Origin of the sequence: Streptomyces rhizosphaerihabitans, assembly GCF_025399795.1 — a bacterium.
Taxonomy (GTDB): domain Bacteria; phylum Actinomycetota; class Actinomycetes; order Streptomycetales; family Streptomycetaceae; genus Streptomyces; species Streptomyces rhizosphaerihabitans.
In genome coordinates this window covers 57672-114950 of sequence record NZ_JAODTZ010000022.1, presented here as the reverse complement: position 1 = coordinate 114950, position 57279 = coordinate 57672, and the positions used below count along the sequence as shown (strand labels likewise).

Below are 57279 nucleotides of genomic sequence, written 5' to 3'. Positions count from 1 at the left end.
TCTTCCTCGGAGGGCTTCGAGGGGACGGCGTCGAGCATGACGCGGGCGAGCACGGCGGCGTGGTCCTCGTCGGTCACGGCGGGCTCCGGGTCCTCCGCGTCCAGCTTGGCGCGCGCCTCGTCGAGGCGCGTTCCCCACTCGGCCCAGGGGTCCGTCTCCGCCAGGCTCGCCCACAGGGGTCGCAGGACATCGTCGTCACCGCCCAGCAGCGGTACACACCGATCCAAACAAGCCAGACCGCTCGCCGCCAGACCTCGCTCGTCGGCCTGAGCGATCAGTTCCACCAGACTCATCACGACTCCCTCGAAATGCCTCGACAGGGCGCCCTTGCCTTACGGAGCCCGCACTTCCCCTTACTGCGTGCAACGGACCAGGAGTGTCACAGTGCGACCCCACCTTGCCTGCCGAGGAGCCGGATGAACAGGTTTTCAGCCAATTACTCCGACTCGGCACCCGGCACGCCGAGGAGCACCCGAGGGCCCCTCGGACAGGTGAGACCCGGGCCGCCGAGCGGACGAATCGGTGCGCGTCAGACGTCGGACGCGACCGGACCCTCGTGTGCCTTGCGGTCCTGCATCCGCGTCAGCTTCAGTACGACGAGGATCGCGAACACGGCGGCCACGATGTCGAAGGCGTCGGTGAACAGGGACTGGACGGCGGCATCCTGGACCGCCTGGGCGGTCGCGGCCCTGCCGGAGGCGGCGGAGGAGGCCCGGTCGGCCAGCAGCCCGATGATCCAGAACGTCCACCGGCGTTGACGAGCCGTTCCTGCCGCGCCCGGTACCGCCTCAGCCCAGCTGGTTCGCCAGTGCCTTGAACTGAGGCCAGGACAGGGCCGGCGGCCGCGGATCCCACAGTTTCTGGGTCAGGGCGCGCAGCGGCATGCGGATGCCCGCCGCGACCTGGTCCTGGGTCTGCGAGCCCGCGAGGTCGCACCAGACGGCGAAGGACCCGCCGAGGATCTGGGGGTTGTACTTCGCGGGGACCGGCGTCGTACCGCGCAGGACGAGGGGGGTCCACTGCTCGTAGATGCGCTGCCCGGTCGGGTAGACGAAGGTCTGGGGTTCGCCGAGGACGTAGTAGAGGAACTCGTCGTTGTAGTTGATGACCTTGCGGCCCGCGCTCAGATACGCGAGCGGCGGCCGGGCCCCGATCTCCTTGCCGGTCCAGTACGCCACCTGGAGTGCGCCGTCCGCCTGGACTGTGCCCCCGCTGAAGATGCCGTCGTTCCAGGCCCGTGCCGTCCGGCCGTGCCCGTGGATCAGTTTGGCGCGGTCGTTGAGCCAGCCGGTCGTGAGGTCGGCGACGCTGGCGCCCGCTCCGTACCTGTTCCTGGCCGCGGTGGCCAGCTGCGGGAAGGAGGCCGCCGGGTTCGCCACCGTCAGGGCCTGGTACTCGTCGCCGCCGAGGTGCCAGTAGGCACCGGGGAAGAGCCCCGCGTACTCGTTGAGCAGGTCGTCGACCATGGTGGCCGCCGCGGGCTTGGAGATGTCGACGGCCCCGCGGACAGGGACCCCCGACACATTGCGCAGCTGGAGGTCGGGGTGCGCCGCGATGACCGCGCCGAGGTGGCCCGGCGAGTCGATCTCGGGCACGACGGTGATGTGCCGGCTCGCCGCGAGGGCGAGGATCCGACGCACCTCCGCCTTCGTCAGGTGCTGGTTCGACACGATCTCGGGGTGCGTGTCGGACTGGATGCGGAAGCCCTGGTCGTCGGAGAAGTGCAGGCCGAGCTGGTTGTACTTCAGATCCCCGAGCTCCCGCACCCGGTCCTCGATCCAGGCCGCCGTGAAGTGCTTGCGCGCGATGTCGAGCATGAACCCGCGGAACGGCTTCGCGGGCCGGTCGCGTACGACGCCCTCCGGCGCCGTGCCGCCGCCGTGCACCTCCTGCTTGAGGGTGCGCGTGCCGTAGAAGACACCGGCCTCGGCGGGCCCGGTGATCTTGACCCGGCTGTTCTTGACAGTGAGGGAGTACGACTCCGGGCCCGCGGTCCCCTTGTCGAGGCCCAGTTCGACATCGCCGGCCTTGGCGCCCGTCCGCCCCGCGTACGTCAGCTTGAGCTCGCCGGCGAGCAGCCTGCCCTCGTCGGCGAGGCCGTTGTTGTCCACGACCACACGGGCACCGGCGGCCGGACGCCAGCCGGGGCCGCGGGCCGCGACGTGTTCCCGTACGGCCGGGATGGTGCGGGGGGCCTTGGAGAGGGGGTAGCTCCGGGTCGGCGAGGGACTGGCGGCGGGCGACAGGCCGGCGGACACGGCCTGCGACCGGTCGGCGGACGGCGCCCGCGCCCCGGCCGGCTGCCCGTCTCCGCCGGGCCAGACCGCCACAGCCACCGCGACGACACCGGCGACCGCCAGACCGCCCGCGACGAGCCCGGCCTGCCCGTTGGGCCCTGTCCGCCGCCGCGGCGCCCGCCGCCTGCCACCACTCACTCCGTCACCCTCATTCTCACCGCGCTCGCTCAACCCTGATCACTACGCTCTGCTCACTTGAATCTGCTCACTGCGCCCCACCCATTTCGCCACGCATTTCTCCCCGCCGGTCCCGCCACGCCCATGTCTGCGCCCGGGCGCTCCCCCATTCGCCCCGCCCGGTCCGCCGAGCTCATGCCGCCGCCGGGCCCGGCCCTCCATTCAGGTGTACTCCTCCATCGCGGTGTCCACCTCTCCACTCCGCTCTCCGCACTCCGCTCTCGGCGCCGCTTCTCCGCTCCCCCGCGAACTCTGCCCCGACCGTCAGCGAAGTCGTCCACCACACGCTCCGAAACTCTCCCGTGCGGGTGAAATCCGGGCATCCGTCGGACAGGTCCCGACACACCTCGATAGCGTGAGCAGCACGCCTTTCACTTCCCCCCCTGCCGAAACACACGTATCGCACGCACGTCACGCTCACTGGACGTCGCGCGTCTCACCCCCACCGCCGAGGACCCACGCTGACGTCTCACCGTCTCCCACGCCTCCCCGGCCAGGTCGCCCTCCCCGAGCAGAAGAGCGCGGCGCCGTCCCCGGCCCGCCTCGACGGGTTCAACTCCGCACCCGCCGACGAGGTCACCCGTGCCCTGCTCACCTGCTGCCGCAGCCTGCGCTGGGTCCACCGTCTGACCGACCACCGCCCCTACCCGGATCTCGGCGCGCTACTGGCCGCGGCCGACGAGGCGGCGTACGACCTGACCCCCGCCGACCTGGCCGAAGCCCTGGCCGGTGAGTCGCTCACGTCGCTCCCGGACAGCGCGTACTCCGCTGCCCACACCGCGCTGAGCGCCGCGCACGCCGCGTACGAGAGCAGATTCGGACATGTGTTCGTCATCTGTCTGGACGGATTCGCCCCCGGGGAGGCCCTCGACCGGGTGCTCGTCGGAATCCGGTCGCGCCTGACGAACGACCCCGAGGAGGAGCGGGTCATCACGGCCGACGAGCTGCGCGGACTGGCCCGCGGCCGGCTGACCCGGCTCGTCCGTCAGTTCGCCCAGGAGCCGCGAATCGCCGACATCCGGCGCCCGTAATAGCCCGAACGTGGCTGATTGATTGCCAGTTTGATCACATTGATAGGGCCGCTGTAAACGTTCCGACAACACGTCGCTACGATGGCCGGGGCCGGTGGACCGTACCCGGCCGGGCCCGACCGACAGAGAAGCCGGCGCGGCCCCAATCCCCGCTCCCGGAGGGTTCTTCCGTGCCGGCTGGAACGCTGTACCGCGGCCGGGAAGGAATGTGGTCCTGGGTGGCTCATCGAGTCACCGGCGTCCTCATCTTCTTCTTCCTGTTCGTACACGTCCTGGACACTGCTCTCGTCCGTGTCTCCCCCGAGCAATACGACAACGTCGTGGCCACGTACAAGTCGCCGATCGTCGCGCTGCTGGAATACGGCCTCGTCGCCGCCATCCTCTTCCACGCGCTCAACGGCCTGCGTGTCATCGCCGTCGATTTCTGGTCCAAGGGCCCGCGCTACCAGAAGCAGATGCTCTGGTCCGTCGTCGGTATCTGGGTCGTGCTGATGTTCGGGGCTCTTTACCCCGTCCTCGGTCACGCATTCCGCGAAGTATTCGGGAGCTGACGCAGATGTCCACTACTGACACCGCCGCTTCCGGTATCGGCCCCGTGGAGGGCGCCGGAGATTTCTCGGCCTACAGCGTCGACAACCCGGCCCCGTTCATCGAGGCCCCGCGCAAGCGCACCAAGAAGACCCCGAAGTCGACCCGCGGCAACTTCGAGATGTACGGCTGGCTCTTCATGCGCCTGTCCGGCATCGTCCTGGTCGTCCTGGTCCTCGGCCACCTGCTGATCCAGCTCGTCCTCGACGGCGGCGTCTCCAAGATCGGCTTCGCCTTCGTGGCCGGCCGCTGGGCGAGCCCCTGGTGGCAGGCCTGGGACCTCGCGATGCTGTGGCTCGCCATGCTGCACGGCTCCAACGGCCTGCGTACCGTCATCAACGACTACGCGGAACGCGCGGGCACGCGCCTGTGGCTGAAGGGCCTGCTGTACACCGCCACGGTGTTCACGATTCTGCTGGGCACGCTGGTGATCTTCACCTTCGACCCGAACATCCGCTAGGCACGGGGCTGAGGCAACCAATCATGAAGATCCACAAGTACGACACCGTCATCGTCGGCGCCGGTGGCGCCGGCATGCGCGCCGCCATCGAGGCGACGAAGCGCAGCCGCACCGCCGTGCTGACGAAGCTCTACCCGACCCGCTCCCACACGGGCGCCGCGCAGGGCGGTATGGCCGCCGCGCTCGCCAACGTGGAAGAGGACAACTGGGAGTGGCACACCTTCGACACGATCAAGGGTGGTGACTACCTGGTCGACCAGGACGCCGCCGAGATCCTGGCGAAGGAGGCCATCGACTCCGTCCTCGACCTGGAGAAGATGGGCCTGCCGTTCAACCGGACGCCCCAGGGGACGATCGACCAGCGCCGCTTCGGCGGTCACTCCCGCAACCACGGCGAGGCCCCGGTCCGCCGGTCCTGCTACGCCGCGGACCGCACCGGTCACATGATCCTCCAGACGCTCTACCAGAACTGCGTCAAAGAGGGCGTGGAGTTCTTCAACGAGTTCTACGTCCTCGACCAGCTGATCGTCGAGATCGACGGGGTCAAGCACTCGGCGGGCGTCGTCGCCTACGAGCTCGCGACCGGCGAGATCCACGTCTTCCAGGCGAAGGCCGTGATCTACGCGTCCGGCGGCACCGGCAAGTTCTTCAAGGTGACCTCCAACGCGCACACCCTGACGGGTGACGGCCAGGCGGCGGTCTACCGTCGCGGGCTGCCGCTGGAGGACATGGAGTTCTTCCAGTTCCACCCGACCGGCATCTGGCGCATGGGCATCCTGCTGACGGAGGGCGCCCGCGGTGAGGGCGGCATCCTCCGCAACAAGGACGGCGAGCGCTTCATGGAGAAGTACGCGCCGGTCATGAAGGACCTCGCGTCCCGTGACGTCGTGTCCCGCTCCATCTACACCGAGATCCGTGAGGGCCGCGGCTGCGGTCCCGAGGGCGACCACGTCTACCTCGACCTCACGCACCTCCCGCCGGAGCAGCTGGACGCCAAGCTGCCCGACATCACGGAGTTCGCGCGCACCTACCTCGGCATCGAGCCCTACACGGACCCGATCCCGATCCAGCCCACCGCGCACTACGCCATGGGCGGCATCCCGACGAACGTCCAGGGTGAGGTCCTCTCGGACAACACCACGGTCGTTCCGGGTCTGTACGCCGCCGGTGAGGTCGCGTGTGTGTCGGTGCACGGCGCCAACCGTCTCGGCACCAACTCGCTCCTGGACATCAACGTGTTCGGCAAGCGGGCCGGTGTCGCCGCCGCGGAGTACTCGGCGAAGGTCGACGCCCACATCGAGCTGCCCGAGGACCCGGCTGCTCAGGTCGTGACCCAGGTCGAGCGCCTGCGCAACTCCACGGGCACCGAGCGGGTCGCCGCGATCCGCCTGGAACTGCAGGAGTGCATGGACGCCAACGTGATGGTGTTCCGCACCGAGCAGACGATCAAGACGGCGGTCGAGAAGATCGCGGAGCTGCGCGAGCGCTACCTGAACGTCTCGATCCAGGACAAGGGCCGGCGCTTCAACACGGACCTCCTCGAAGCCGTCGAGCTGGGCAACCTGCTCGACCTGGCCGAGGTCATGGCCGTCTCCGCGCTCGCCCGCAAGGAGTCCCGCGGCGGTCACTACCGCGAGGACTACCCGACCCGCGACGACGTCAACTTCATGCGCCACACCATGGCGTACCGCGAGGTCGGCGACGACGGCACCGAGTCCATCCGTCTCGACTACAAGCCGGTCGTCCAGACCCGCTACCAGCCGATGGAGCGTAAGTACTGATGGCTACTCCCACCCTGGACAAGGCGGACGCGGCCGGCGCACCCGAGCCCGGTTTCGCCGACTCCCCGTACATCACCGCCACGTTCCGCGTCCGCCGGTTCAACCCGGAGATCTCGGCCGAGTCGGTCTGGGAAGACTTCCAGCTGGAGATCGACCCCAAGGAGCGTGTCCTCGACGCGCTGCACAAGATCAAGTGGGACCAGGACGGCACGCTCACGTTCCGCCGGTCCTGCGCGCACGGCATCTGCGGCTCGGACGCCATGCGGATCAACGGCAAGAACCGCCTCGCCTGCAAGACGCTGATCAAGGACCTGAACCCCGAGAAGCCGATCACGGTCGAGGCCATAAAGGGCCTGACGGTGCTGAAGGACCTCGTGGTCGACATGGACCCGTTCTTCCAGGCGTACCGCGACGTGATGCCCTTCCTCATCACGAAGGAGACCAACGAGCCGACGCGCGAGCGTCTGCAGTCGGCCGAGGACCGCGAGCGGTTCGACGACACGACCAAGTGCATCCTGTGCGCGGCGTGCACGTCGTCCTGCCCGGTGTTCTGGAACGACGGCCAGTACTTCGGTCCGGCCGCCATCGTGAACGCCCACCGCTTCATCTTCGACTCGCGTGACGAGGCGGGCGAGCAGCGTCTGGAGATCCTCAACGACAAGGACGGTGTGTGGCGCTGCCGCACGACGTTCAACTGCACGGACGCCTGCCCGCGCGGTATCGAGGTCACCAAGGCGATCCAGGAAGTCAAGCGCGCACTGATCACGCGCCGCTTCTGACGGTCGCTGCGCTACGCCCGAAGGGCCCCGCTCCTCCTGGAGCGGGGCCCTTCGGCGTGCCCGGTGCCGTCAGCCGCGCGGCACGCGGCCCCGCTCGTCAGAGCTGGCTGAGAATCGTCGGATCCGTGATCCGGAGATCGTCCGCCAGCAGCATCGCCTTGCTGAGGATCAGCGCCAGCATCCGGTCGCCCTCGAACGGCAGATAGCCGGTCTGGGGCTCTCCCGCCGCGGACTTCGGGACGATGCACAGGTACTGGTCGTTCGGGCTCATCAGGATGTTGCCCGAGCCCAGGTGGATCCTGTACGTGTGGCGCTCGCCCTTCACGTGCAGGAAGCGGCCCTCCAGCGTGCAGCGGTCGGCTATCGCCAGCCGGGGGATCAGGCGGTCGAGGAGGGCGCGGCGGGTCTGCGCGGTCTCGGTCAGATCGCCGAAGCCGTACGACGTCCAGTACTCCTGGAAGCGGCCGCCGGGGCCGCCGTCCTGCCAGGTCGGGTCGTTGCCGACACTGGCCACGCCGACGAACAGGTCGACGTCCCGCAGGACTTCGGACAGGACGAGCGGCGGGATCTCGGTGAGGGGCAGGGGCTCCACCGGGTCCTGGCCGTCCCACAGCCGCATGCGGTACTCGCCGCCGTCGCAGTGCGCCGAGTTCTCGGGGGCGTCGATCGGATAGAAGCGCACCTGGTCGGTGCGCAGCCGCAGATAGCTGCCGGACTCGGTGGTGTCGTCGCCGTACTCGCCGTCGCCCTCGATCCAGTACTCGGCGCGCAGGCCCCACTGGGGCAGCTCCCGGGTGGCCGGGGGCGCCTCGTCGTCGACGCAGAGGCGGAGCTTGTTGCGCCATCCCCTGATGGCGGCGAGGGAGTTGAACTGGTGCTGGCGCACGAAGTGTGCGGCGAAGCGGTTCGAGTACGTGCCCGTCGCGCGCTCGGCGTCGGTGAGGAGGTACACCTCACGGTGGGCCTGCTTGAAGGGCTGGGTGATCTCGTGCCGCTCCAGCCAGTCCCGCCAGGCGACGACCTCGGCGGGCTCACGGCCGACCGGGTGCCAGAGGGTGACCTCCTCTCCGCCCTTGACCGGATCGTCGGTGAGGGTGCGCAGCTCGCCGTTCGCGAACCCGACCGGTGTGCCGTCGACCGTCCACAGAAGGCGGCGGGCGAGGGTGCCGACGAGCGGGTGGTCGAGGTAGCGCTCGCGCCAGGTGTCGTACGCCCAGGTGCGCCGGGCGAGGAACTGCCGGTCCAGGCGCTCGACCTGTGCCGACAGCATCTTGTCGATGTCCTTGACCGCCGCCTTCAGCTCCTTGAGCTCCTCGGCGTGGTCGCGCCGCACGGCGGCGGGCACGCTCTTGACGGCCTTTCCGGTCGCGTTGTGCCAGCTCAGCACGGCGCGGGTGCCCTGGACTCCGAGGAGCGCGGTGGTCTCACCGAGCTCGTGACGTGCCTGCCCGACGTCGGTGAGCCCGTACGCCGGAACGGCCAGTTCCTCGATCTCCTCCCGGCTCAGACCGAGGGCGGTGGCCTTCTCTCCGAGGAATCCGTCGATGAGCTTGGCCGTGGCCTTGTACGTCACCCGGGTGGCCAGCCGGGCCAGTTCGGCGAGGGCTGCCTCGCCGTCGATACGGGAGAGCGCGATCGCACCGGCGTTGGCGACCTTCGGATTGCGCGGGCCCAGTCCGCTGACCTTCTTCAGGGACGTCTCGACGAGTGCGCCGAGGGCCCGGGCGGTGTCGGGGTGGGGCGGCAGCAGGGAGACCAGCCAGGCGAGGCCGCGCAGGGCGTTGGCGTTGTACGGGTCGTAGGCGTTGTTGATGTCGAACCCGTAGGCCCAGCCGGTCAGCGGGAAGGTCCGGGGGCCGCCGGCGAGGGCGAGCCAGGGCAGCGCGGTGACGCGGACCCGGTCGGCGCCGAGGGCTTCGATCAGGGTCCGCGCCTGCTCGTCCCACTTGGCGGAGGGCTTGGCGGCGGTGGCGGTCGTCAGATGGGTCAACAGGGCCTGCCAGTCGGGGGCTGAGCCGTCCCTCATGGCCTGCTCGGCCCATTCCTCGCCGACGTTGAGGACGGGTTCCGTGAGGTTCTTCGCCAGGTCCCCCACGCCCCGGGAGCGGTAACGGTCCATGGCCGTGCGGCGGAAGACCGCGACAACGGCGGGGGTCAGCCGACGGCCGGCCGTCAGCTCGGCCTCGGCCAGCACGCCCAGCCCTGACCACGACAAGAAGCTGTACTGCCTGCCGATCTCGTCGAGTTGCTTCGACCGCTCGACGGCGAGCCGGTCCCCGGGGAGACCCCGGCAGACGACACCGAGCAGGATCAGCGCGTTGTTCCGGGAGAACGATTCATCGCCGACCGAGTGATAGCGCTCCGCCAGCGCGTCGGCCAGCCGGGCCCGCTGCTCGGTGGGCAGCGTCGGCACCACGTCGAGGATCTCGGCCCAACCACCGCCCCAGTGACGTTGCTTGTAGGCCACGGCCACCCCGAGGAGGTCGGTCGCGAGCTCCCCCATATTGCCCTCGACCGCCCGCTCGCGGATCCGCTGCGCCCACTTCCCGATGCCGTTCACCGTCATCCCCCCACCAGCGCGACGAGCTTGAGGAAGGTGACCTCGGTGCCCAGGACCAGTTCGATCTCCTCGTCGGGGTCGGTCACCTGGCGCTCGCCCACGAGCACCAGGAAGCCGTTCCCCGCGAAGGCCTTGAGCGCCAGCTCGCTCTGCGCCTCCGGGTCTATCCGGCGGGGTGTACGCAGCGCGTAGCCGTTCAGCACCCGCTCGGTGTCCTCGGGCTGCACGAGGCCCTGGAACACCTCAGGCATGCGCGCGTTGTACTCGGCGACCTCCTGGAAGACCCGCCGCCGGATCAGCTCGCGCACCGCGAGCCGCTCCTCGGCGATCTCTATCCCCCAGCCGGCGCCCCGGCCCCCACTCGTCGTCTCGTCGACGAACGTCACCATTCCCATGCCGACGACACTACGAGCCACCACTGACAATCGGTCACCAGGGCCGAACCGTCAGGGGGAGGAGCCGCTTCGCCTCAACGGGTGATCACATCTTCGGCCCGCGGTCAGCCCTTCCCCGTCTCCCTCCGGTCCGCTCCTAATCTGATGGCATGTCAGACGACGTGTCATACGAGCTGCTCGGACTCGACAACGTGCTGCTGCCCGTCGGGAATCTCGGCGAGGCCGTGAGCTTCTACGAGCGCGCCGGGTTTCCGACGGCCTTCCGGCTCGACGAGGCCGGGATCGCACTGCTGAAGGTGGGCAAGGAAACGCCGGGGGTGCTGCTGCGGCTGGACGGGGAACTGGGCCACCGGCCGCCGCCGTGGGCGTCGCCGCGACTGTGGCTGGAGGTTCCGGACGCCCGCGCCGCGGCCCGCTCACTGGCCGCCGCGGGCATCGCACCCCTCGACGAGCCCTTCCCCGGCGCCACCGGATGGACCGTCGAGATCGCGGACCCGTGGGGCAACGTCATCGGCCTGACGGACTACACCAAGCGCCCCGAACTGGCCCGCAGGGCCCAGCGGTAGCCCCAGCGGCGGCCCTGGTGGACGGACGCACGAGATCCGACTTGAACATGTTCAAAAGCAGGTCTACATTCATCCCGGAGAGCGTTTTTGAACGCGTTCAAGAAGGGGTGGGGACATGGATCTCACAGTCGTCGCGTACGTCATCTATCTGCTGGTCAGCATCGCGCTGACGGTCTGGGTGGCGCGCACGCTGAGCCACAACGGGCGGATCTTCCTGTCGGACGTCCTGCACGGCAACGAGAAGCTCGCCGACGCCGTCAACCATCTGCTGGTGGTGGGCTTCTACCTCGTCAACCTGGGCTTCGTCGCGCTCTATCTGCACCAGAGCGACGAGATCTCCAACGCCCGCGAGATCTTCGAAGCCCTGTCGACGAAGCTGGGTGTCGTCCTGCTGGTGCTCGGGGTCATGCACCTGGGGAACGTCTACGTGCTGAACAAGATCCGGCGGCGGGGTGTCATGGAGCGGGAGCAGATGCCGCCGGTGCAGCCGACGGACTGGGCCGCCCCCGCGGCCGGGGCGTGAGACCGGTGGCCGGCACCTCGGCCACCCGGGACCGGGGCGCCGCGCGCGTCCCGGTCCTCGGGCTCACCGTCCTCTACGACGCGCGCTGCTCGCTGTGCGCCTTCCTGAAGCAGTGGCTCGCCCGGCAGGCGCAACTCGTGCCGCTGCGGTTCGTACCCGCGGGCTCCGAGGAGGCCGCCCGGCGCTTCCCGGGGCTCGACCACCGCGCCACCCTGGACGAGATCACCGTGGTGGGCGACGCCGGGCAGGTGTACCAGGGAGCCGCCGCCTGGGTCGTCACCCTGTGGGCGCTGCGCGAGTACCGGGCGCTGGCCCACCGGCTGAGCACTCCCACCGGTGCCAGGCTGGCCAGGGGCGCCACCCTGGCCGCCGCCAAGTGGCGCGAGTCGCAGGCGTCACAGGCATCCCGGCGATGGGGCGGTGGCTCGTACCACTGGGGCGACGGGTGGAGCTACGACCCGGCCGCGGGATGGACGTACGCGCCCCCCGCCTGCGACAGCGGCGAATGCTCGACCGTTCCCACTCGTTAGGCTCGTCCCGTGCCAGCACCGACAGACAGCCCCGGCCCCATCGGGTCCTCCGGGCCGGACGAGCCCGCCGCGGCCTCCGAGCCCTCCAAGTCCCTGGGCAAGGAGACGCCGAAGAGCCCGGCCAAGAGCGAGCAGACCCGGGCCCTGATCCTGGAGACCGCGATGCGGCTCTTCCAGGAACGGGGGTACGACAAGACGACGATGCGGGCCATCGCCCAGGAGGCCGGGGTCTCCGTCGGGAACGCGTACTACTACTTCGCCGGCAAGGAGCACCTGATCCAGGGCTTCTACGACCGGATCGCCGCCGAACACCGGGAGGCGGTCCGGGATGTGCTGGACCGCGAGACGGACCTGGAGGCCCGGCTGGGCGGCGTGCTGAGGGTGTGGCTGGACATCGCCACGCCGTACCACGAGTTCGCCGTGCAGTTCTTCAAGAACGCCGCCGACCCGGACAGCCCGCTCAGCCCCTTCTCCCCCGAGTCGGAGCACGCGCGCCTGGAGGCCATCAGCGTCCACAAGGAGGTACTGGCCGGGGCGAAGACCAAGGTGCCGGAGGAGCTGCGCGAGGTGCTGCCCGAGCTGATGTGGCTCTCCCAGATGGGGCTCGTCCTGTACTGGGTCTTCGACCGTACGGAGAGCCGCGAGCGCAGCTACCGGCTCGCCGAGCGCGGCGCCCGCCTCACCTCGCGCGGTGTCTCGCTGTCCCGTTTCCGTCTTCTGCGGCCCCTCGTCCACGAGGTGCACGAGCTGTTCACGGACTTCCTGCCGGGCATGACGAAGGCGCTGCCCGACCCGGCCAAGAAGACGGAGTAGGGGGCGGGTAAGGGGCGCCCGCCAAGCGGACACCCCTTACGGACACCCCTTGTGTCAGGACGGTTGGGCGTCCGGCGGCCTCAGTTGACCGCGTCGGCGTCCACCTCTCCCTCCACCAGCTCCACGTCGTGCACCAGCGGTTCGTCCGTGACGACCACGTGCCGTGCCCGAGCGCCGTACGAACGGGCCGTCGCCGACAGCAGATACGTCCCCGGAGCAGGCACCGAGACGATGTACGAACCGTCGGCCAGCGAGGTCACCCGGTCCAGTTGGCGGCCGCCCTTGGACAGCAGGGTGAGGACCGCTCCGTCGACGGGTACTCCCTCCGCGTCACGGACGAAGCCGTGGACGACCGACGCGCCGCCCTCGGCCGGAGCCGCGTCCTCGGACGGCGCCTCGGCCGGCTCCACCGCCAGGTGCGGCAGCCGCTTGTCCAGGCCCGCGGGCAGCCACCAGTTGGAGTTGCCGAGCAGGTGCATCGCCGCGGGGACCAGGGCCGTACGGAGGATGAAGGCGTCCAGGGCGACCGCCGCCGCGAGGCCGACGCCCGCCATCGCCGCTCCCGCGTCACCGCTCAGAACGAAGGCGAGGAAGACACAGACCATGATCAGGGCGGCGGAGTTGATGACCCTGCCGGTCTCGGCCAGACCGACCCGCACCGCGCGCGCGTTGTCCTTCGTGTGCACCCATTCCTCGTGCATACGGCTCACCAGGAACACCTGGTAGTCCATGGAGAGTCCGAAGAGGAGCGAGAGCATGATGACGGGCAGGAAGGCGTTGATCGGGCCCTCCTTGCCGAGGCCGAGCAGGCTCAGACCCCAGCCCCACTGGAAGATCGCGACAAGGACGCCGAAGGACGCGGCCGCGGCGATCAGGTTCATCAGCGCCGCCGTCAGCGGGACCACCAGGGAGCGGAAGGCGATCAGCAGGAGCAGGAAGCCGAGGCCGATGATCGTGGCGACGAAGTAGGGCAGCCGGTCGCCGGTGATGGTGGCGAAGTCCTTCGACACGGCGGTGACGCCACCTACATGGGCCGTGACCCCGGCATCCGGGATCACCCGGTCCCGCAGGGTGTCGATGAGCTGGTCGGTCTTCGTCGACTGCGGTGAGGTCGTCGGCACCACCTGGATCACCGTCACGCCGTTCGCGGGCGGCAGCGCGGCGACCGCGGCGACTCCGGACGTACTGTCGATGCTCTTCACCAGGGCGGCCGTGTCGCCGTCGGTCACGACCACCTGCAGAGGGCCGTTGAAGCCGGGCCCGAAGCCCTCGGCGAGCAGGTCGTAGGCCTTCCTGGTCGTCGTCGTGGAGTCGTCGTTGCCCTGGTCGGTGGCGCCGAGGTGCAGCGACAGGACCGGGATCGCGAGGATCGCCATCACGACCAGCGCGAGAGCGGCGATCGTACGGGGGCGACGCTGCACGTTCATCGACCAGCGGGCCGCGGCACCGCTCGCCCGCTCCGGTTCGGGTCCCCGCGCCACCAGTTTGCGCCGCTGGCGGCGGCTGAGCACCCGGGTGCCGAGAAGGCCGAGGAGCGCCGGCAGCAGGGTGGTGGCCGCGAGCACGCTGAACACGACGGTGAGGGAGGTGCCGATGACCACGCCGTCCAGGAAGCGCAGGTTCGTCACGAGCATGCCCGCGAGCGCGATGCACACCGTGCCGCCCGCGAACAGCACCGCCCGGCCCGAGGTGTTGAGGGCGACGACCGCCGACTCCTCCGGAGCCAGGCCGCGCAGGATGCCGCGGCGGTGCCGGGTGACGATGAACAACGCGTAGTCGATGCCGACGCCGAGGCCGATCAGGGTGGCCAGCAGCGGGGCCAGGTCCGGGATGTCCGTGGTGTGGCTGAGCAACTGCGTGGAGAACAGCCCCGTACCGACTCCGAAGATCGCGATGCCGATCGGCAGCAGCATGGCGAAGAGCGAACCGAAGGCGAGGAAGAGGACGACGGCCGCAGCCAGGATGCCGACCATCTCGGCGAGCCCGGTGGGCGGTTCCTGTACGCGCTGGATCGCCTGACCGCCCAACTCCACCTGGAGTCCGCCGCGTTCGGCACCCTGCGCGGTGTCGACGACCTTCTGCACCAGTTCCTTGGGGACGGCGTTCGCCTGCTCGGCGAAGGTGATCTGGGCGTACGCGATCCTGCCGTTGCGGCTGATCTGCGCGGCGCCCCGCTCCCCTTCGTACGGCCCCGCGACCTGGCCCACGCCCTTCATGCCGGCGATTCTGTCCAGTACGGGCTGGATCCGGGAGCGCACGGAGGCGTCCCTGACCGTGCCCGCGTCGACCTTCCACACCACCGTGTCGGTGTCCCCCGCGCTGTTCGGGAAGGCCTTCTCCATCTGGTCGTACGCACGCTTGGAGTCCGTGTTCGGGAGGGAGAACACGTTCGCGTAGTCCGTGCCCGCGGTGGTCGCCGCGAAGCCGAGACCGAACAGTGCACCCACCCACAGCAACAGGACCACCAGCCGGTGCCGATAGCACCACCGTGCCAATGCCGCCACGTTCAACGCTCCTTAGTCGGTCGGTCGGTCCCCCAGGTCCTGGGCACCAGGATTGGCGGCGACGCGCGCGCGTGGACATGACCCGCCCATGACTCTCAAGGAACTCCAAGGGGCGAACGGCTCCCGCTGTCGGTGGCCCCGCCGATACTGGGGGCATGACCGCTCACGAGGGAGCCACCGTCCTCGTCGTCGAGGACGAGCCGAGCATCGCGGACGTCCTCACCATCGCGCTGCGCTACCACCAGTTCGAGGTGATGGCCGCGGGCACCGTCCGCGAGGCGCTCGCCCTCGCCGAGCGCACCCGCCCCGACGCGGCGCTGCTCGACGTGATGCTCCCGGACGGCGACGGCCGAGCGCTCGGCCGTGAACTGCGGCTGCGGCAGCCCGACCTGGCCGTCGTCTTCCTCACCGCGCGGGACGCGCCCGCCGAGATCGTCGGCGCGCTCGGCTTCGGCGACGACTACATCACCAAGCCGTTCAACATCGACGAGGTCGTCGCCCGGATCACCGCCGTCCTTCGCCGTACGCGGGCCGACGACGTCCTGCCGCAGCGCCCGCCCCTGCGTTACGGCGATCTGGAACTGGACGAGACGACGTACCGGGTCCACCGCGCGGGCACCACCGTCGAGCTCACTCCCACCGAGTACGCGCTGCTGCGCTTCCTTGTCCGCAACGGCGGGCGGATCGTGCCCAAGGAGCAACTCCTGCGCCATGTGTGGCAGTACGAGCACTCCGCCGAGTCGACGGTCGTCGAGACGTACATCAGCTATCTGCGGCGCAAGCTCGAACCGCTGGGTCCGCCGGTGATCCAGACCCGCCGGGGCGTCGGATACGGCCTCGCGTGAACCTGCCCGTCCGGCCCGGCTGCCGCCCCCCGCGCCACAGGCACGGCGTGCATTCGCTGCGCGGCAAACTCACCCTCGCGAACGTGGGACTGCTGGCCCTGGGCATCGTGGTGGCGACCGCCGTGAGCCTGATGGGCATGCGGCACTATCTGCTCGACCAGGTGGACACGCAACTCGCCAAGACGCGGCAGTCGCTGGGGGTTTCGCAGCTCACCATGAGCCAGATCGACTCGCTGAGCGCCCTCGCGTTCGTACGCGACCGGATCGGGCCCGCGGTGGACGAGTCACCGAAGCCGGACTCGATCTTCGCGGCCGTCGACCGGCGGGGTGAGGCCATCGAGGTGGCCGGCTTCGAACCCACGGAGACACAGCGGGCGTTCGCCGCCGCCGTGGAGGACCCGGGCGCGCTCGCCCGCGCCGACGACCCGCGCGACATCACCGTGCGTGGCGCCGCCTACCGGGCGACCGGGGCGCGGCTCGCCGACGGGACGTACGTCCTGTTCGCCACCTCGACCGACGGACTGCACAAGGGCGTCGCGAAGGCGCTCAAGCTCGATCTGACCGTGGGCACCCTGCTGTTGGCGCTGCTCGCGTGTCTGACGATGTTCAGCGTGCGGCGCCGGATGCTGCCGCTGGAGGCCATGGTGGAAACCTCGTCCGCCATCGCGGAGGGGGATCTGACCCGGCGCGTGCCCTCCAGCCATCATCCGACCCAGGAGGTCGAACAGCTGCGGCTCGCGCTCAACTCGATGCTGCACCAGGTCGAGTCGGCCTACCGGACGCGTGAGGACAGCGCCGCCCAGTTGCGCCGGTTCGTCGGGGACGCCTCGCACGAGCTGCGCACACCGCTGGCGGCGATACGCGGCTACCTCCAGCTGTACGAGAAGGGGATGCTCACCGATCCCGTCGAGCGCAAGCGGGCCTGGGACCGGATGAACGCGGAGGCCGACCGCATGGGCCGGCTGGTCGACGAGCTGCTCACCCTGGCCCGCCTCGACCAGCGGCCCGAACTGCGCTTCAGGAACGTCGACCTGAGCCGGCTCGTGCGGGACGCGGCCGAGGACCTGCGCGCCCAGCAGCCCGGACGTCCGGTGACGGTGGCCGCCGACGGCACGCTGCTGGTGCAGGCCGACGAGTCGGGGCTGCGGCAGGTGCTGGGCAATCTCGTGGGCAACGTACGCACCCATACGCCCGACGACGTGCCGGTGCGGCTCGGTCTGGAGCGCGCGGACGGTGTCATACGGCTGTGTGTCGCGGACAAGGGACCCGGGCTGGCGCAAGCGGACGCAGCACGTGTCTTCGACCGCTTCTTCCGGGCCGGTGGCGGAGCGGGCAGCGGGCTCGGCATGGCGATCGTGCAGGGCGTGGTGCGGGCACACGGGGGCACCGTCGCGGTGCGGACGGCACCTGGCGAGGGTCTGACGGTGACGGTGACGCTGCCGGTGCGGTGAGGCACGGACGCCGGTGCGGCGACACCTCTGACGCCGGCGCGGTGGGGCCGCCGGCGGTGGTGGGCTGCAGCTCGGACGCCGGTGCGTGGGACGGCCGACGGTGGTGCGGTGAGGGCGCGGTGGGACCGCCGACGGCTACGCGGTGACACCTCGGACGCCGGTGCGGTGGGGCCGCCGGCCGTGGTGCGGTGAGGGCTCGGACGCCGGTGCGGTGGGAGCGGCGACGGCGGTGGGACGAGGGTGCTTGCACCCGTGGAGTGGGGACGAGGACGCCGGGCCGGTGACGCTCCCGGGTCTGCCCTGCGCGCCGGGACGGCCTCGCTCACACCGCCGTGACCTGCGGGAACGGACTTGGGCAGAAGCTGACCGAAGCGGTTGAACACGGGCCGCCACGGCCCCGTACACCACTATGAGGGCGAATCGGTCTCTTCCGATCGGACCGCCACGCCACCACGACGCATCGCACGGAAGGACCGCCGGGTTGTCGTTCAAAACGAGCTCTCGACAGCTGCCGAACACGGACGAGGCGCCTTCGCGCGACAAGCCGACGCCGGAGCCGCTCGCGGACGCGGCCACGGATACGGATGAGGACGCCGCCGCCTCGGGCGAGGGGGAGGCAGCGGCCGAGGCGGCCCCCGAGATCACCCCGACCGACGGGGCCACCTCGATCCACCCCGAGGACCTGGCCGGAACTCCGGCGGAAGCGACCTCCGCCGAGCGGATCTCCCCTGCCGAGACCGACGCCGACGCCCCTTCGAGCGAGGCCGAAGACCCGGACGGGACTCCGGCAGAAGCCACCCCCGCTGAAACGGTGGACGGCACCGGCACCGGCACGGACGCCGACCCCGACGCCCCCTCGGCCGAGGCCGACGTCCTGGTCGAGACGGGTACCGCCACCGATGCCGCCGCCGACAGCTCCGCCGAAGCGGTCCCGCCCGAGACCAGGACCGCGACCGCGACCGGCACGGAGACCGTGACGGAAGAACCCGCCGAGGTCGGCGCGGACGCGGACGACCCCTCGGCCCCGTCCGAGGACGCCGCGGAGAGCGGCCCCGACGCCCCGGACGCGGCCGTCGGGGGCGGGACCGGTGACGGGGCGGAGCCTCCGGGAGACGAGCCGCCCGTGCGCGGCCGGTGGCGCGGGTGGCGGGACCGGTATCCCGTCGCCGCCCGAACCCTCGCGTGGACCACGACCGTCCTCGCCGCCGGACTCGTCCTGTTCGCGCTGCTCATGCCGAACCAGGCGGACAAGTTCCAGCCGACCGAGTTCCTGCGTCTCCCGGTGGAGGCGATCTTCGGTGCCGCGCTGCTGATCGTCCTGCCCCGCAGGCCGCGGATCGCCGTGGCGGTGCTCGCCGGGCTCGCTCTGGGCGTCCTGACCATCCTGAACTTCCTCGACATCGGCTTCAACGAATATCTCGGGCGAGGCTTCAACGTCGTCCTGGACTGGTCGCTCTTCGGCGACGCGCAGGCCTACCTCCAGGACACGTTCGGCAACGGCGGCGCGCTCGGCATCGTGGGACTCGCCGTGGCGCTCGTGATCGCCGTACTGGTCCTCATGGCGATGTCGGTCGTCCGGCTGGGCAACCTGGTGGCCCGGAACACCGAGACGGCGACCCGCACGACGCTGGTCCTGGCCATCGTCTGGGTCACCTGCGCCGCGCTCGGCGTGCAGTTCACCGGAGTGCCCATAGCCTCCGAGGACGTCGCGCGGGCCGTCCAGAACCGGGCGGACGGGGTGCGCAACACACTGCGGGACGAAGCCGAGTTCGCCAAGATCGCCAAGAAGGACAACTTCGCGAACACGCCGCCCAGCCAGTTGCTCACCGACCTGCGCGGCAAGGACATGATCATCACGTTCATCGAGAGCTACGGCCGCAGTGCCATCGAGGACCCGGTCATGGCGCCGGGCGTCGACGCGACCCTGACCTCGGAGAACGAGAAGCTGACCCAGGCCGGTTTCGCGGCCAGGAGCGGCTGGCTCACCTCCGCGACGTACGGCGGCAGCAGCTGGCTCGGCCACTCCACGTTCATGTCGGGCCTGTGGATCAGCAACCAGCAGCGCTACCGCACCGTGACGGCGGGCGATCACCTGACCCTGCCCGGTGCCTTCAAGAAGACCGGCGACTACGACACCGTGGGCGTCATGCCGGGCATCCAGAAGGCCTGGCCCGAGCAGAAGTTCTACGACATCGACAAGCTCTACGACGCCCACCACCTCGGGTACAAGGGACCGAAGTTCAGCTGGTCGACCATGCCCGACCAGTACGCCCTGACCGCGTTCGAGCGCCTGGTGCACAGCAAGAAGCACGACAAGCCGCTGATGTCGACGATCATCCTGACCTCTAGCCACCAGCCCTGGGCGCCGATCCCCCAGACGGTCCCCCAGGACCAGGTCGGCGACGGATCGATCTACGACGCGATCGAGAAGGCCGGCAACAGGCCCGCGGACATCATCACCAGCTCGCCGAAGTCGAAGGTGGAGTACGGCAAGTCGATCCAGTACTCGGTGACGAGCCTCATCGACTATCTGGTGAAGTACGGCAACAAGAACACCGTGCTGATCTTCCTCGGCGACCACCAGCCGATCTCCCGGGTCAGCGGCGACCACGCCAGCCGTGACGTGCCCGTCTCGATCATCGCCAAGGATCCGAAGGTGCTCGACAAGATCGCCGACTGGGGCTGGACGGACGGCCTGCAGCCCGAGCACAACGCTCCGGTGTGGAAGATGGACTCGTTCCGTGACCGCTTCCTGACGGCGTACGGATCAACTCCGCACCCGTAGAAGGACCACCTGCTCATCCGCGGGCGGCGGCGACGGCGAGGGCCGCCACCGCCGCCCGCGGCCGCGACCCCGCGTGGAGAACTCACGCCGAGAGTCCACATGAAAACTCACGCTGCGAGCTCGCGTGGAAAACTCGTATGGAGAACGCGCGGGCAGGACACGAGGGCAGGACGCGCACGCGGCGGGCAACGGCCGGGCGGGAAAAGGCCCTTGTCACAGCCAGCTCAGCCGCCAGAGGCGGAAGACGCCGGTCCCGTCGGACAGATACTGGCCGCCGCTGATGTCCTCACTGCTGATGACGTAGTCCTTGCGCTGCCACAGGGGAATCAACGGAACGTCCTGGGCGACGACTTGCTGAAGCCGCCGGAACGCGTCCGTCGTGCGGCTGCGGTCGTCGTCCTGCTGGGTCTCCTGGATCAGATGGTCGACGTCCTTGCTGCTGTAGCCGTTCTTCATGCTGTTGCCGGTGCCGACGAGCGGCGAGCCGAAGGTGTCCGCGTCGGGGTAGTCGGCGACCCAGCCGACCGCCCAGGCGTCCAGCCCGCCCTCCGCGTAGCGCTTCTGGAACTCGGTCCACTCGAAGCCCTCGGTCGTCACCTTGAACAGTCCGCTCGCCTCCAGCTGCTCCTTGAGCTCGGCTGCCTCCTCGCCCGCGGCACCCCGCCCCTCGGCGAACCCGTAGGTGAAGCGCACGGGCAACGGGACCCCGGCCTCGGTCAGCAGGGCCCGTGCCTTCTTGGCGTCCGGTTTCGGATAGTCGTCGAAGAACGACGTCGCGTGGCCCGTGATCCCCGCCGGGATCAGCCCGTACAGCGCGTCGGTGGTCCCTTTGTACGTCCGGTCGACCAGTGCCTCGCGGTCGATCAGCGAGGCGACGGCCTGTCGTACCCGCCGGTCGTGCAGCGGCGAACGCGCGCGCACGTTGAGGACGAGGTTGCGGGTCTCGGCACTCTCGGCCTCCGTGACGCGCTGCGCGGGGTCGCTCGGCGAGAGCGCGGCGAGCACGGCGGGCGGCAGCTGACGGGCCGCGACGTCCAGCCGCTTGGCCTTCCGGGCCACCTCCAGCGCCTGCGAGTTGGGGTAGTAGCGCAGCACGACGGGCCTGCCGACGTCACTGATGGCGCCTTTGTAGCGGGGGTTGGGGGCGAGGACGGCCCGCGTGTTCTTCGTATAGGCCGTCAGGACGTACGGCCCGGTGCCGTCGGCGTCCGTGCCGGTGCGCAGGCTGCGTTTGGGGTAGCGGGTGCTGTCGACGATCGAACCGGCGCCGGTCGCCAGCTTGAACGGGAAGGTCGCGTCGGGCGCGGACAGATGGAAGGTGACGGTCTGCCCGCTCGCGTCCACGCCGCCCAGGGTGGAGAGGAGGGAGGCGGGCCCAACCTCGTCGTTGATCCGCTTGACGCGTTCCAAGGAGAACTTCACGTCCGCGGCGGTCATCCTGCGCCTGCTCGGGAACGTCAGGTCGTCGCGGAGTGTGCAGCGATACGTGCGCAGCCCCGTGTCGATGAACGCGCAGCCCTTGGCGGCGTCCGGGACGGGCTTGGCGCCGCCGGGTTCGAAGGTGAGCAGCGACTGGAAGACATTGCTGAACAGGGCCCAGGATCCGGCGTCGTAGGCACCGGCCGGGTCGAGCGACGTGACGGCGTCCGTCGTGCCCACCGTGATGGTGCGGTCGCTGTTCTCCTTCGCCGGCATCAGCTGCCAGCCGGCCACACCCACGCCCGCCAGGACGAGCAACGTCGCCGGAATCCATAAGCGAACCGATCGCATCGGTGCCCTCCCAGGCCCACCGCACGTCACTCCCCTAGTGACGCGGATCACCTAACCACAGGAGTTTCAACCGGGGAAGGGAATCGGGAAGAGTGCGCCAGACCGACGCAAATGATCATTTCCGGCCCGTTTCACAGCGGACTCTCAGGCTTCGCGCGAGGCCAGCTCGACGACCGTGATGTCCGAGGGCGCGCCGACCCGGGTCGGCGGCCCCCAGGCCCCGGCGCCCCGGGAGACGTACAACTGCGTGTCGCCGTAGCGGTCCAGGCCCGCGAGTGTCGGGTTGGCCGCGGCCGCGACGAAGTTTCCCGGCCACAGCTGCCCGCCGTGCGTGTGTCCGGACAACTGGAGGTCGACCCCGTGGCGTACCGCCTCATGAATCTGCACCGGCTGATGTGCGAGCAGCACACAGGCTCGCGTCCTGTCCCGGTCCCCGAGCGCCTTGCCGAAGTCGGGTCCCTGTCCCTCGCTCTCGCCCTGCAGGTCGTTCACACCGGCGAGGTCGAATCCGGCCAGCTCGGTCCGCGCGTTCTCCAGGGGATGGATTCCCAGCTCCCGCACCTCCCGGATCCACTGCTCGGCTCCGGAGAAGTACTCGTGGTTCCCGGTGACGAAGTAGGACCCGTGCCGGGCTCGCAGCCGAGCGAGCGGCGCGGCCGCGGGACCGAGGTCCTTCACGCTTCCGTCCACCAGGTCACCGACGACGGCGATCAGATCGGGCTGCGTGGAGTTGATGGTGTCGACGACCTTCTGGGCGAACCCGCGCCCGAGCACCGGCCCCAGGTGGATGTCGCTCACGACGGCGATCCGGAAACCGTGGGCGGACCGGGGCAGTTTGGCGAGCGGCACGGTGACGCGCTTCACCGCGGGCCCGCGCAGGACGCCGTACGTCCCGTAGCCCACGGTCCCCACCGCGACGGCCGCGGCCGCGCCACCCACGACCCGCGAGACGAAGAGACGCCGCGACGGCAACGGAACGACCACCGCTCCTCCGGCCACCCCGGCCCCTCCGGGCACCCCGGCTCCTCCGGCTCCTCCGGCCAATTCTGCCGACCCGGTCGCCCCGGCCGGTTCCGCCTGCCCTGCCGGCTCCGGCTGTCCCGCCGGTGCCGGCCGTTCCGCAGGCTCCGGCTGTCCCGCCGGTGCCGGCCGTTCCGCAGGCTCCGGCTGTCCCGCCGGTGCCGGCCGTTCCGCGGGGTCCGGCGAAGGCGACATGCCGGAGCGGGAACGTACGGTCTCGCGCGGCCCCGCCCTCTCGGCCACGGCGGGGGACGCGGCCCCGTCGGCCTTCCGCCCTCCGGCAGCCCGGCGTTCCCCGGCCCACCGCAGGACCGGCCGTACGAGCTCCCCGGCGAGCAGTGCCAGCACGAGGTAGAGGGTCAGCGCCATCCACAGGAACCCGGGCCAGGACAGCGTCCGCTGGAGCCAGAAGGGAGCACCCGCACGCTCGCTCGCGACGGCGCCGATCATCAGCAGCGGCCCGGCGACGAAGACGGCCGCGCCCACCCGGCGGACCGCTCCGGGGCCGCTCGTGGTGTCCCGGATCAGCCGCCGCCAGGCATACCGGTGCAGCCCGCCGAGCACGGCCAGCGCGGTCACGCCCGCCAACACGAACAAGATGACCATGACGCCGTATCCCCCGTTATGACGTCTGGCGCAAAGCGCGTACGCCGCGCAACCCAATGACCCCGACGACCGTCCCCAAGACAAACGAAACGACGGCGAGCGTCAGATGCACCCAGAAATACGCCGTCGGATCGCCCGCGCCATCGAACGCGAGCCCGCTGACGTCTTGCCATAGATTCTTAACGAAAGTGACCCAAATGACCCAACTCCACACCCCGAAGGCGAGCAGGAACCAGGACACGGGGCGGCTGAGCTTCATGCGTTCAGTATCGCCGTCGCCCACCGTGATCCGGCGCCGGGGTGGAGAGAGCGAGGCCGCTTCCCCGAATGGTGATGGGACTTCCGGTCACGACCCCTGTAATTTCTCGATCGTGTCTGCCTCGAAAAAGACCATCCGGCGATCCTTGTTGGTCGCTTCCGCCACGTTGTTGACCCTTTCGCTCACCTCGCCCGCGTTCGCCGACGCCGCCGACGACCCGGCCCCGGCGGAGAGCCCGACGGCCTCGCCGTCCGCCACTCCCCCGGCGAACATGTCGACCCTCGGCGGTGAGCAGCTCGGCCGGCCCGGCAGTCAGGTGAACCTCGGCGGCGGCGCCCCCGTCCTGCCCAAGGACATCACCGCCCGTTCCTGGATCGTCGCCGACGCGGAGTCGGGCGACGTCCTGGCCGCGCACGACGCGCACTGGCGGCTGCCCCCGGCGAGCACCCTGAAGATGCTGTTCGCCGACACGGTGCTGCCCAAGTTCCCGAGGACCACCCCGCACAAGGTGGTCCCCTCCGACCTGGCGGGCATCGGCGCGGACTCCAGCATGGTGGGCATAAAGGAGAACGAGACGTACACCGTCCACGACCTGTGGCTCGGTGTCTTCCTGCGTTCCGGCAACGACGCCGTTCATGTGCTGTCCGCGATGAACGGCGGCGTGGACCGGACGGTCAAGGACATGCAGGCGCACGCCGAGGACCTCCAGGCCCTCGACACGCACGTGGTGAGCCCGGACGGCTACGACGCCGGGGGCCAGGTGTCGTCGGCGTACGACCTGACGCTGTTCGCCCGTTCGGGGCTCCAGAAGAAGGATTTCCGGGAGTACTGCTCGACGGTGCGGGCGAAATTCCCCGGCGCGACGACCAAGAACAAGAAGGGCACGACCAGCCGCGCGTCCTCCGAGATCCAGAACACCAACCGGCTGCTGTCCGGTGACAGCGACGTCACCGTGTACCAGGGCATCGCGGGCGTGAAGAACGGCAACACCACCAACGCGGGCGCCACCTTCACGGGTGTCGCCGAGCGCGACGGAAAGGTGCTGCTCGTCACGGTCATGAACCCGGAGAAGAAGGAGCACAACGAGGTCTACAAGGAGGCCGCGCGGCTGCTCGACTGGGGATTCCAGGCCGTGGGCAAGGTCCAGCCCGTGGGTGAACTCGTCCCGCCCAAGGGCGTCGACACCACCGCTCAGCCAGGCGCGAAGGCCTCGGGCGGTGCGAGCCCGGACACAGGCTCCGGCACGGGCTCCCCGAACGCCTCCACCAAGCCGGTGGCGGCCTCCACCGCCACGGCGAAGGGCGGTTCGAGCGGCATCGGCATCGCGCTCGGCCTCACGGGCGGCTTCCTCGTTCTGCTCGCGGCGGGCATCTTCCTGGTCAACCGCCGCTGGCCGCTGCCGGACCTGATGCGCCGCCGCCGCTGACCACCCGGGGCTCCGGAGCCTTCGCGTTCTTCGGAGCCCCTGAGGTCGTCCGGCCCTCCGAGCCGGCCGGACCGGCGGAGCCGGACGGTTCTTCCGGGCCGGACGGTTCCGGTGAGCCGGCCGGCTCGTCCGGACCCGCGGGCTCCTCGGGACCCGCCGCTTCCTGTGCCGGCTCCGCGCTCGGCGTCGCCGTCCAGGCGGCGGAGTACAGAAGCAGTTTCGACGTGAAGTTGATCCACAGGAGCAGTGCGATCGGCACCCCGAAGGCGCCGTACATGCTCTTCGACGCCACACCCCGCATATAGCCGCTGAGCAGCAGTTTGAGCAGCTCGAACCCGACGGCGCCGATCAGCGCCGCGACGATCAGCCTGCGGCGCGGCGGCTCGACGCCGGGAAGCAGCGTGAGGACGTACAGCAGGACGAGGAAGTCGGCGAACACGGCCACCGCGAACGCCATGACCTGGAGCAGGGTGCTCCCCCAGCCGTTCTCGTCGAGGCCCACGTGCCGCGCCGACCAGCCCATCGCCGTCGACGCGAGCGTGGAGACGGCGATGGTGAGCAGCACGGCGCCGCCCAGCCCGACGAGGACTCCGCCGTCCTTGAGCTTGCGCAGGAAGGGGTTCTCCTCGCTGTCGGGCAGCTCCCAGACCGCGCGCAGGCACTCCCGCATCGAGCCGACCCAGCCGATGCCGGTGACCAGCAGCAGGGCGCCCGCGATGACCCCGATGGTGCCGGCGTTCTGGACGAGGCCGTGGATGTCGAGCTGGTCGGAGATGCCCGGCACCTGCTCCGCGAGCTTGTCCTGGAGGTCCTTCTGCTGCTGGCTGCTCAGCGTGGCCGCCCCGATCGCCGCGGCCACGGTCAGCAGCGGGAACAGCGCCACGAAGCTGATGAAGGTCATCGCCGCGGCGAGCCGTGTCCATTTCACCCGGTCCAGCCGCTCGTACGACCGCCACGCGTGCGTGGCCATCAGGCTGACGACCAGAGGTCCTACGCCGGGAATCTTTTTCAGCCAGTCCATGATCCGACTCTGCCCTCGCCTCGGAAAACCAGTGACCGGGTACCCCAAAAACGCAGGACAGTGGCGAATGCCATGCCGATTCCCGCACCCGAGACGGTGTCCGCGCGCGGTGAGGTGAACCCGAGCCCGTAGTGACTGACGGCGAGGCACAGCAGTTGCACGAGCGCGCCCGCGATGTTCACCGCGAAGAAGATCATGTACCGGCGCGGGCCGCGGGCCGCCACGTGCCGGTAGGTGCCGAGCGCGTTTCCGGCGTACGCCACCGAGCAACCGGCCAGGAAGGACAGCGCCTTGGCGGTGAGCGGGTCCAGACCCACCGGACCGCGCAGCCAGACGAAGAGGCCGAGGTCGGCCGCGTAGGCGAGGACACCGACCGCGGCGAACCCGAGGAGCTCACCCAGGAACCGCTTGTGGAGGCGGGTCGCCCCGGGGGCCGCCACCGGTTCCATGACGGCGGTCCCCGGGTCGCCCGGGACCGCGGCACCCGCCTCGCGGGCGTCGCGGAGCCCGGAGCCGGGCCGGTCCTCCGTGACGCTCACCAGTTCGCCACCGCGAGCCCGTACATCGCCAGCCACACCAGGCCGATGAGGGCGAGCGGGCGGTCGCGCAGGACCACGTCCTCCGGCTCGCCCGCCGTACCCCGGTCGGCGAAGACGGCGTAGCGCAGGACGGCCAGGATGAAGGCGACCATGGACAACTGACGCCACGGCAGCACGCCGGCGCTCGGCACCCCGCCCTCCTCCAGGGCCCACAGGCAGTAGCCGAGGACGGAGACCCCGGCGGCCAGCTGCCAGACGAAGCGCAGGTAGCCGGTCGTGTACTCGGTGAGCAACGCGCGCGTGGCGCCCGCTTTCCCCGCCATCTGCACGGCTTCGGAGTAACGCTTCGCCGAGACCATGAACAGCGCCCCGAAGCCGGTGGTGATCAGGAACCAGCGCGAGAGCGGGATACCGAGGGCCAGACCGCCGATCATCGCCCGCATCAGGAACCCGGTCGTGACGACGACGAGGTCCACGACGAGCACGTGCTTCAGGCTGACGCAGTACGCCAGTTGCATGCCGATGTACGCGATCAGCAGCGCGCAGACGGCCGGTGGGCAGAACCAGGCGGCGGCGGCGGCCGCAAGGACCCCGAGGGTGCCCCCGACGGCGTACGCGACCGGGACGGGGACCTGGCCCGCGGCGACCGGGCGGTGACGCTTCACCGGGTGGGCGCGGTCGGCGACGGCGTCCCGGGCGTCGTTGATCAGGTACACGGCGGCGGCGCAGACCGTGAACAGGGCGAAGACCAGGCCCAGTCGGCCGAGCGCGTGCGGCGAGAACAGCCGGCCCGCGGCGGCCGGGGCGGCCACGACGAGCACGTTCTTCACCCACTGGCGGGGGCGCGCGGTCCTGACGAGGCCCCGGACGATCCCGGTCAGGCCCCTCGGCGGTGGGGCGACGGCCGGGGCGCGCTCCAGAAGCGCCGTGCGCTCAGCCATGGCCGGCCCCGATCCAGCGGGCGCCCAGTCCGGCTGCCGCGGCGCCCAGGGCCGCGCCCGCGGCGACATCCGTCGGGTAGTGGACGCCGACGACCAGGCGTGACAGGCACATCGCGGCGGCGAGCGGTGGGACGGCATACACGCCGAGCGTGCCGTAGGCGACCGCCGCGGCGGACGCGGAGGTGGCGTGCGAGCTGGGGAAGGAGTGCCGTCCGGCCGTGCGGACCCGGGACGCCACGTGCGTGGGACGCGGGCGGCGCACGATCCGTTTCACCCCCATGCTCGCGAGGTGCGCGCCGACGGCGAGCGCCGTCGCGCGCAACCACGCGCCGCGCCGCTCGCGGTCGACGGCCGCGCCCGCGAGGCCCGCGGTGAGCCACAGGGCGCCGTGCTCCCCGCTCCCGGACAGGGCGCGCGCGACGGCCGCGACGCGCGGGTCCCCGCCGTACGCGTGGAATGCGGACAGCAACCGACGGTCCAGGTCATCAAGTCGGCGGTCCATGCCGTCGGGGCGGCCGGGGCCGTCACGTCGCTGGTCCATGCCGCCGCCCCGGTGGCCGTGGCCGTCAGGCCGTTGATCCATGTCACCACGGTGGCCATGGTCGTCAAGCCGCCGATCCATCTCGTCACGGTCGTCAAGGTCGTCCATGTGATCGCACTCTTCTAGGGAGTGGTCGCAGAATTACGGCAATCTTGAACGACATCCCATTAATCACCCATTTCGGTGAGGAGCCGTGAGGGTTGGGTAGATTGCCCCGTTATGCACCCTTGGCGGCGCTACGGTCATGGTCATGCCTGCCGACACCGTCTCCGTCACGGGTTGGGGCCGCACCGCCCCGACCACCGCCCGTCTCGTCCGCCCGCGCACGTACGAGGAGGCGGCGGCGGCCGTCCGGGAGTGCGGGGCGCGGGGAGCGATCTCCCGGGGACTCGGGCGGGCGTACGGCGACGCCGCGCAGAACGCGGGCGGGGCGGTGCTCGACATGACGGGCCTGGACCGGATCCACGCCATCGACGTGGACGGCGGCACGGTCCTGTGCGACGCGGGGGTGTCCCTGCACCGGCTCATGGAGGTCCTGCTCCCGCTCGGCTGGTTCGTGCCGGTGACACCGGGGACCCGCTATGTGACCGTGGGCGGCGCGATCGGCGCGGACATCCACGGCAAGAACCACCATGGGTCGGGCTCGTTCGCCCGCCATGTCCTGTCCTTCGAGCTGCTGACCGCGGACGGCGAGATCCGGACGGTCGCGCACGGCACCCCCCTGTTCGACGCCACGGCGGGCGGCATGGGCCTGACCGGTGTGATCCTCACGGCGACCGTCCGCCTCCAGCCGGTGGAGACCGCCCTGATGTGCGTCGACACCGAACGCGCGGTGGACCTGGACGACCTGATGGCCCGCCTCACCGCCACCGACCACCGGTACCGCTACTCGGTCGCCTGGATCGACCTCCTCGCGCGCGGGGCGCGAATGGGGCGCTCGGTCCTGACCCGCGGCGATCACGCGCCGCTGGACTCGCTGCCCCCACGCGCACGCAGACACCCGCTGGCGTTCCGCCCCTCGCAACTGCCGGCCGCCCCCGCCTTCGTACCGGAGGGGCTCCTCGGGCGGACGACGGTGGGCCTCTTCAACGAGCTCTGGTACCGCAAGGCGCCCCGCGCGCGGACCGGTGAACTCCAGCGGATCCCCACCTTCTTCCATCCCCTGGACGGGGTGCCGCACTGGAACCGCGTCTACGGGCGCGGTGGCTTCGTCCAGTACCAGTTCGTCGTCGGACACGGCCGGGAGGAGACGCTGCGCCGGATCGTGCGGCGCATCTCCGAGCGCCGTTGCCCGTCCTTCCTCGCCGTCCTGAAGCGCTTCGGCGAGGGCGATGCGGGCTGGCTGTCCTTCCCTGTGCCCGGCTGGACCCTCGCCCTGGACATCCCGGCGAACCTGCCGGGCCTCGGCTCCTTCCTCGACGAGCTGGACGAGGAGGTGGCGGGCGCCGGGGGCCGTGTGTACCTCGCCAAGGACGCGCGGCTGCGGCCCGAACTGCTGGACGCGATGTATCCGCGGCTCGGCACGTTCCGGTCCCTGCGGCAGGAGCTGGACCCGCGGGGAGTCTTCACCTCGGACCTGTCCCGCCGCCTGGGCCTGTAGAGCGCCCTTCCCCGGCCGCCCGTCTTCGTTCCCTCGTCTCCAGGAGCTGTCATGAAGGACGCCTTCGGAATCCCCCAGTCCCTGCTGGTCCTCGGCGGCACGTCCGAGATCGCGCTGGCCACCGCGCGCCGGCTGATCACCCGGCGCACCCGCACGGTGTGGCTCGCCGGACGGCCGACGCCCGCCCTGGAAGAGGCCGCCGAGCAGTTGCGCCGGCTGGGCGCGGACGCGCGTACCGTCGCCTTCGACGCCCTCGACCCCGAGTCCCACGAGGCCGTACTCGGCAAGGTCTTCGCCGAGGGCGACATCGACATGGTGCTGATGGCCTTCGGGATGCTCGGCGACCAGGCCGTGGACGAGAAGGAGCCGGCCCTGGCGGTACGGGTGGCGCAGACCAACTACACGGGCGCGGTGTCGTCCGGCCTGGTGTGCGCGCGGGCGCTGCAGACGCAGGGGCACGGCTCCCTGGTGGTGCTGTCCTCGGTCGCGGGCGAACGCGCCCGCCGCTCGAACTTCATCTACGGCTCCAGCAAGGCGGGCCTGGACGCCTTCGCGCAGGGCCTCGGCGACGCCCTGTACGGCACGGGCGCGCACGTCATGGTCGTACGCCCCGGGTTCGTCCGTACGCGGATGACGGCCCATCTGGCGGAGGTGCCGCTGTCGACCACCCCGGAGGCGGTGGCCGCGGCGATCGAGCTGGGGCTGCGGCGCCGGTCCGAGACCGTGTGGGTGCCGGGGGCGCTCAGGATGGTCATGTCGGCGCTGCGGCACACGCCACGAGCGGTGTTCCGGCGGCTGCCGATCTGAGGTTCCGCCGGCGGGCGGGACACCGACGGGCGGGACCATGGAAGGCGCCGGGACGCCGGAGGCCGGAACGCTGGAGAGCAGGCCCCGGAGGCTGGGGCCCGGGAGCAGACGGGCCGGTCGTCCTAGAGCGCCGGCAGTGTGGTGTCCCGCTCGGGCGCGGACGCCTGCGGAGGCACCCCGGCACCGCCGAAGACGAACTCGCGGAGCTTGCGCCACACGCCGTCGGCGCCCTGCTCGTAGAGGGCGAATCCGGTGCAGGGCCACCCGGCCTCGTACCCGGAAAGCGCCTCGAAGGCGTGGTCCATCGCCTCGTCGTCGATGCCGTGCGCCACGGTGACGTGCGGGTGGTACGGGAACTGCAGCTCGCGGGCGACGGGTCCCGAGGCGTCCCGGACCTGCTTCTGCAGCCAGGTGCAGGCCTCCGCGCCGTCGGCCACCCGTACGTACACGACCGGCGACAGGGGGCGGAAGGTGCCCGTGCCGGACAGCCGCATCGGGAACGGGCGCCCGACGGCCGCGACCTCGACGAGGTGCGCCTCGATGGCGGGCAGCGCCGAGCCGTCGACCTCGGTCGGCGGCAACAGGGTGACGTGCGTGGGAATGCCGGAAGCCGCGGGGTCGCCGAAGCCCGCGCGCCGCTCCTGGAGCAGGCTGCCGTGAGGCTCCGGGACCGCGATCGACACGCCGATCGTTACGGTCCCCACGTCGTCTCCTGTCGTTGTCGGTGATCAGGGCTGTTCGGTGGTGCTGCGCGGGCGGAGGCGGTTGCCGGCCTGCCCGGCTTTCGACTGTACGGCGGTATGACCCGCAATCGGCCGTCGTAAGAGTGTCGCGCTCGTCTCGTACTGACTGCCGAGGGTGCTGTGGTAGAGGGCCGTGCCGCCGCCGTACGGCCGGGGCACGGCCGCGCCTTCGGTGGCGGCCTCGGCCGTCAGTGCTTGGCGGGCAGGAAGCCGACCCTGTCGTACGCCTGGGAGAGCGTCTCCCCGGCGACGGCGCGCGCCTTCTCGGCGCCCTTGGCCAGGATCGAGTCGAGTGTCTCCGGGTCGTCCAGATACTGCTGGGTGCGCTCCCGGAACGGTGTCACGAAGTCGACCATGACCTCGGCGAGGTCCGTTTTCAGCGCGCCGTAGCCCTTGCCCGTGTACTTCTGTTCCAGCTCCCCGATTCCGGCCCCGGTGAGCGTCGAGTAGATGGTCAGCAGGTTGCTGATACCCGGTTTCGCGCTCGCGTCATACCTGATGACGGTGTCCGTGTCGGTGACCGCGCTCTTGACCTTCTTGGCGGTCGCCTTCGGATCGTCGAGCAGGTTGATGAGGCCCTTCGGCGTCGACGCCGACTTGCTCATCTTGATCGACGGGTCCTGGAGATCGAAGATCTTCGCCGTCTCCTTGAGGATGTACGGCTTGGGGATCGTGAACGTCTCGCCGAAGCGGCCGTTGAAACGCTCCGCGAGGTCGCGCGTGAGCTCGATGTGCTGGCGCTGGTCCTCACCGACCGGGACCTCGTTGGCCTGGTACAGCAGGATGTCCGCGACCTGGAGGACCGGGTACGTGAAGAGGCCGACGCTCGCGCGGTCGGCGCCCTGCTTGGCCGACTTGTCCTTGAACTGGGTCATGCGGGCGGCCTCGCCGAAACCGGTGAGGCAGTTCATGATCCAGGCGAGCTGCGCGTGCTCGGGAACATGGCTCTGGACGAAGAGCGTGCAGCGCTCGGGATCGAGACCGGCGGCGAGCAGCTGGGCCGCGGCGAGCCGGGTGTTGGCACGCAGGTCCGCGGGGTCCTGCGGAATCGTGATCGCGTGCAGGTCGACGACCATGTAGAACGCGTCGTGGGACTCCTGGAGCGCCACCCACTGACGGACGGCGCCAAGGTAGTTGCCGAGGTGGAACGAGCCTGCCGTGGGCTGGATTCCGGAGAGCACGCGAGGACTGTCAGAGGCCATGTTCACCATTCTCTCAGGTGCCGGGGACCGCTCCGGAACTGGCCGGAAAGAGATGGGACCCGGGTGGGCCGGCCCTGTGGTTCCGGGAACCGTGCCCTCCGAGCCTCCGACTCGTCAGCACAGACGGTGACCATTTCGCTCACCTGAGCGGGTTTCGAACACCCACCGTCATAGAAGTGCAACGGTGAGGTGACATTTCTGCTGGAGGGGGTGTTTTTCGAGGTCCCCGACGCTTAAGAATGCCGAAACGCCAGGTAGCCGGATTCGGCAGGGCGGAGCACTGCTCGGACGTCGCCGTCGAGGGGAACCCCGGCGAGTCCGGCGGTGCAACCCAGGAATTGGCACAACGGTGTGCGGGCCGGCTCTACGCCGGCCGGTTGGGGGTTCCATGCGCGGGCTTCGTGAACTGGTCACGGTGGTGGGGGCGTTGGGGGCGGCCGCCGCGGCGGTGGTGTCGGCGGCACCGTCCGCCCTGGCCGGCCCGGCGGCGAGTGCGCCAGTGGTCTCACCGGCGCTCCGGGAGAGCGCGGAGCACGCTGCGCAGCGCTCCTCGGGGGACAGCCCGGACGTCGCCCTGACCATCGCCGGCGACACGGGACGGGCGACCACCCTGCACAACGAGGACCCGGACTTCGGACGGCTGTGGCGGCTGCTGTCGCCCCGGTACACGGGAACGGAGAAAGCGCCCGACGGCTGGAAGGACGGCCACCTCCCCGAGCCGCAGGCCACGGTGATCTGGGGGGTCACGGGTACCGGGGACGGGACGCGGACCGCCCATCGGACACCCGGCGGTGATGTCACCATCGAGCGCCAGGACCAGGTGTACCTCGCCTTGGACGGTACGCCGTGGGTGCGGTCGAATCTGTCGCCGGACTCGATGACCGACGACATCCGCTGGCATCCGGCGTCGCGCTCGGTGTTCGACGAGCTGACGAAGGACGGAAGGCTCTTCGGCTCCGGGTCGATCGTGTCCGCCGCCGAGGTGGAACTGGACCCCGGGTTCTGGGCGGTGCCCGGACTCGCGGCGGGCGTGGCGCTCGGCGCCGGGGCCACATGGTTCATCTGCCACGCGGCGGTCCGGGCCCGGCGTGAGAACGCCGGGCCACTGCTGGGGTCACGCCAGGAGCTCATCGAAGTCCAGTGACCGGCCGACCCGGCCTGAACTGACCGGGCCCGAGCGCCTCGGGTCGGACGGACCATGATCGGTCCGACCCCGCCACTGGTCCGGGGCCGGACGGATCCGGCCCCGGTGCGGTGCGTCAGCCGAGGTCGATCTCCGGGTAGAGCGGGAACGGGGCCAGCAGGTCGGTGGCGCGGTGGGCGATCTCGTCGGAGATCTTCGCGTCCAGGACGTGCTGGGCCTTGGACGGCGCGCCCTTGGCGGTGGTGCCGGCCTCGGCGGCGGTGAGGACGCGGTCGATCAGACCGGCGATCTCGTCCATCTCGGTCGCGCCCAGACCACGGGTGGTCAGCGCGGGGGTGCCGATGCGGATACCGGAGGTGTACCAGGCACCGTTCGGGTCGGCGGGGATGGCGTTGCGGTTGGTGACGATGCCCGAGTCGAGCAGCGCGGACTCGGCCTGGCGGCCGGTCAGTCCGTACGAGGTGGCGACGTCGATGAGGTTGAGGTGGTTGTCGGTGCCGCCGGTGACCAGCGTGGCGCCGCGGCGCATCAGCCCCTCGGCCAGGGCACGGGAGTTGTCGACGACGGCCTGGGCGTAGTCGCGGAACTCGGGGCGGCGGGCCTCGGCGAGCGCGACGGCCTTGGCGGCCATGACGTGGGGCAGCGGGCCGCCGAGGACCATCGGGCAGCCGCGGTCGACCTGCTCGGCAAGGGTCTCGTCGCACAGGACCATGCCGCCGCGCGGGCCGCGGAGCGACTTGTGCGTGGTGGTGGTGACGATCTGGGCGTGCGGGACCGGGTCGAAGTCACCGGTGAGGACCTTGCCCGCGACCAGGCCGGCGAAGTGCGCCATGTCGACCATGAGGGTGGCGCCGACCTCGTCGGCGATCTCGCGCATGATCCGGAAGTTCACCAGACGGGGGTAGGCGGAGTACCCGGCGACGAGGATCAGCGGCTTGAACTCGCGGGCGGAGACGCGCAGGGCCTCGTAGTCGATGAGACCGGTGGTGGGGTCGGTGCCGTACGAGCGCTGGTCGAACATCTTGCCGCTGATGTTGGGCCTGAAGCCGTGCGTGAGGTGGCCGCCGGCGTCCAGGGACATGCCGAGCATGCGCTGGTTGCCGAAGGCCTGGCGCAGTTCGGCCCAGTCGGCCTCGGAGAGGTCGTTGACGTTGCGGACACCGGCCTTGGCGAGCGCCGGAGCCTCCACGCGGGCGGCGAGGACGGCCCAGAAGGCGACGAGGTTGGCGTCGATGCCCGAGTGCGGCTGGGCGTAGGCGTGCTCGGCACCGAACAGTTCGCGCGCGTGCTCGGCGGCGAGGGCCTCCACGGTGTCGACGTTGCGGCAGCCGGCGTAGAAGCGGCGCCCGACGGTGCCCTCGGCGTACTTGTCGCTGAACCAGTTGCCCATGGCCAGCAGGGTGGCCGGGGAGGCGTAGTTCTCGGAGGCGATCAGTTTGAGCATGTCGCGCTGGTCGGCGACTTCCTGGCCGATGGCGTCGGCGACGCGGGGCTCCACGGCCCGGATCACCTCGAGGGCGCTGCGGAAGGCGGTGGACTCGGTGGAAAGGGGCTCTGGCATGACGGCCTCCGGACGTGGCGTTCAGCGTTCACGGGTCGGCCCAGGCGCACGGCACTCGGTTGCCACGACTCCTCGCCCGGACACTCCGGGTCCCTCACGACGGCCTGCTACTCCGTTCAGAGGTCCGGGGATCACCCCGGTGAAGCCACAGCGCGGGTGCCGCTCCCCGATGGTCGATCCCATCCCAGCGCGCCAGTCACGGCCCCGCCGGTCAGCCTACCGGGCGCGCCGGATCACCGGGGTCCCCGGTCCACCATGCGAGCGACGATAGGAAATAGGCCACAAGCCCATCCCCGCGCGGGCAACAGGAGCCCGCGCCCGGGGAGAACGCGCCGTGCGGCGTGCCGGGGAAGACCGCGCCACTCCCCCCGTGCCGCTCGTCAGAGAACGGAGATCCCGTGACCGCTATGGATGCCAGGGAGACGACGGAGGCGTTCATCGCCTCGGCCGACGCGCACAGCGCGCACAACTACCACCCGCTGCCGGTCGTCGTGGCGACGGCGGACGGAGCCTGGATGACGGATGTCGAGGGGCGCCGCTTCCTCGACATGCTGGCCGGATACTCGGCGCTGAATTTCGGCCACGGCAACCGGCGGCTGATCGAGGCCGCCAAGGCACAGCTGGACCGGGTGACGCTGACGTCGCGGGCGTTCCACCACGACCGGTTCGCGGACTTCTGCCGGGAGCTGGCGTCGCTGTGCGGCATGGAGATGGTGCTGCCGATGAACACCGGCGTGGAGGCGGTGGAGACAGCGGTGAAGACGGCCAGGAAGTGGGGGTACCGGGTCAAGGGCGTCCCCGCCGAGATGGCGAAGATCGTGGTCGCGGGCAACAACTTCCACGGGCGTACGACAACGGTCATCAGCTTCTCGACGGACCCGGAGGCGCGGGCCGACTTCGGCCCGTACACACCGGGATTCGAGATCGTGCCGTACGGGGACCTGACGGCGATGCGGTCGGCGGTCACGGAGAACACGGTGGCCGTGCTGCTGGAACCGATCCAGGGCGAGGCGGGGGTGCTGGTGCCGCCGGCCGGTTACCTGCCGGCGGTGCGGGAGCTGACGCTGGAGCGTGACGTGCTGTTCGTCGCGGACGAGATCCAGTCGGGGCTGGGGCGGACCGGCCGGACGTTCGCCTGCGAGCACGAGGGTGTGGTGCCGGACGTGTACGTCCTCGGGAAGGCGCTCGGCGGCGGGGTGGTGCCGGTGTCTGCGGTGGTGTCGAGCGCGGAGGTGCTCGGGGTGTTCCGGCCGGGGGAGCACGGGTCGACGTTCGGCGGGAATCCGCTGGCCTGCGCGGTGGCGCTGGAGGTGATCGCGATGCTGCGGTCCGGCGAGTACCAGCGGCGGGCGGCCGAGCTCGGTGAGCATCTGCACCATGAGCTGGGTCTGTTGAAGGACTCCGGTCATGTCACCGCGGTGCGCGGGCGCGGCCTGTGGGCGGGCGTCGACATCGCCCCGGCGCACGGCACGGGCCGGGAGATCTCCGAGAAGCTGATGGACCGGGGCGTCCTCGTGAAGGACACCCACGGCGTCACCGTCCGGATCGCCCCGCCCCTGGTCATCGGCAAGGAGGACCTGGACTGGGGTCTGGCCCAGCTGCGGGCCGTGCTGGGGGCGTAGGGCGGCGCCGGTCGCGTCCCCCGCCGCAGGGACGCGCCGAGCGCCCCGCCCTGACCCGCCTGGGCCCGACAGTTCCGGACGGCCCCGGACAGGTCTGCCGGACCCGGGCCCGCCCGGAGTCGGCAGACCTGTCCGGACCTGGCGGTCAGAGGATCACGTGGGGCAGGAAACGGGCGTACTCGTCCGTGATCGGGCCCGAGGACTCCCGGATGCCGAGGCCCGCCGACTCGTCCTCGACGACCCAGGCGCCGAGGACGACACGGTTGCCGTCGAAGGACGGGAGCGGCGCCAGCTCCTGGTAACAGCAGGCCTCTTCGCGTACGACGGGGGCGGCGCCGGGTTCGTGGATCGTCACACCGGCGCCCTCGCGGCCGAGAAGGGGCTTGGCGACGTACCCGTTCGTACGGGCCAGCTCGCGGGGGCCGTCGAGGTAGGCGGGGAGGAGGTTCGGGTGGTCCGGGTAGAGCTCCCAGAGGACGGCGAGGAGGGCCTTGTTGGAGAGGAGCATCTTCCAGGCGGGCTCGATCCACAGCGTCGTACCGGTGCCGCCGCCGTTGTCGAGGGTGTCCAGGACATGGCCGGCGAATTCGTCGGAGGTCAGCCACTCCCAGGGATAGAGCTTGAAGCAGCTGCGGATGAAGCCGAGCCGGTTGTCGACGAAGCGGCCGGAGAGCGGGTCCCAGCCGATCTCCTCCATCGAGATCCAGTCGGTGTCGAGACCGGCCTGTTCCGCGGTCTCCTTCAGGTAGGCGACCGTCATCAGGTCCTCGCCGAGTTCGTCCTCGGCGGAGTGCGCGAAGTAGAGGGGGCTGCCCGGCGGGAGCAGGGCGCCCTGCTTCTTCCAGGCGGCGACGAGGCGTTCGTGGAGGGAGTTCCACTGGTCGGCGCCGGGAAAGCGGTCCTGCATCCAGAACCACTGGGGGCTCGCGGCCTCGACCAGCGAGGTCGGCGTGTCGGCGTTGTACTCAAGGAGTTTCGCCGGGCCCGTGCCGTCGTAGCGGAGGTCGAAACGGCCGTAGACGGACGGGAGTTCGCCGCGCCGGTGCCAGGACTCGGCGACGGCCGCCGCGACGCGCGGATCGTCGATGCCGAGATCGGCGAAGCGCTCCCGCTCGACGATGTGGCCGGCCGCCGCCAGGCACATGGCGTGCAGTTCCTCGACGACCTCCTCCAGCGCCTCCACCTCGGGCAGCGAGAAGACGTAGTAGGCGCTCTCGTCCCAGTAGGGGCGCAGGGAGTCGTCAGGGTGGCGGGTGAGCGGGTAGACGAGTCCCTGCTGCTCGACGGTCTGCTGCCAGCCGGGGCGGGGGACGATGGTGCGGCGTTCCATGAGTGCGTGAGTTCTCTGTTCGGGGGGCGCGGCGGACGCGTTTGGTGCTCGGCGGACGCGCGGGGTCCCGGCGTGCCGGACGCGCTCGGGCGCGGACGCGGCGGACGCGCTGGGTGCGGGCGTACTGGGTGCGGGCGCGCCGTCCGGTCGGAGGGCTCCCGCGGGGTCAGCCGCCGGAGCTGCCCTTGCCGCCGCCGAAGCCGCCCCGGTGGACACCGCCGTGGCTGCCACCGGAACCGCCGGAGCCGCTGGAGCTCCGGGGTTCGGTGAGGGAGCCGCCGTCGATCCAGCCGCTCTTCCTGTCGCCGCCGTAGTACCAGACGCTGTCGGCCGAGACCTTGGTGGAATCGCAGTTCTTGTCGGCGACGACCTTGTAGCCCTTGCCGAGGTGGTAGCTGTCGCGGTCGACGCAGCGCTTGTCAGGGTCGGCGGAGCAGGCGGAGAGCGCCGCCGCGAGGAGTCCCATGCCGCCGAGGACGACCGTGCCCGAGCGCAGTTGGCGTCGTACGTCTGCCATGTCCGCTTCCCCCGTTTGTTCTGTTCGCGTTCGTTGAGGGGAACAGATTAGAGATCGGGTGCGGCGCACCCGCGGCGGCCCCCGGCGACGCGCTGTCCCCTACAGTCACTTCGTGCTCTTTGGAATGGTGTGCGCCCTTGGTGCCTCGGTCTGTTTCGGTACGGCGACGGTTCTGCAGGCGATGGCCGCGCGGGCCGCGGGCGAGGGCGGGACGGGCGGCGGGGTCGGCGGCGCGGCGGCACTGCTGCTGCGGGCGCTGCGGCAGTGGCGGTATCTGGCGGGGCTGGGCCTCGACGGGGTCGGGTTCCTGCTGCAGATCGTCGCGCTGCGGTCGCTCCCGATCTACGCCGTCGGCGCGGCCCTCGCCGCGAGCCTGGCCGTCACCGCGGTGGTGGCCTCGCGGCTGCTCCATGTGCGGTTGAGCCGGGTCGAGTGGGGCGCCGTGGCGGTGGTGTGCGCGGGGCTCGCGATGCTGGGGCTGGCGTCCGGGACGGAGGGGGACCGGACGGGGTCCCTGGCGTTGAAGTACGCGACGCTGGGAACGTCTTTGGCCGTCCTGGCGCTGGGGCTGGTCGGCGGACGGCTGCCCGACCGGGGGCGGGCGCTCGCCCTGGGACTCGGGGCGGGGTTCGGGTTCGGGGTGGTCGAGGTGGCGGTGCGGCTGATCGCGGACCTCGATCCGGGGAGGCTGCTGGCCAACCCGGCGACGTACGCGCTGCTGATCGGTGGCGGGGCCGCGTTCCTGCTGCTCACCACGGCCCTGGAACGGGGTTCGGTGACGACGGCCACCGCCGGGCTGGTCATCGGGGAGACCATCGGGCCCGCGCTGGTGGGGGTGGTGTGGCTGGGCGACCGTACGCGCGAGGGACTGTCCTGGCTGGCGGTCCTCGGTTTCGCGGTGGCTGTGGCGGGGGCCTTGGCGCTGGCGCGGTTCGGCGAGGCGCCGGGTACGCAGACGTCCGCCTCCGCGCCCGCGGAGGCGACCGAGACGGAGGAAGAGGAAGAGCGGAAGGCGTAGGGGTCCCGCGAGGCGTGGAGGTCCCGCGGGGATCGGTCTCCCGGTCGCTCCGGTGGCAGCCACCGGAGCGCACTTCAGGAACCGTCACGAGCCTTCACGAACCTTCACGAACCGTCGAGGGCTCGCGAGAGCCTTCGAGAGCCCTCACGAACAAGAATCTCCCTTTCAGGGAAGTGCCCGGCACAGCGCGTCCAGTGCGCCCGACCAGGCGTGATCCGGCGGTGTGCCGTAGCCGACGACCAGGGCGTCCTGGGGCGGGGTGAGGGCATCGGGGTGGCGGTGGCGGGAGAGGCCGTGCACCGCGAGGCCCTGCCAGGCGGCGGCCTGGACGACCGACCGCTCGGTGCCCGGCGGGAGTTGGAGCACGGCGTGCAGTCCTGCGGCGATGCCGGTGGCGTGCACGACGGGGGCACGGGTGGCGAGCGCGGCGACGAGGGCGTCCCGGCGGCGCCGGTAGCGCAGACGGGCGGCGCGGACGTGGCGGTCGTAGGCGCCGGAGGTGATGAACTCCGCCAGGGTCAGCTGGTCCAGTACTCCGGTGGACCAACCTCCCTCCCCCTTGAGGGAGATGACCTCGTCCGCGAGGGACGGCGGCAGGACCAGCCAGCCGAGGCGCAGAGCGGGCGCCAGGGACTTGCTCGCGGTGCCCAGATGGACCACGTGGTCGGGGTCCAGACCCTGCAACGCGCCGACGGGCTGCCGGTCGTAGCGGAACTCGCCGTCGTAGTCGTCCTCCAGGACGAGCCCGCCGGTGCGGCGGGCCCAGCCGACGACGGCGGCCCGGCGGTCCGGGTGCAGCGGCACGCCCATCGGGAACTGATGGGCGGGGGTGAGCAGTACGGCTCGTACACCCGTCATGTCGCGCGTGTCGGTGCCGAGTTCGTCGAAGGGCAGAGGAGTCGTGCGCAGGCCCGAGCGGTGCAGGAGATTCCAGTGCACGTCCAGGCCGTACGACTCCACGGCGAGCGAGCGCAGACCTCGCCGGCGCAGGACCGCGCCGAGCAGCGTGAGGCCGTCCGAGAAGCCCGAGCAGATCACGATGCGCTCCGGGTCGGCGCGGACGCCCCGCGCGCGGGAGAGATAGCCCGCGAGAGCGGCGCGCAGTTCGGGGCGGCCACGCGGATCGCCGTAGCCGAGGGCGTCGTGCGGTGCGCGGGTCAGGGCGCGGCGGGCCGCCTTGAGCCAGGCGGTGCGCGGGAACGACGCGAGGTCGGGGGTGCCGGGAACGAGGTCGTACGCGGGACGGCCCTGTTCACGGCGGCGCGGCGCGGCCTCCGGCGCCGGTGGTGCGACGCTCCGCTCGGCCACCTGTGTGCCCGAGCCCTGGCGGGCGGTGAGCCAGCCCTCGGCGACCAGGTCCCCGTAGGCGTCGGCGACCGTGTTGCGGGCGACGCCCAGGTCGGTGGCGAGCGAGCGGGAGGGCGGGAGGCGGGTTCCGGGGGCCAGCCGGCCACTGCGGACCGCCTCGCGCAGCGCGTCCGTCAGCCCTTTGCGGATACCGGATCCGGTCGGCTCGACATGAAGGTCGACGCCCAAAGTGGCCCATGTTCTCGCCATGGAAATGGACCATACTCCTGGGCTACTCCCCTCGTAGGGTCGATCACATGACGACGCAGGACACGGCCACGCAGACCACCACGACCAGCCCCACGACGACCACCGCGGCCCCGACCGCGCCGACCGACGGCGAGACCGCGCGGTACGCGCCCGAGCACGCCCCGCGGCTCAACTGGGCCGAGCTCGCCCCCGACGTCTACAAGGCGATGGTCAGGCTCGACGCGGCGGCCCGGCGCGGGGTGGACCCCCTGCTCCTGGAGCTGGTGAAGATCCGCGCCTCGCAGCTCAACCACTGCGCGTTCTGCCTCGACATGCACACCAAGGACGCGCTCGCGGCGGGCGAGAGCGTGGAGCGGATCGTGCAGCTCAGCGCATGGGAGGAATCGCGGCACTTCTACACGGAGAAGGAGCTCGCGGCGATCGAGCTGACCGAGGCCGTCACCGTACTCACGGAAGGGTTCGTCCCGGACGAGGTGTACGAGCGTGCGGCCCGGCACTTCGAGGAGACCGAGCTGGCCCAGTTGATCGCCGCGATCACGGTGATCAACGCCTGGAACCGGTTCGGTGTGACCTGCCGCCTGGCGCCCGGCCACTACCGGGCGGGCCAGTACAAGTGACGGCCCGACGCGGCCCGGAGGGGAGTACACGGTGGTGAACAAGGCCGAGGCGTTCCGGGCGCTGCACCACGGGCGCGTGCCGGACGATCCGCTGGTGCTGCCCGGCCCCTGGGACGCCGCGAGCGCGCGCGTGTTCGTGGAGGCCGGGTTCCCGGCGCTCGCCACACCGAGTGCCGGGGTGGCCGCCTCGCTCGGGTACGCGGACGGGGAGACGCCCGCCGACGAGATGTTCGCGGCGGTCGCGCGGATCGTCCGGGCCGTCGACGTGCCGGTGTCGGCGGATGTCGAGGACGGCTACGGGCTCGCGCCCAAGGAGCTGGTGGAGCGGTTGCTGGAGGCGGGCGCCGTCGGCTGCAACCTTGAGGACTCCACGGGCGGCGTCCTCAAGGACGCGGCCCGGCACGCCGACCGGCTGGCCGAGGTACGGAGCGCGGCGGCGGACCTGCTCTTCGTGAACGCCCGTGTCGATGTCTTCGCCCATGGGGACGGAGATCCCGAGCGGGCCATCGAGCGGGCCGCGCTGTACGTCGCCGCGGGGGCGGACTGCGTGTACCCGATCGGGGCACCGCCCGAGATGCTTCCGCTGCTGCGGTCCGGCATCCGCGGGCCGCTGAACGTGTTCGCCCGGCTCGGCGGGGCATCGGCGGCCGAACTGGGTGAACTCGGCGCCACCCGGGTCACGTTCGGACCCGGCCTGCAGCGCCGGGCGGCGGAGGCGCTGGCGGAGATCGCGGCGGAACTGAGGCAGGCAGGCCGGTAGACCGGCCTGTTCCGTGGGGCGGGTGCCACCTCTGGCACCCGCCCCGGGCCGTGCAGGGCCCCGGCCACTACGACGGAAGCCATGCACGCCAGGTCGACGCGTGGTGCTCCACCCACTTCTTCGCCGCCTCCTGCGGCGTCAGCTTGTCGTTGGCGATCATCAGGGAGACCTCGTTCTGGTCCTCGGTGGTCCACTTGAAGTTCTTCAGGAAGGCGGCGGCCTTGCCGCCGGTCCTCGCGAAGTCGGCGTTGAGGTACTTGCGCAGTGGGGTGTGCGGGTAGGCGCAGGCGACCTTCGCCGCGTCGGCGTCGCAGCCCTCCTTGTAGGCGGGCAGCTTCACCTCGGTCATGGGGACCTTCTCGAACAGCCACTGCGGGGAGTACCAGTACGTGAGGAAGGGCTTCCGCTCCTTCGCGAACTGCTTCATCTGCGTGATCTGCGCGGCCTCCGAACCGGCGAACACCACCTGGTAGTTCAGGTGCAGGTTGTTCACCAGCGCCTTGTCGTTGGTGACGTACGACGGGGAGCCGTCGAGGAGTTGGCCCTTGCCGCCGCTCTCGGGCGTGCGCAGTCGGTCGGCGTACTCGTCGAGGTTCCTCCAGTCCGTGACGTCGGGGTGCTGCTTCGCGAAGTACGTCGGGACGTACCAGCCGATGTGCCCGGTCACGCCCAGGTTCCCGCCGGGCTCGATCGTCTTCTTGTCCTCGACGTACCGCTTCTCCTGGTCGGGGTGGCCCCAGTCCTCCAGGATCGCGTCGACGCGGCCCTGGCTGAGCGCGTCCCAGGCGGGCACCTCGTCGACCTGGACGGTGTCGACGCGATAGCCCATCTCGTGTCCCAGGAGGTACTGCGCCACGGCCACGTTCGACTGGGCGCCGACCCACGACTGCACGGACAGGGTGACCGTCCTGGCGCCCTGGGCGTTCGCGAAGGGCGAGGCCTGCCTGGTCATGTCGGCGGCACCGCAGCCGGTGAGCAGCAGCAGGGCGGACGCGCCGGCCACCGTGGATGTCGCACGTGTACGAGGTCGCATGTCAGGCTCCTTTCTTCGCGCGGCGCCGCGTCGGCTGGGTCACCCGGTCGAGCATCAGGCCGAGGCAGACGATCGCGGCGCCCGCGACCAGGCCGGTGGCCAGGTCGCCCTGGGCGAGGCCGAACACGACGTCGTATCCCAGCGCGCCGCCGCCGACCAGGCCGCCGATGATGACGACGGCGAGGACCAGGACGACGCCCTGGTTGACGGCGAGCAGCAGCGCGGGCCGAGCCAACGGCAGCTGGACCTGCCGCAGTTGCTGCCCGGCGCTCGCGCCGAGGGAGCGGGCGGCCTCCAGCGCGGCCGGGTCGACGGCGCGCAGCCCCTGGGTGGTGATGCGGACCACGGCGGGCAGCGCGTAGACGACCGCGGCGGCGACGGCGGGTGCGCGGCCGACGCCGAACAGCGCCACCACGGGGATGAGGTACACGAACTGCGGCATGGTCTGGAAGACGTCGAGGACGGGCCGCAGCAGGCGCTCGAACCGCTCGCTGCGCGCGGCCGCGATACCGGTGGCGAAGCCGAGCACGAGGGTCACTGCGACCGCCGCGAGCACCTGGGAGAGCGTGTCGAGGGACGACTTCCACGCGCCCAGCACGCCGATCGCGGCCATGGCGAGGACGGCGGTGAGCGCGGTGCGCCAGGTGCCGATCAGCCAGGCGAGGGCGGCGACGATGAGCAGCACGGCCCACCAGGGCAGCCACTGCAGACCGTCCCGGAGCGGGTCGAGGACCCAGGTGGTGAAGTGGCCCGCCCAGTCGGCGGTGCCGCCGATGCAGGGGACGCCTGAGTAGAGGTGGCCGGTCATCCAGTCGACGGCGCTGTTCACCGGCTCCGCGATGTTCACCACCCAGGCGTCGGGCCAGTCCGGCCGGCCCGCGAGACGTCCGGCGGCCACGGCGGCCACAGCGGCCACGGCGGCGGCCGCCACGTACACCCGGGAAGTCTTCTCGTGGGCCTCTCCGAGCCGTTCACCCGCCGCGGCCGTGACCCGGTCGAGGACGACCGCGAGGAGGACGATCGGGATGCCGGCTGCGAGCGCTGCGCCCACGTCCACGGAGGCGAGGGCCTGGTAGACGCGGTCACCGAGACCGCCGGCGCCGATCACCGAGGCGATGACGGCCATCGACAGCGCCATCATGATCGTCTGGTTGAGGCCGAGAAGGAGTTCCTTGCGGGCCAGCGGTAGGCGGGCGGTGAGCAACCGCTGCCGGGCCGTGGCGCCGAGCGAGGCGACGGCCTCCAGCACGCCCTCGTCCGCGTCGCGCAGGCCGAGCGCGGTGAGCCGGGCCATGGGCGGGGCGGCGTAGACGACGGTGGCGAGCACGGCCGCTGGCACACCGATGCCGAAGACCAGCACGACGGGCAGCAGATACGCGAACGCCGGGAGCACCTGCATGGTGTCGAGGACGGGGCGCAGCGCGCGGTGGGTGCGGTCGGAGAGCCCGGCGGCGAGGCCGAGCAGCGTGCCCAGCACGACGGAGGCGAACACGGCGACCACCATGACGGCCAGCGTCTGCATGGTGGGCACCCACATGCCGAGCAGGCCGCAGGCGAGGAAGGCCGCGCCGGTGCCGAGGGCGGGCCGTAGGCCCGCGGCCCGCCAGGCCACGAGGGCGGCCACGGCGGTCGCTCCGGCCCAGCCGGCCGCGAGGAGCAACAGATAGACGGCGCGTACCGAGAGGACGACGGCGTTGCTGACGTAGCCGAAGAAGTACAGGAACAGTGGGTGGCTGTCACGGTTGTCGATGATCCAGTCGCCGGCTCTGCCGAGCGGTCCGGTCAGGTCGACGGTCAGCGCGTGCGGCCAACTGCCGCTGGACCAACGAGCGTTGGCGAGAGGCACGAGCACCGCCGCGACGACCGCGAGCAGCAGGAGCTTGCCGACGGCCGGATGACTGAGGCGCCGGGGAAGGACCGTACGGGGGACGGAGGTGGACGTGGTGACTGCGGCCATCACAGCGCCTCCTTGCGCGGGTCCGGGGCGGTGCGCGGGACGGGGGCGGTCTGCGCCTCCCGGTCGGTGCGCGGGACCGAGCCGGTCTGCGGGTCCGAGCCGGTGCGCGGGTCCGGGTCGGCGAGTGGGTCCGGGTCGGTCTGCGGGACCGGGTCCGCGCCGGTGGGCGGAGTCGACCCGCCTCGCAGACTCGATCGGTCCCGGAGGCTCGACGCGTCGCGAAGATCCGACCCGGCGACGACGTGGAGCAGCCGCTCGTGGTCGACGACACCGAGGCAGCGGCCGTCCCCTACGACGCAGGCGGCCCGGCCCGTGCGGGCGACGGCCTTGATGGCATCGGCGACCACGGTGTCGGGGGCGAGCGCGCCGGGGTGGTCCGGCCCTCCGCAGTCCCCGGCCCGCATCGCCGTGCGGACCGTCATGACCTGCTCGCGGGGCACGTCCCGGACGAACTCGCGGACGTAGGCGTCGGCCGGGGAGCCGACGATCTCCTCGGGTGTGCCGAGCTGGACGATCCGGCCGTCGCGCATCAGGGCGATGCGGTCGCCGAGACGCAGGGCCTCGGTCAGGTCATGGGTGATGAAGACCATCGTGCGGCCCTCCTCGCGGTGCAGCCGGACGACCTCCTCCTGCATGTCGCGCCGGATCATCGGGTCGAGCGCGCTGAACGGCTCGTCGAAGAGCAGGACTTCGGGCTCGACGGCGAGCGCGCGGGCCAGCCCGACGCGCTGTTGCTGACCGCCGGACAGCTGTCCGGGCCTGCGCTGCTCCATGCCTTCCAGGCCGACCTTGGCGACGACCTCGGCGGCCCTCGCCCGGCGTTCCCCGCGCGAGACACCCTGGATCTCCAGGCCGTAGGCGACGTTGTCGAGCACCGAGCGGTGCGGCAGCAGGCCGAAGTGCTGGAAGACCATGGCGGCGCGGTGGCGGCGCAGTTCGCGCAGCCGCGCCTTGTCCATCGCGAGGACGTCCTCGCCGTCGATCGAGAGGCGGCCCGAGGTGGGCTCGATCAGCCGGGTGAGACAGCGCACGAGCGTGGACTTGCCCGAGCCGGACAGGCCCATGACGACGAAGACCTCGCCCTTGCGGACGTCGAAACCGACGTCACGGACGGCGGCGGTGCAGCCGGTGGCGGCGCGCAGTTCGGCGGCGTCGAGGGAGGCGAGTCCGGGGTCGCCGGGGACGCGGTCGGCCTTCGGACCGAAGACCTTCCACAGGTTGCGCACGGAGAAGACGGGGTTGATTCCCGCATCACCGGAGGTGGTGGAGCTGCTGTCGGCCGTACCAGCCGTTCCGTACGCGCCGGGTGCCGTGCCGTCGGTTGCACGGGCGGCACCGGCCGCGGTGTTCCCGGTGGTTGCCGTGCCCTCGTTCACTCGTGCGGCGTCTCCGTTGGTCGTCGTACTCATCACGCACCGCCCCCGATCAGGTCGGCGGCCTTCTCGCCGACCATGAGCACCGCGATCATCGGGTTCACGGCGGGCATGGTCGGAAAGACGGAGGCGTCGGCGATACGGATGCCGTCGAGGCCGCGGACCCGCAGTTCGGGGTCCACCACCGCGCGTTCGTCGGAGAGGTCACCCATCCGGCAGGTGCCTGCCGGGTGGTACACGGTGTGCGCGACCTGGCGGGCGTACGCGCCGAGTTCCTCGTCGTCGGTGACGGCGGGGCCGGGGCACACCTCGCGCTTGAGCCAGCCGGCGAGTGGCTCGGCCCCGGCTATCTCGCGGGCGATCTTGATGCCGTCGACGAGGGTACGGCCGTCGTAGTCGTCCTCGTCCGTGAAGTACCGGAAGTCCAGGGCGGGTTTGACGGCGGGGTCGGCGCTGGTCAGGTGGAGGCGGCCGCGGCTGCGCGGCTTGGGGATGTTGGGGGTCATGGAGACGCCGTGCGCGGGGCGTTCGTAGCCGAGGCGCTCCGGGTTGTCCGTGAAGGGGATCTGGTAGAAGTGGAACATGAGGTCGGGGCCCGGCTGTTGGGGGTCGCGGCGGACGAACAGGCCCGCGTCGGAGTCCATCGCGGAGTTCTCCGGGATCGGCCCGTTCGTCTCCCAGACGATCACCGACTCGGGGTGGTCGAGCAGGTTCTCGCCGACGCCGGCAGATCGTGCACGACCGGGATGTCGAGCTCCTCCAGATCACCGGCGGGTCCGACGCCGGAGTGCAGCAGCAGACGCGGCGAGTCGACCGCGCCCGCGCACAGCAGGACCTCGTTCCTCGCCCGTACGAGGACCTCTTCGTCGTCCTTCGTGCGGACGTGCACGCCCGTGACCCGGGTCCCGTCGAGTTCCAGCTTGTACGCCCAGGTCTCCAGCAGGAGAGTCAGGTTGGGCCGCTCGTCCATCACCGGGTGCAGGTACGCCACCGAGGCGCTCGACCGCTTGTTGGTCTCCGGGTGGTACGCGAGGTCGAAGAAGCCCACACCCTCGGTGAACGGCTGCCGGTTGAAGCCCTCGACGCGCGGCACGTCGAGGGCGGACTGTGCCGCGTCCACGAAGTCCCTCGCGATGGCGTTCCGGTCCTTCTCGTCGACCGGGACGATGTTGTTCAGGAGCCGCGCGTAGTACCCCTCCATCGACACCGCGCCCCAGCCCTTGGCACCGGCCGCCTCCCACTCGTCCCAGTCGGACGGCAGCGGCTTGAACGCGATCAGCGTGTTGTGCGACGAGCAGCCGCCGAGGACCCGGGCCCGGCTGTGCCGGATGTGCGAGTTGCCCCGCGGCTGCTCGGTCGTCGGGTAGTCGTAGTCCAGCTCCCCGCCGAGCAGGCCCATCCAGCGGCGCAGGGTCAGGACGTCGTCGCGGCCGACGTCGCTGGGCCCGCCCTCGATGACGGCGACGGTGACGTCGGGGTTCTCGGTGAGGCGGGACGCGATCACGGAGCCCGCCGTGCCGCCGCCGATGACGACGTAGTCGTACGTGTTCTCGTGCTGGGACATGAAGGTGCTCCAAAGTGCCTTGTGCGGTGGGGGATTGGAGGAAGGGGGCGAAGTGGGGACGGGGGACGGAGAAGAGGGCGGGGAACGGGTCGGCGCCGGGCGGCGGCTCGGGTCGTCACCCCATGCGGGGCGGCCGACCGGCGCCCGGTGCACGGCCGTCGACCCACTGGCCGACGGGCGGGACCTGCCTGCCGGTCTCAGCCGGCGAACCAGCGCACGGGCTTCGGCGCGAGGTTCTGGTAGACGTGCTTGGTCTCTTGGTATTCGGCGAGCCCGGCCGGGCCGAGTTCGCGCCCGACGCCGCTCCTGCCGAAGCCGCCCCACTCCGCCTGCGGGAGGTAGGGGTGGAAGTCGTTGATCCAGACGGTGCCGTGGCGCAGCCGGCCGGCGACGCGGCGGGCGCGGCCGGCGTCGGCGGTCCAGACGGCCCCCGCGAGGCCGTACTCGGTGTCGTTGGCGAGAGCGACGGCCTCGTCCTCGGTGGCGAAGGTCTCGACGGTGAGGACAGGCCCGAAGACCTCCTCGCGGACGACCCGCATCCCGCGGTGGCACTGGTCGAGCACGGTCGGCTCGTAGAAGTACCCGGTGGCGGGCCGGACTCCGGACGGCTCGGGCCGCTTGCCGCCGGCGCGCAGCACCGCGCCCTCGGCCAGTGCGGCGGCGACGTACGCCTCGGTCTTCGCGCGCTGCTGCTCGGAGACGAGCGGGCCGCACTCGACGCCGTCCTCGGTGCCGCGGCCCAGCCGGATCGCGTTTGCCCTGCGCGCGAGTTCGGCGACGAAACGCTCGCGCAGGGACTCCTCGACGATGAGCCGCGAACCGGCCGAGCACACCTGGCCGCTGTGGATGAAAGCGGCGTTGAGGGCCTGGTCGACTGCGGTGTCGAAGCCCTCCCCGGTGGCACAGGCGTCGGCGAAGACGACGTTGGGGTTCTTGCCGCCGAGTTCGAGCGCGACCTTCTTGACCGTGTCGGCGGCGGCGCGTGCCACCTTCGTACCGCTGGCGAGGCCGCCGGTGAAGGAGACGAGGTCGACGTCGGGGTGCTCGGCGAGGCGGGCTCCGACGGTGTGTCCGGGGCCCGTGACGAGGCCGGCGACACCGGCGGGCAGCCCTGCCTCGGCCAGCAGACCGAGCAGGGCGACCGTGGTCAGCGGGGTGATCTCGCTCGGCTTGACCACGAAGGTGTTGCCGGCGGCGAGGGCTGGAGCGATCTTCCAACTGGCCTGCAGGAGAGGGTAGTTCCAAGGTGTGATCAGCGCACATACGCCGACGGGCTCGTGCACGACGACGCTGTGGACGTCGGACGAACCGGCGTCCACCACACGCCCGCCGCCCTCCCCCACCACGAGGTCGGCGAAGTAGCGGAAGGCGTCGGCGACGCAGTCGATGTCGACGCGCCCCTCCTCCAGGGTCTTGCCCGCGTCACGGCTTTCGAGCAGCCCGAGCTCCTCGCGGTCGCGGACGAGGAGGTCGGCGACGCGGCGCAGCAGGGCGGCGCGCTCGGTGACGGGGGTGTGCGGCCAGGGACCCTCGTCGAAGGCGCGGCGTGCGGCGGCGACCGCGAGGTCCGCGTCCTTCTCGTCACCTTCCGCGACCACGGCGAACGGCTCGGCATCGGCGGGGTCGAGGATCTCGCGCGTCGCGCCAGAGAGCGCCGCGCGCCACTCGCCGCCCACGTGGATGGTCTGCTCTGCCTGCTGTCCGGCCATGATCGGTGTTGCCTTCCGTTCTTGTTCGATGCCCCTGCGTCACACGCGTGTCACTCCTGGGAGCCGTGAGCACCTGCCCTTCGACCCCGGTTGCATGCACAATCCGTCACCAAAAGTGCGCCGGGTCACTGAAAAATCCACCAAAATGCGATGAGAACGGGTGATAGACATCCCTCTTTCCTTTGACTAAAGTCAAAGGAAAGAGGGATGGAGTGGGACCGGACAGAGAGCCGGAAAAAATGGAGCCAGTGTCAGCGGACCAGGTGACGGCGCTGCGGCGGTTCAACCGCTACTTCACCCGGCGCATCGGAGCCCTCGACGACCACTACCTCGGCCAGGACCGCCCCCTCGGCGAGGCCCGGCTGCTGTTCGAGATCGGCGGGGCGGGAGCCTCCCTGCGCGAGCTCAGGTCCCGACTCGGCCTGGACGCGGGGTACTTGAGCCGGATGGTCCGGGCCCTGGAGTCACAGGGCCTCGTCCGGGTCAGCGTCCATCCCGGTGACAGCAGACTGCGGGTCGCCGGTCTCACGGCCGCCGGGCAGGCCGAGGTGAAGGAGCAGAACCGGCTGGCCGACGGTCTGACCGAGGGCCTGCTCAGCGGTCTCGACGCTCCCCGGCGCGCGGAGCTGACCGCAGCTCTCGGCACGGCACACCGTCTGCTCCGGCTCGCCGCGATCACCGTCGAGACCGTCGACGGCGCCTCCCCCGACGCCCGCGCCTGCCTCGACGCGTACGCGGCCGACATCGACGAGCGGTTCCCCGAGGGCTTCGACCCCGGCACCCTCGTCCGGCCCCACGAGGTGTCGGGCGACGCGGGCGCCTTCCTCGTCGCCTACGAGGAGGACCGTCCCGTGGGCTGCGGCGCGCTGCGCCGGCTCGCTCCCCGCGTGGGCGAGATCCGCCATGTGTGGGTACATCCCGCCGCTCGTCGGCTCGGCCTCGGACGCCGCATCCTCGACGGCCTCGAACAGCGGGCCACCGAGCGCGAGTTCACCGTCGTACGGCTCGACACGCACGCCACGCTGACCGAGGCCCGGGCGATGTACCGGGCGTGCGGATACACGGAGATCCCGCGGTACGACGACAACGTGTACGCGGCGTACTGGTTCGAGAAGCGGCTGCCCGGCGCGGGGGCGCAGGAACCGCCCGCGCGTTAGGGGCGACTCCTGCTTCAGCGGTGATCCCGCGCCAGCCGGTGCTCGTGCGTCAAGTGCAACTCATGCGCCGGCCGGGGCTCGTACATCAAGTCCGGCTCATGTCTCAGCCGGGGCTCGTGCAGTCGGACCCGGTCGGGCAGAAGGAGTTCACGGCCGTCGTGAGCTGCTCGGTCATGTCCGCGCCCGGCGGACCGCTCGCGATGATGGCGTACGGCGTGCCGTCGGCGGCCTGGAAACGGTGGTCGACGGTCTGGGTGGCTCCGTACCGCTTGTCGTAGTAGCGGTAGCTGAACTCCGTCCAGTCGGTGCCGGTCCGCCGGTCCAGGTACTGGTAGCCCTTGGCCCCCTTCGCGATGTCCTCGGCCAGCGCCGAGGACTCCGCCGCCGAGGGCTCCGTGACCTCGAACACCATGAGCCTGCGGTTGCCGTCGGGTGCCGTGTAGGTGACGACGGGCGCCAGCTTGCCCTGCTTCTCTTCGCGCGCCCAGCCGTCCGGCACATCCACGGTGTAGCCGATCGGGTCGACCGCACGGCTGTACCCGGGGGACGGCGCCGGGGCGGTGGTCACAGCCGGGTCGGCGTAGGCACCCTCGCCGCCGGAGGCACCGGAGACGTTCGAGCTGTCCGGAGCCACGCCGGGCTGCGTCGCCGTGACGGTCACCGAGGGACCGGACAGGCCCGCGTCCGGATGCCCGGGCGAATCCCCTCTGGTCAACGCCCACAGCCCGCCACCCACACCACCCGCCAGAACGGCCACGGCCACAATCACCAGAAGCAGTCGCCGCGAGTCACCGGCCCTCGGCGCCTGACCGCCTCCGAGCGTCGCACCACCCCCGGGCCAGGTCTGCGGCTGCTGGGGCGGCTGCGACCAGGCCTGGGCCTGCTGCTGGTGGTGCTGGTGCCATTGATGCGGCTGTGGCTGCGGCGGCAATGGCTGTGGCTGCGGTGGGTGTGCCTGTGGCGGCAATGGGTGTGCCTGTGGCTGCGGTGGTACGGAGCCCGCGGGCGGACAGGGATCGGGCCGCAGTGGACCCGCCTGTGTGGCCGCCGCCCACCACTGCTGCTGCTCCCCGGACTGCTGCTGCTCGCCGGCCGGCGGCGCTCCGCCTGCGTCGACGCCGTCCTGAACTCCACCGCCGTCCGGCCGGTCCGAACCGTCGTCGACCCATTGCCGACGGTCCGCGTCCCATCGCTGCGCCATCCCGTCACCCCCCGCTCCCCGTCGGCCCCACCCGACGGCCCGATCTCGACGCGTTTCTCGCCGAACCTCAGCCGCGCCCCCGTCCCCGGCGGACCGTACGTAACGACGATAGTGAGAATTCCGCCACCAGCACCCCTCTTTATGGCGACAAAGCACACACGTTCGATACGTACTTTCCGTACGCCTTCCCGCCCCGTGCCCGATGACCGCTCCCCGAGCCCGACTCGTGGCACTCCGGTCACGGGTGCCGACTCGCGCACACACGTCCCGCACCGAACTCGCACTGGAACGCGGGGCGTCGGCACCCTACGGTGACAACGCATTCCCGCCCACGCCCAACACCCTTGTCTCCAAGGAGTATTCGATGCCCGCGCTGCTCACACGGGTTCTGGACCGGCTGATGCTCCAGGGCACGATCACCGAGGCCGAACCGGTCGCCGCGCGGATGCGGCGACTGCGTATCGAGGGTCCCGCCCTGGCCGGCCTGGATCCCCGTCCCGGACAGCAGGTGCGGATCCTGGTGGACGGCACATTGACCCGGCGCACGTACTCCGTCTGGCGTTACGACCCCTCCGGCGCGGTCGAGTTGTGCGTTCTGGACCATGCGGAGGCGGGGCCCGGGGCACGCTGGGGGCAGAGCGCGCGGACCGGCGACACCGTCCGGCTCGGCAAGCCGGAGGGGTCGTTCGTTCTGCGTCCCGACGCCGCCCATCATGTGTTCGTGGGGGACGAGACGGCGTCCGTCGCCTTCGGCGCGATGCTGGCCGCACTGCACGAGGGCAAGGCGGTCTCCGGCTGCGTGGAGACGCAGACCCCCGGCGACCGGCTCCCGGTCCCGCACGCGGGGCGGCTCGACTGGTCGCTGCGCGGCACGATCTCCCTGCCGGACGCGGTACGACGGCTGAATCCGCCACCGGGCGGCATCGCCTACGTCGCCGGAGAGGCGCGCACCGTCCAGCAGGTGAAGCGAACCCTCGTCCAGGACGCGGGCTGGGACCGACGAGCGGTTCTGACGAAGCCGTTCTGGGCGCCGGGGAAGCGCGGGCTGGAGTAGCCCGCCGGGAGCCGGTCGGACCAGGCGACCGTCAAGGGGACTTCGAGGGTCAAGGGGACTTCGAGGACCGGGAACGAGTGAGCCACCGGCCCCCGGACACACCGATGCCCGGGCGGCGATCACCACCCGGGCATCGTGCGTACCGCGGCGGAACGGATCCGGCCGGGCCGAGTCGGACCGATATCAGTCCGACTCGGCCCGGCTCAGCCCGGTTCGCATCGGGTCGGGTCAGATCAGGCCGAGACCGCGGACCGCCTCGCGCTCCTCCTCGAGCTCCTTCACGGAGGCATCGATGCGGGCGCGGGAGAACTCGTTGATGTCCAGGCCCTGGACGATCTCGTACTGGCCGTCCTTCGTGGTGACGGGGAAGGAGGAGATGAGACCCTCCGGCACACCGTACGAACCGTCCGACGGGATACCCATGGAGGTCCAGTCGCCGTCCTCCGTGCCGTTGACCCACGTGTACACGTGGTCGATGGCGGCGTTGGCGGCCGAGGCGGCCGAGGACGCGCCACGGGCCTCGATGATCGCGGCGCCGCGCTTGGCGACGGTCGGGATGAACTCCTCGGCCAGCCACTTCTCGTCGTTGACGACCTCGGCGGCGTTCTTGCCCGCGACCGAGGCGTGGAAGATGTCCGGGTACTGGGTGGCGGAGTGGTTGCCCCAGATGGTCAGACGCTTGATGTCGGCAACCGTGGTGCCCGTCTTCTTCGCGAGCTGGGTCAGCGCGCGGTTGTGGTCCAGACGGGTCATGGCGGTGAAGCGCTCGGCGGGTACGTCCGGAGCGGCGGCCTGGGCGATCAGCGCGTTGGTGTTCGCCGGGTTGCCGACGACCAGGATCTTGACGTCGTCCGCGGCGTTGTCGTTGATGGCCTTGCCCTGCGGCTTGAAGATGCCTCCGTTGGCGGAGAGCAGGTCACCGCGCTCCATGCCCTTGGTACGGGGGCGGGCGCCGACGAGCAGACCGACGTTGGTGCCGTCGAAGGCGACGTTCGGGTCGTCCGTGATGTCGATGCCCTGAAGCAGCGGGAAGGCGCAGTCGTCGAGCTCCATCGCGGTGCCCTCGGCGGCCTTCAGGGCGGGCGTGATCTCCAGGAGGCGCAGCTTGACCGGCACGTCCGCGCCGAGCAACTGGCCGGAGGCGATGCGGAAGAGCAGGGCGTAACCGATCTGGCCGGCCGCGCCGGTGACGGTGACGTTCACGGGAGTGCGAGTCATGGCGTTCTCCGTATGACAGCTGGCGGTGGGGCGTCCCTGCCCCGGGTGCAGGATCGTCCCCTGCAACCACCGCAATGATCGATCAAAGGTCCCGATGATCGATCTCTCGGCGTCAAGAGAGATCCGCCGTCAGGCTATCGCGCATCCGGGACGCCGGACGTCAGGGTCCGTGTGGCCCACCCCACAGATCTCCCGCAATTCCCCCCGGGAAGGCGGCCGCCGGGCTCGGGAGAGGGTGAACTCGGCGACCGCCAAAGGGGGTACCGGGGGGTCGGAAAGGGATCTCCCCCCTCCCCGACAGCACCGGATCCCGTGGGGGTACGGTCCGCCTGCCCCCTCCGAACGAACTCAATCCCCCAACGCCGAGGTTTTCTCCGGGACCGGCCCGCAGCCGTTCTTCGCCCCCTCCGCCCCCGCCCTCCCCCGGGTCTACGGGCTCGCTCGACCAGGGGAACCCATCACCACTGAGACTCCGCCCCGGACCCCGCTCCTCGGACGCCGGAGGCAGAGTCCTGCCCCGCGGCCGATGTCGCGCCGGAGAGCGCGGGCGCCCCCGCTACGTCGTGCACCCCTTCTGACCGGACGTCAGCGTCGCGCACGCCTTGGCGTCACCGGCGTCCTTCACCGCGACCATCGGCGTGTACGTGTACCTGTCCGCGGCCCTGTCCACCGCGGCCGTCCGCTTCTCCGCGGCCCCCGTCGACACCTCGACCCGGTCACCCACCGCCGCCCGCGTGACACGGGCCCAAGCCGCCCCGCACGTCTCGCTGTACCGCACCTCCACCAGCGTGGTCCCCACCGTCACGCTGGTCGTGGTCCTGGCCAGTCGACCGCCGCAGCCCGTCTTCTCGGGATCCTTCCCGGTGCACGCGGCCCCACTGCACTTCACCCCGGGCGGCAGATCGGGCCGAGCGCTCACGGAGGCCGCCGGTGTCCTCGGCGTACCGCCCGCGTCCTTTTTCTCCCCGCCCCGCGTGAGACAGACGGCGACCGCGACGACGACCAGCGCCCCCACGACCGCGGCGAGGAACATCGTCAGCCGCCGCTTCCGGCGCACGGAGTCCTCTCCCGGCCCGGCACCGGCGGGCCGCGCGTCCTGCGGCTCCGGCCCCCCTGCCGCACGAGGCGGCCCCACCGGAACCATCGAAGCCACCGGACCGAACCGGCCGGCCCCGTCGGGCGGCGACGCGACAGCCCCCCAGCTGCCGCCGGCACGCCCTGCCCCACCGGCCGAGGGGCCGGGGGCCCCACCAGTTCCGCCCGCCGCTCCTCCGGACGAGGTCTGGCCCCCGTCCCGCCCGGACGGCTGCGCCGGCACCGATGGAGACCTGGAAGGCGGCCCGGACGGTGGCGCCGCAGGCGAACCCCCTGCCGGCCCGGCGGTCCCGGGCGCGGCGGTCGCGCGGCCGCCCCGACGGGCCGACTGCTGCCGCCCTCCGCTCCCCTTCGCCGAAGACGGCCCGAACTCCCCCAGCGCAGCCCGCGCCTGGGATATTCGTATGGCCTCCATCGTCATGTCGTGGCGCATCTCCGAACGGCTCCAGGCACGCTCGGCCAGCTCCCACATGGTCGCCAGATGCACGGGACTGGTCCCGGTCACCTCGGCCAGCGCGACGACCGCGCCCTTGGGCGCGAGCAGCCGGCCGTTCAGGTAACGCTCCCAGGATGCCTTGCTGTAGCCCGTGCGGTCGGCCACGGCCGCGATGCTCAACCCGTTCCGGTCGACGAGCAGTCGCAGCTGGTCGGCGAACTCCTTGACCTGCGGATCGAGTTCATCCGGCAACGCCTTCCAACGAGGCATGCTTCCCACTTCCCCCCGTACATGCACGAATGTTCCCCGCGTGTGACTCCCGCGCTCTCGGCCCGGCGTCCGGTGGAGGGGTACCCCCGTCGCCGCCGAGTCCCCGTTCTGGTTACCCACAGAGATGCGCTCGGCCAGGATCTCAGTTCCCGGTACGTGGGCGCGCGAGAGCCTTCGAGCCGGAGCACGCACCGTTGCACGCCCGCCGGATCACGGTCCCGTGTTCCACCGGCACCCGCACCGGCGCGACGGCAGGCCGCAACGATCGCTCGGCGGGCCGGAGTCGGGCGGTTCCCGTCGCACAGCGCGCACACCGTACCGGAATGGTCACTTCCGTGCCACAGCGAACGGCCGACTGTTGAAACAGGCCGTTCCCGTGCACAAGGGTTGGCCCCGGGCGGAACACTCGCCCGATCGCGGCCCGTCCCGACTCGGGGGAGGGGACGGGCCGCCGTCATCCCCGGACCGGAACCCGGGGTCGGGGTCGAACCCGAAGCCGGCAAGCGGGCGTCGGGTGAAACAACGC

47 protein-coding genes and 2 pseudogenes (1 of these 49 cut by a window edge) are annotated in these 57279 nt (G+C 71.1%); 22 read left to right on the top strand and 27 right to left on the bottom strand.

What is annotated here, in order from left to right; translation table 11 throughout:
- The 3 genes and pseudogenes from N4G66_RS22645 to N4G66_RS22635 form a co-directional block, all read right to left on the bottom strand.
- A protein-coding gene (locus N4G66_RS22645; protein WP_261705974.1) for a hypothetical protein crosses the window boundary here: on the bottom strand, positions 1–293 show its 5' portion. 280 nt of this gene lie to the left of the window's left edge; only the first 293 of its 573 coding nucleotides appear in the window; the start codon lies at positions 291–293; its stop codon lies off the left edge, out of view.
- Positions 294–637: 344 nt separating this feature from the next.
- A pseudogene (locus N4G66_RS45955) lies at positions 638–724 on the bottom strand (hypothetical protein); the annotation flags it as partial.
- Positions 725–788: 64 nt separating this feature from the next.
- Positions 789–2435 carry a beta-N-acetylhexosaminidase gene (locus N4G66_RS22635; protein WP_391858855.1) on the bottom strand — a complete coding sequence of 549 codons (1647 nt, stop codon included), beginning with the start codon at positions 2433–2435 and terminating at the stop codon, positions 789–791.
- Between the two features lie 500 nt (positions 2436–2935).
- On the opposite strand from N4G66_RS22635, the gene N4G66_RS22630 reads away from it, so the two are divergent.
- The 5 genes from N4G66_RS22630 (at position 2936) to N4G66_RS22610 (ending at position 7113) form a co-directional block, all read left to right on the top strand.
- Entirely contained in the window at positions 2936–3505 is a 570-nt protein-coding gene (locus N4G66_RS22630; RefSeq protein ID WP_261706007.1) for a 2-oxo-4-hydroxy-4-carboxy-5-ureidoimidazoline decarboxylase, read from the top strand.
- Positions 3506–3675: 170 nt separating this feature from the next.
- On the top strand, positions 3676–4056 hold the full coding sequence (sdhC, locus tag N4G66_RS22625) for a succinate dehydrogenase, cytochrome b556 subunit (RefSeq protein ID WP_261705972.1): 381 nt from the start codon (positions 3676–3678) through the stop codon (positions 4054–4056).
- A gap of 5 nt (positions 4057–4061) precedes the next feature.
- The gene (locus N4G66_RS22620) at positions 4062–4553 is read left to right on the top strand and encodes a succinate dehydrogenase hydrophobic membrane anchor subunit (RefSeq protein ID WP_261705971.1); all 492 of its coding nucleotides are present in this window, start codon (positions 4062–4064) and stop codon (positions 4551–4553) included.
- A 23-nt stretch (positions 4554–4576) separates the two neighbouring features.
- On the top strand, positions 4577–6334 hold the full coding sequence (gene sdhA, locus N4G66_RS22615) for a succinate dehydrogenase flavoprotein subunit (RefSeq protein ID WP_261705970.1): 1758 nt from the start codon (positions 4577–4579) through the stop codon (positions 6332–6334).
- Positions 6334–7113 carry a succinate dehydrogenase iron-sulfur subunit gene (locus tag N4G66_RS22610; RefSeq protein ID WP_261705969.1) on the top strand — a complete coding sequence of 260 codons (780 nt, stop codon included), beginning with the start codon at positions 6334–6336 and terminating at the stop codon, positions 7111–7113. Before sdhA ends, N4G66_RS22610 begins: the two co-directional genes overlap by 1 nt.
- 97 nt (positions 7114–7210) lie before the next feature.
- Here the strand turns inward: N4G66_RS22610 and N4G66_RS22605 are convergent, their stop codons facing one another.
- Both N4G66_RS22605 and N4G66_RS22600 read right to left on the bottom strand, forming a co-directional pair.
- Positions 7211–9679 (bottom strand): DUF4132 domain-containing protein, encoded by a 2469-nt coding sequence (locus N4G66_RS22605; protein WP_261705968.1) that lies wholly within the window; start codon positions 9677–9679, stop codon positions 7211–7213.
- Positions 9676–10068 carry a hypothetical protein gene (locus N4G66_RS22600; RefSeq protein WP_261705967.1) on the bottom strand — a complete coding sequence of 131 codons (393 nt, stop codon included), beginning with the start codon at positions 10066–10068 and terminating at the stop codon, positions 9676–9678. Before N4G66_RS22600 ends, N4G66_RS22605 begins: the two co-directional genes overlap by 4 nt.
- A 149-nt stretch (positions 10069–10217) precedes the next feature.
- On the opposite strand from N4G66_RS22600, the gene N4G66_RS22595 reads away from it, so the two are divergent.
- The 4 genes from N4G66_RS22595 to N4G66_RS22580 all read left to right on the top strand — a co-directional run bounded on the left by N4G66_RS22595 (position 10218) and on the right by N4G66_RS22580 (position 12500).
- Entirely contained in the window at positions 10218–10634 is a 417-nt protein-coding gene (locus N4G66_RS22595) for a VOC family protein (protein ID WP_261705966.1), read from the top strand.
- A gap of 115 nt (positions 10635–10749) precedes the next feature.
- The gene (locus N4G66_RS22590; protein ID WP_261705965.1) at positions 10750–11157 is read left to right on the top strand and encodes a hypothetical protein; all 408 of its coding nucleotides are present in this window, start codon (positions 10750–10752) and stop codon (positions 11155–11157) included.
- 5 nt (positions 11158–11162) lie between these two features.
- Positions 11163–11687, top strand: coding sequence for a thiol-disulfide oxidoreductase DCC family protein (locus N4G66_RS22585; RefSeq protein ID WP_261705964.1), 525 nt, complete (start codon positions 11163–11165; stop codon positions 11685–11687).
- Positions 11688–11780: 93 nt separating this feature from the next.
- Entirely contained in the window at positions 11781–12500 is a 720-nt protein-coding gene (locus N4G66_RS22580; RefSeq protein ID WP_261706006.1) for a TetR/AcrR family transcriptional regulator, read from the top strand.
- A gap of 80 nt (positions 12501–12580) precedes the next feature.
- Here N4G66_RS22580 and N4G66_RS22575 read toward each other — a convergent pair whose 3' ends face one another.
- The gene (locus N4G66_RS22575; protein ID WP_261706005.1) at positions 12581–14995 is read right to left on the bottom strand and encodes an MMPL family transporter; all 2415 of its coding nucleotides are present in this window, start codon (positions 14993–14995) and stop codon (positions 12581–12583) included.
- 164 nt (positions 14996–15159) lie between these two features.
- Between N4G66_RS22575 and N4G66_RS22570 the strand changes: the two genes are divergently transcribed.
- The 3 genes from N4G66_RS22570 (at position 15160) to N4G66_RS22560 (ending at position 20085) form a co-directional block, all read left to right on the top strand.
- Entirely contained in the window at positions 15160–15849 is a 690-nt protein-coding gene (locus N4G66_RS22570) for a response regulator transcription factor (protein WP_261705963.1), read from the top strand.
- A gap of 47 nt (positions 15850–15896) precedes the next feature.
- Complete coding sequence (locus tag N4G66_RS22565) at positions 15897–17300, top strand: sensor histidine kinase (protein ID WP_261705962.1); 1404 nt, start codon at positions 15897–15899, stop codon at positions 17298–17300.
- A 481-nt stretch (positions 17301–17781) separates the two neighbouring features.
- Entirely contained in the window at positions 17782–20085 is a 2304-nt protein-coding gene (locus N4G66_RS22560) for a sulfatase-like hydrolase/transferase (protein ID WP_261705961.1), read from the top strand.
- A gap of 213 nt (positions 20086–20298) precedes the next feature.
- On the opposite strand, the gene N4G66_RS22555 is transcribed toward N4G66_RS22560, so the two are convergent.
- From N4G66_RS22555 to N4G66_RS22545, 3 genes are all read right to left on the bottom strand, one after another.
- On the bottom strand, positions 20299–21855 hold the full coding sequence (locus N4G66_RS22555; protein WP_261705960.1) for an ABC transporter substrate-binding protein: 1557 nt from the start codon (positions 21853–21855) through the stop codon (positions 20299–20301).
- A 144-nt stretch (positions 21856–21999) separates the two neighbouring features.
- Entirely contained in the window at positions 22000–23481 is a 1482-nt protein-coding gene (locus tag N4G66_RS22550) for a metallophosphoesterase (RefSeq protein WP_261705959.1), read from the bottom strand.
- 16 nt (positions 23482–23497) lie between these two features.
- On the bottom strand, positions 23498–23740 hold the full coding sequence (locus N4G66_RS22545; protein WP_261705958.1) for an SCO4848 family membrane protein: 243 nt from the start codon (positions 23738–23740) through the stop codon (positions 23498–23500).
- Positions 23741–23852: 112 nt separating this feature from the next.
- Here N4G66_RS22545 and N4G66_RS22540 point away from each other — a divergent pair, with 112 nt between their 5' ends.
- Positions 23853–25166 carry a D-alanyl-D-alanine carboxypeptidase family protein gene (locus tag N4G66_RS22540; protein WP_391858854.1) on the top strand — a complete coding sequence of 438 codons (1314 nt, stop codon included), beginning with the start codon at positions 23853–23855 and terminating at the stop codon, positions 25164–25166.
- Here N4G66_RS22540 and N4G66_RS22535 read toward each other — a convergent pair.
- From N4G66_RS22535 to N4G66_RS22520, 4 genes are all read right to left on the bottom strand, one after another.
- Positions 25120–26187, bottom strand: a complete 1068-nt coding sequence (locus tag N4G66_RS22535; RefSeq protein WP_261705956.1) for a YihY/virulence factor BrkB family protein — start codon at positions 26185–26187, stop codon at positions 25120–25122. The two genes, N4G66_RS22540 and N4G66_RS22535, sit on opposite strands and share 47 nt — an antisense overlap.
- Positions 26175–26636 (bottom strand): GtrA family protein, encoded by a 462-nt coding sequence (locus N4G66_RS22530; RefSeq protein ID WP_261706004.1) that lies wholly within the window; start codon positions 26634–26636, stop codon positions 26175–26177. Before N4G66_RS22530 ends, N4G66_RS22535 begins: the two co-directional genes overlap by 13 nt.
- An 86-nt stretch (positions 26637–26722) precedes the next feature.
- Positions 26723–27667 carry a decaprenyl-phosphate phosphoribosyltransferase gene (locus N4G66_RS22525; RefSeq protein ID WP_261705955.1) on the bottom strand — a complete coding sequence of 315 codons (945 nt, stop codon included), beginning with the start codon at positions 27665–27667 and terminating at the stop codon, positions 26723–26725.
- A complete protein-coding gene (locus tag N4G66_RS22520; RefSeq protein ID WP_391858860.1) occupies positions 27660–28208 on the bottom strand; it encodes a phosphatase PAP2 family protein in 549 nt (182 codons plus the stop codon). The genes N4G66_RS22525 and N4G66_RS22520 overlap by 8 nt, the downstream gene beginning before the upstream one ends.
- A 250-nt stretch (positions 28209–28458) precedes the next feature.
- Here N4G66_RS22520 and N4G66_RS22515 point away from each other — a divergent pair, with 250 nt between their 5' ends.
- Together N4G66_RS22515 and N4G66_RS22510 are read left to right on the top strand one after the other, a co-directional pair.
- Positions 28459–29808, top strand: a complete 1350-nt coding sequence (locus N4G66_RS22515; protein ID WP_261705954.1) for an FAD-binding oxidoreductase — start codon at positions 28459–28461, stop codon at positions 29806–29808.
- Positions 29809–29859: 51 nt separating this feature from the next.
- The gene (locus N4G66_RS22510) at positions 29860–30615 is read left to right on the top strand and encodes a decaprenylphospho-beta-D-erythro-pentofuranosid-2-ulose 2-reductase (protein WP_261705953.1); all 756 of its coding nucleotides are present in this window, start codon (positions 29860–29862) and stop codon (positions 30613–30615) included.
- Between the two features lie 122 nt (positions 30616–30737).
- Here the strand turns inward: N4G66_RS22510 and N4G66_RS22505 are convergent, their stop codons facing one another.
- Together N4G66_RS22505 and trpS are read right to left on the bottom strand one after the other, a co-directional pair.
- The gene (locus N4G66_RS22505; RefSeq protein WP_261705952.1) at positions 30738–31319 is read right to left on the bottom strand and encodes a 2'-5' RNA ligase family protein; all 582 of its coding nucleotides are present in this window, start codon (positions 31317–31319) and stop codon (positions 30738–30740) included.
- 227 nt (positions 31320–31546) lie between these two features.
- Positions 31547–32560: a tryptophan--tRNA ligase gene (gene trpS, locus N4G66_RS22500; protein WP_261705951.1), complete on the bottom strand. Its 1014-nt coding sequence runs from the start codon at positions 32558–32560 to the stop codon at positions 31547–31549.
- A gap of 388 nt (positions 32561–32948) precedes the next feature.
- On the opposite strand from trpS, the gene N4G66_RS22495 reads away from it, so the two are divergent.
- Positions 32949–33704 (top strand): hypothetical protein, encoded by a 756-nt coding sequence (locus N4G66_RS22495; RefSeq protein ID WP_261705950.1) that lies wholly within the window; start codon positions 32949–32951, stop codon positions 33702–33704.
- A 115-nt stretch (positions 33705–33819) separates the two neighbouring features.
- Here the strand turns inward: N4G66_RS22495 and N4G66_RS22490 are convergent, their stop codons facing one another.
- Positions 33820–35265 carry a glycine hydroxymethyltransferase gene (locus N4G66_RS22490; RefSeq protein WP_261705949.1) on the bottom strand — a complete coding sequence of 482 codons (1446 nt, stop codon included), beginning with the start codon at positions 35263–35265 and terminating at the stop codon, positions 33820–33822.
- Between the two features lie 407 nt (positions 35266–35672).
- Here N4G66_RS22490 and rocD point away from each other — a divergent pair, with 407 nt between their 5' ends.
- Positions 35673–36887 (top strand): ornithine--oxo-acid transaminase, encoded by a 1215-nt coding sequence (rocD, locus tag N4G66_RS22485; protein ID WP_261706002.1) that lies wholly within the window; start codon positions 35673–35675, stop codon positions 36885–36887.
- Positions 36888–37032: 145 nt separating this feature from the next.
- Here the strand turns inward: rocD and N4G66_RS22480 are convergent, their stop codons facing one another.
- Entirely contained in the window at positions 37033–38217 is a 1185-nt protein-coding gene (locus tag N4G66_RS22480; protein WP_261705948.1) for a glutathionylspermidine synthase family protein, read from the bottom strand.
- Between the two features lie 166 nt (positions 38218–38383).
- Positions 38384–38734, bottom strand: coding sequence for a hypothetical protein (locus N4G66_RS22475; protein ID WP_261705947.1), 351 nt, complete (start codon positions 38732–38734; stop codon positions 38384–38386).
- A gap of 124 nt (positions 38735–38858) precedes the next feature.
- Here N4G66_RS22475 and N4G66_RS22470 point away from each other — a divergent pair, with 124 nt between their 5' ends.
- Positions 38859–39752 carry a hypothetical protein gene (locus N4G66_RS22470; RefSeq protein WP_261706001.1) on the top strand — a complete coding sequence of 298 codons (894 nt, stop codon included), beginning with the start codon at positions 38859–38861 and terminating at the stop codon, positions 39750–39752.
- A 165-nt stretch (positions 39753–39917) separates the two neighbouring features.
- On the opposite strand, the gene pdxR is transcribed toward N4G66_RS22470, so the two are convergent.
- On the bottom strand, positions 39918–41309 hold the full coding sequence (pdxR, locus tag N4G66_RS22465; RefSeq protein ID WP_261705946.1) for a MocR-like pyridoxine biosynthesis transcription factor PdxR: 1392 nt from the start codon (positions 41307–41309) through the stop codon (positions 39918–39920).
- A gap of 47 nt (positions 41310–41356) precedes the next feature.
- On the opposite strand from pdxR, the gene N4G66_RS22460 reads away from it, so the two are divergent.
- Positions 41357–41926 carry a carboxymuconolactone decarboxylase family protein gene (locus N4G66_RS22460; RefSeq protein WP_261705945.1) on the top strand — a complete coding sequence of 190 codons (570 nt, stop codon included), beginning with the start codon at positions 41357–41359 and terminating at the stop codon, positions 41924–41926.
- Positions 41927–41960: 34 nt separating this feature from the next.
- Positions 41961–42686 carry an isocitrate lyase/PEP mutase family protein gene (locus N4G66_RS22455; RefSeq protein WP_261706000.1) on the top strand — a complete coding sequence of 242 codons (726 nt, stop codon included), beginning with the start codon at positions 41961–41963 and terminating at the stop codon, positions 42684–42686.
- 67 nt (positions 42687–42753) lie between these two features.
- Here N4G66_RS22455 and N4G66_RS22450 read toward each other — a convergent pair whose 3' ends face one another.
- The 5 genes and pseudogenes from N4G66_RS22450 to N4G66_RS22430 form a co-directional block, all read right to left on the bottom strand.
- Positions 42754–43719: an ABC transporter substrate-binding protein gene (locus N4G66_RS22450; protein ID WP_261705944.1), complete on the bottom strand. Its 966-nt coding sequence runs from the start codon at positions 43717–43719 to the stop codon at positions 42754–42756.
- Position 43720: 1 nt separating this feature from the next.
- A complete protein-coding gene (locus N4G66_RS22445; RefSeq protein ID WP_261705943.1) occupies positions 43721–45676 on the bottom strand; it encodes an ABC transporter permease in 1956 nt (651 codons plus the stop codon).
- Positions 45676–47085, bottom strand: coding sequence for a quaternary amine ABC transporter ATP-binding protein (locus N4G66_RS22440; RefSeq protein ID WP_315903680.1), 1410 nt, complete (start codon positions 47083–47085; stop codon positions 45676–45678). The genes N4G66_RS22445 and N4G66_RS22440 overlap by 1 nt, the downstream gene beginning before the upstream one ends.
- Positions 47085–48613: pseudogene (locus N4G66_RS22435) on the bottom strand (GMC family oxidoreductase). The gene N4G66_RS22440 and the pseudogene N4G66_RS22435 overlap by 1 nt, the downstream one beginning before the upstream one ends.
- Positions 48614–48810: 197 nt before the next feature.
- The gene (locus tag N4G66_RS22430) at positions 48811–50322 is read right to left on the bottom strand and encodes an aldehyde dehydrogenase family protein (RefSeq protein WP_261705942.1); all 1512 of its coding nucleotides are present in this window, start codon (positions 50320–50322) and stop codon (positions 48811–48813) included.
- A 239-nt stretch (positions 50323–50561) separates the two neighbouring features.
- Here N4G66_RS22430 and N4G66_RS22425 point away from each other — a divergent pair, with 239 nt between their 5' ends.
- Entirely contained in the window at positions 50562–51479 is a 918-nt protein-coding gene (locus N4G66_RS22425) for a bifunctional helix-turn-helix transcriptional regulator/GNAT family N-acetyltransferase (protein ID WP_261705941.1), read from the top strand.
- 103 nt (positions 51480–51582) lie between these two features.
- Here the strand turns inward: N4G66_RS22425 and N4G66_RS22420 are convergent, their stop codons facing one another.
- Positions 51583–52680 (bottom strand): hypothetical protein, encoded by a 1098-nt coding sequence (locus N4G66_RS22420; RefSeq protein WP_261705940.1) that lies wholly within the window; start codon positions 52678–52680, stop codon positions 51583–51585.
- A gap of 364 nt (positions 52681–53044) precedes the next feature.
- Here N4G66_RS22420 and N4G66_RS22415 point away from each other — a divergent pair, with 364 nt between their 5' ends.
- On the top strand, positions 53045–53734 hold the full coding sequence (locus N4G66_RS22415; RefSeq protein ID WP_261705939.1) for a siderophore-interacting protein: 690 nt from the start codon (positions 53045–53047) through the stop codon (positions 53732–53734).
- 228 nt (positions 53735–53962) lie between these two features.
- Here N4G66_RS22415 and N4G66_RS22410 read toward each other — a convergent pair whose 3' ends face one another.
- Together N4G66_RS22410 and N4G66_RS22405 are read right to left on the bottom strand one after the other, a co-directional pair.
- Entirely contained in the window at positions 53963–54952 is a 990-nt protein-coding gene (locus N4G66_RS22410) for a malate dehydrogenase (protein ID WP_261705938.1), read from the bottom strand.
- 556 nt (positions 54953–55508) lie between these two features.
- On the bottom strand, positions 55509–56753 hold the full coding sequence (locus N4G66_RS22405) for a helix-turn-helix domain-containing protein (RefSeq protein ID WP_261705937.1): 1245 nt from the start codon (positions 56751–56753) through the stop codon (positions 55509–55511).
- Positions 56754–57279 lie beyond the last annotated feature (526 nt).

Coding starts and splice junctions, on each gene's coding strand:
- N4G66_RS22415 (WP_261705939.1), top strand. CDS start 53,045: ATGCCCGCGCTGCTCACACGGGTTCTGGACCGGCTGATGCTCCAGGGC.
- N4G66_RS22510 (WP_261705953.1), top strand. CDS start 29,860: ATGAAGGACGCCTTCGGAATCCCCCAGTCCCTGCTGGTCCTCGGCGGC.
- pdxR (WP_261705946.1), bottom strand. CDS start 41,309: ATGGCGAGAACATGGGCCACTTTGGGCGTCGACCTTCATGTCGAGCCG.
- N4G66_RS22610 (WP_261705969.1), top strand. CDS start 6,334: ATGGCTACTCCCACCCTGGACAAGGCGGACGCGGCCGGCGCACCCGAG.
- N4G66_RS22445 (WP_261705943.1), bottom strand. CDS start 45,676: ATGGCCGCAGTCACCACGTCCACCTCCGTCCCCCGTACGGTCCTTCCC.
- N4G66_RS22590 (WP_261705965.1), top strand. CDS start 10,750: ATGGATCTCACAGTCGTCGCGTACGTCATCTATCTGCTGGTCAGCATC.
- N4G66_RS22495 (WP_261705950.1), top strand. CDS start 32,949: ATGCGCGGGCTTCGTGAACTGGTCACGGTGGTGGGGGCGTTGGGGGCG.
- N4G66_RS22620 (WP_261705971.1), top strand. CDS start 4,062: ATGTCCACTACTGACACCGCCGCTTCCGGTATCGGCCCCGTGGAGGGC.
- sdhA (WP_261705970.1), top strand. CDS start 4,577: ATGAAGATCCACAAGTACGACACCGTCATCGTCGGCGCCGGTGGCGCC.
- rocD (WP_261706002.1), top strand. CDS start 35,673: ATGGATGCCAGGGAGACGACGGAGGCGTTCATCGCCTCGGCCGACGCG.
- N4G66_RS22475 (WP_261705947.1), bottom strand. CDS start 38,734: ATGGCAGACGTACGACGCCAACTGCGCTCGGGCACGGTCGTCCTCGGC.
- N4G66_RS22515 (WP_261705954.1), top strand. CDS start 28,459: ATGCCTGCCGACACCGTCTCCGTCACGGGTTGGGGCCGCACCGCCCCG.
- N4G66_RS22530 (WP_261706004.1), bottom strand. CDS start 26,636: ATGGAACCGGTGGCGGCCCCCGGGGCGACCCGCCTCCACAAGCGGTTC.
- N4G66_RS22480 (WP_261705948.1), bottom strand. CDS start 38,217: ATGGAACGCCGCACCATCGTCCCCCGCCCCGGCTGGCAGCAGACCGTC.
- N4G66_RS22470 (WP_261706001.1), top strand. CDS start 38,859: ATGGTGTGCGCCCTTGGTGCCTCGGTCTGTTTCGGTACGGCGACGGTT.
- N4G66_RS22425 (WP_261705941.1), top strand. CDS start 50,562: ATGGAGCCAGTGTCAGCGGACCAGGTGACGGCGCTGCGGCGGTTCAAC.
- N4G66_RS22525 (WP_261705955.1), bottom strand. CDS start 27,667: ATGGCTGAGCGCACGGCGCTTCTGGAGCGCGCCCCGGCCGTCGCCCCA.
- N4G66_RS22520 (WP_391858860.1), bottom strand. CDS start 28,208: ATGGACCAGCGACGTGACGGCCCCGGCCGCCCCGACGGCATGGACCGC.
- N4G66_RS22460 (WP_261705945.1), top strand. CDS start 41,357: ATGACGACGCAGGACACGGCCACGCAGACCACCACGACCAGCCCCACG.
- N4G66_RS22450 (WP_261705944.1), bottom strand. CDS start 43,719: ATGCGACCTCGTACACGTGCGACATCCACGGTGGCCGGCGCGTCCGCC.
- N4G66_RS22420 (WP_261705940.1), bottom strand. CDS start 52,680: ATGGCGCAGCGATGGGACGCGGACCGTCGGCAATGGGTCGACGACGGT.
- N4G66_RS22570 (WP_261705963.1), top strand. CDS start 15,160: ATGACCGCTCACGAGGGAGCCACCGTCCTCGTCGTCGAGGACGAGCCG.
- N4G66_RS22555 (WP_261705960.1), bottom strand. CDS start 21,855: ATGCGATCGGTTCGCTTATGGATTCCGGCGACGTTGCTCGTCCTGGCG.
- N4G66_RS22595 (WP_261705966.1), top strand. CDS start 10,218: ATGTCAGACGACGTGTCATACGAGCTGCTCGGACTCGACAACGTGCTG.
- N4G66_RS22440 (WP_315903680.1), bottom strand. CDS start 47,085: ATGAGTACGACGACCAACGGAGACGCCGCACGAGTGAACGAGGGCACG.
- N4G66_RS22535 (WP_261705956.1), bottom strand. CDS start 26,187: ATGGACTGGCTGAAAAAGATTCCCGGCGTAGGACCTCTGGTCGTCAGC.
- N4G66_RS22605 (WP_261705968.1), bottom strand. CDS start 9,679: ATGACGGTGAACGGCATCGGGAAGTGGGCGCAGCGGATCCGCGAGCGG.
- trpS (WP_261705951.1), bottom strand. CDS start 32,560: ATGGCCTCTGACAGTCCTCGCGTGCTCTCCGGAATCCAGCCCACGGCA.
- N4G66_RS22545 (WP_261705958.1), bottom strand. CDS start 23,740: ATGAAGCTCAGCCGCCCCGTGTCCTGGTTCCTGCTCGCCTTCGGGGTG.
- N4G66_RS22550 (WP_261705959.1), bottom strand. CDS start 23,481: ATGGTCATCTTGTTCGTGTTGGCGGGCGTGACCGCGCTGGCCGTGCTC.
- N4G66_RS22600 (WP_261705967.1), bottom strand. CDS start 10,068: ATGGGAATGGTGACGTTCGTCGACGAGACGACGAGTGGGGGCCGGGGC.
- N4G66_RS22405 (WP_261705937.1), bottom strand. CDS start 56,753: ATGCCTCGTTGGAAGGCGTTGCCGGATGAACTCGATCCGCAGGTCAAG.
- N4G66_RS22490 (WP_261705949.1), bottom strand. CDS start 35,265: ATGCCAGAGCCCCTTTCCACCGAGTCCACCGCCTTCCGCAGCGCCCTC.
- N4G66_RS22430 (WP_261705942.1), bottom strand. CDS start 50,322: ATGGCCGGACAGCAGGCAGAGCAGACCATCCACGTGGGCGGCGAGTGG.
- N4G66_RS22410 (WP_261705938.1), bottom strand. CDS start 54,952: ATGACTCGCACTCCCGTGAACGTCACCGTCACCGGCGCGGCCGGCCAG.